This window comes from Hydrogenophaga sp. 2FB, assembly GCF_005503365.1.
Classification (GTDB): Bacteria; Pseudomonadota; Gammaproteobacteria; order Burkholderiales; family Burkholderiaceae_C; genus Hydrogenophaga.
Genome location: NZ_SCML01000047.1, coordinates 1 through 49,108, shown reverse-complemented (window position 1 = coordinate 49,108; position 49,108 = coordinate 1). Strand labels below are relative to the sequence as shown.

The 49,108-nt window shown below is 67.4% G+C and carries 54 protein-coding genes and 1 pseudogene; 22 read left to right on the top strand and 33 right to left on the bottom strand.

The features are described 5' to 3' along the window. The 9 genes and pseudogenes from FFS09_RS31245 to nadE form a co-directional block, all read left to right on the top strand. Positions 1-196, top strand: a pseudogene (locus tag FFS09_RS31245) (DUF1653 domain-containing protein); the annotation flags it as partial. Then, the gene (locus FFS09_RS31240; RefSeq protein WP_502703754.1) at positions 191-424 is read left to right on the top strand and encodes an oxidoreductase-like domain-containing protein; all 234 of its coding nucleotides are present in this window, start codon (positions 191-193) and stop codon (positions 422-424) included. The pseudogene FFS09_RS31245 and the gene FFS09_RS31240, both read left to right, overlap by 6 nt. 123 nt (positions 425-547) lie before the next feature. Continuing rightward, the gene (locus FFS09_RS22985) at positions 548-1,591 is read left to right on the top strand and encodes a 3-oxoacyl-ACP synthase III family protein (protein ID WP_137921264.1); all 1,044 of its coding nucleotides are present in this window, start codon (positions 548-550) and stop codon (positions 1,589-1,591) included. Positions 1,592-1,601: 10 nt separating this feature from the next. After that, a complete protein-coding gene (locus FFS09_RS22980) occupies positions 1,602-1,871 on the top strand; it encodes an acyl carrier protein (protein ID WP_137921263.1) in 270 nt (89 codons plus the stop codon). Continuing rightward, the gene (locus FFS09_RS22975) at positions 1,858-3,006 is read left to right on the top strand and encodes a hypothetical protein (RefSeq protein ID WP_137921262.1); all 1,149 of its coding nucleotides are present in this window, start codon (positions 1,858-1,860) and stop codon (positions 3,004-3,006) included. Before FFS09_RS22980 ends, FFS09_RS22975 begins: the two co-directional genes overlap by 14 nt. A gap of 27 nt (positions 3,007-3,033) precedes the next feature. Continuing rightward, positions 3,034-4,974 carry an asparagine synthase (glutamine-hydrolyzing) gene (gene asnB, locus FFS09_RS22970; RefSeq protein WP_137921261.1) on the top strand — a complete coding sequence of 647 codons (1,941 nt, stop codon included), beginning with the start codon at positions 3,034-3,036 and terminating at the stop codon, positions 4,972-4,974. Continuing rightward, the gene (locus tag FFS09_RS22965; protein ID WP_171020148.1) at positions 4,971-6,509 is read left to right on the top strand and encodes a class I adenylate-forming enzyme family protein; all 1,539 of its coding nucleotides are present in this window, start codon (positions 4,971-4,973) and stop codon (positions 6,507-6,509) included. The genes asnB and FFS09_RS22965 overlap by 4 nt, the downstream gene beginning before the upstream one ends. A gap of 43 nt (positions 6,510-6,552) precedes the next feature. Then, on the top strand, positions 6,553-6,807 hold the full coding sequence (locus FFS09_RS22960; RefSeq protein WP_137921259.1) for an acyl carrier protein: 255 nt from the start codon (positions 6,553-6,555) through the stop codon (positions 6,805-6,807). Next, positions 6,807-7,778 (top strand): NAD(+) synthase, encoded by a 972-nt coding sequence (gene nadE / locus FFS09_RS22955; protein WP_137921258.1) that lies wholly within the window; start codon positions 6,807-6,809, stop codon positions 7,776-7,778. The genes FFS09_RS22960 and nadE overlap by 1 nt, the downstream gene beginning before the upstream one ends. A gap of 7 nt (positions 7,779-7,785) precedes the next feature. On the opposite strand, the gene FFS09_RS22950 is transcribed toward nadE, so the two are convergent. Then, entirely contained in the window at positions 7,786-8,880 is a 1,095-nt protein-coding gene (locus tag FFS09_RS22950; RefSeq protein WP_137921257.1) for a PA0069 family radical SAM protein, read from the bottom strand. 55 nt (positions 8,881-8,935) lie between these two features. Between FFS09_RS22950 and FFS09_RS22945 the strand changes: the two genes are divergently transcribed. The 3 genes from FFS09_RS22945 to FFS09_RS22935 are packed head-to-tail and all read left to right on the top strand — an operon-like array spanning position 8,936 to position 11,158. Then, positions 8,936-9,919 carry an ABC transporter ATP-binding protein gene (locus FFS09_RS22945; RefSeq protein ID WP_137921256.1) on the top strand — a complete coding sequence of 328 codons (984 nt, stop codon included), beginning with the start codon at positions 8,936-8,938 and terminating at the stop codon, positions 9,917-9,919. Beyond that, a complete protein-coding gene (locus FFS09_RS22940) occupies positions 9,916-10,683 on the top strand; it encodes an ABC transporter permease (protein WP_502703753.1) in 768 nt (255 codons plus the stop codon). Before FFS09_RS22945 ends, FFS09_RS22940 begins: the two co-directional genes overlap by 4 nt. A gap of 37 nt (positions 10,684-10,720) precedes the next feature. After that, positions 10,721-11,158: a VOC family protein gene (locus FFS09_RS22935; protein ID WP_137921255.1), complete on the top strand. Its 438-nt coding sequence runs from the start codon at positions 10,721-10,723 to the stop codon at positions 11,156-11,158. An 89-nt stretch (positions 11,159-11,247) separates the two neighbouring features. Here FFS09_RS22935 and rbp read toward each other — a convergent pair whose 3' ends face one another. The 19 genes from rbp to flgB all read right to left on the bottom strand — a co-directional run bounded on the left by rbp (position 11,248) and on the right by flgB (position 29,866). Then, positions 11,248-11,589 carry an RNA-binding regulator gene (gene rbp, locus FFS09_RS22930; RefSeq protein ID WP_137921254.1) on the bottom strand — a complete coding sequence of 114 codons (342 nt, stop codon included), beginning with the start codon at positions 11,587-11,589 and terminating at the stop codon, positions 11,248-11,250. A gap of 169 nt (positions 11,590-11,758) precedes the next feature. Continuing rightward, a complete protein-coding gene (locus FFS09_RS22925) occupies positions 11,759-12,307 on the bottom strand; it encodes a DUF2894 domain-containing protein (RefSeq protein ID WP_171020147.1) in 549 nt (182 codons plus the stop codon). After that, the gene (locus FFS09_RS22920; protein WP_137921268.1) at positions 12,300-12,974 is read right to left on the bottom strand and encodes an OmpA family protein; all 675 of its coding nucleotides are present in this window, start codon (positions 12,972-12,974) and stop codon (positions 12,300-12,302) included. Before FFS09_RS22920 ends, FFS09_RS22925 begins: the two co-directional genes overlap by 8 nt. Then, positions 12,974-15,397 carry a DUF802 domain-containing protein gene (locus FFS09_RS22915; protein ID WP_137921252.1) on the bottom strand — a complete coding sequence of 808 codons (2,424 nt, stop codon included), beginning with the start codon at positions 15,395-15,397 and terminating at the stop codon, positions 12,974-12,976. The genes FFS09_RS22920 and FFS09_RS22915 overlap by 1 nt, the downstream gene beginning before the upstream one ends. Beyond that, the gene (locus tag FFS09_RS22910) at positions 15,394-16,065 is read right to left on the bottom strand and encodes a DUF3348 family protein (protein WP_171020146.1); all 672 of its coding nucleotides are present in this window, start codon (positions 16,063-16,065) and stop codon (positions 15,394-15,396) included. Before FFS09_RS22910 ends, FFS09_RS22915 begins: the two co-directional genes overlap by 4 nt. A gap of 104 nt (positions 16,066-16,169) precedes the next feature. Then, the gene (locus tag FFS09_RS22905) at positions 16,170-17,495 is read right to left on the bottom strand and encodes a glycerate kinase type-2 family protein (RefSeq protein WP_137921250.1); all 1,326 of its coding nucleotides are present in this window, start codon (positions 17,493-17,495) and stop codon (positions 16,170-16,172) included. A gap of 42 nt (positions 17,496-17,537) precedes the next feature. Beyond that, positions 17,538-18,293 carry a 7-cyano-7-deazaguanine synthase QueC gene (queC, locus tag FFS09_RS22900; protein WP_137921249.1) on the bottom strand — a complete coding sequence of 252 codons (756 nt, stop codon included), beginning with the start codon at positions 18,291-18,293 and terminating at the stop codon, positions 17,538-17,540. 31 nt (positions 18,294-18,324) lie between these two features. Then, complete coding sequence (locus tag FFS09_RS22895) at positions 18,325-19,527, bottom strand: HDOD domain-containing protein (protein ID WP_137921248.1); 1,203 nt, start codon at positions 19,525-19,527, stop codon at positions 18,325-18,327. Continuing rightward, the gene (gene flgL, locus FFS09_RS22890; RefSeq protein ID WP_137921247.1) at positions 19,524-20,741 is read right to left on the bottom strand and encodes a flagellar hook-associated protein FlgL; all 1,218 of its coding nucleotides are present in this window, start codon (positions 20,739-20,741) and stop codon (positions 19,524-19,526) included. Before flgL ends, FFS09_RS22895 begins: the two co-directional genes overlap by 4 nt. Positions 20,742-20,820: 79 nt before the next feature. Then, a complete protein-coding gene (gene flgK / locus FFS09_RS22885) occupies positions 20,821-22,737 on the bottom strand; it encodes a flagellar hook-associated protein FlgK (protein WP_137921246.1) in 1,917 nt (638 codons plus the stop codon). Positions 22,738-22,750: 13 nt separating this feature from the next. Beyond that, a complete protein-coding gene (flgJ, locus tag FFS09_RS22880) occupies positions 22,751-23,602 on the bottom strand; it encodes a flagellar assembly peptidoglycan hydrolase FlgJ (RefSeq protein WP_137921267.1) in 852 nt (283 codons plus the stop codon). Further along, a complete protein-coding gene (locus FFS09_RS22875) occupies positions 23,599-24,684 on the bottom strand; it encodes a flagellar basal body P-ring protein FlgI (protein ID WP_171020149.1) in 1,086 nt (361 codons plus the stop codon). Before FFS09_RS22875 ends, flgJ begins: the two co-directional genes overlap by 4 nt. Positions 24,685-24,787: 103 nt before the next feature. Beyond that, entirely contained in the window at positions 24,788-25,486 is a 699-nt protein-coding gene (locus tag FFS09_RS22870) for a flagellar basal body L-ring protein FlgH (RefSeq protein ID WP_171020145.1), read from the bottom strand. An 8-nt stretch (positions 25,487-25,494) separates the two neighbouring features. Beyond that, positions 25,495-26,277, bottom strand: coding sequence for a flagellar basal-body rod protein FlgG (flgG, locus tag FFS09_RS22865; protein WP_137921243.1), 783 nt, complete (start codon positions 26,275-26,277; stop codon positions 25,495-25,497). A 34-nt stretch (positions 26,278-26,311) separates the two neighbouring features. Further along, positions 26,312-27,049 carry a flagellar basal-body rod protein FlgF gene (gene flgF, locus FFS09_RS22860; RefSeq protein WP_137921242.1) on the bottom strand — a complete coding sequence of 246 codons (738 nt, stop codon included), beginning with the start codon at positions 27,047-27,049 and terminating at the stop codon, positions 26,312-26,314. Between the two features lie 33 nt (positions 27,050-27,082). Next, positions 27,083-28,297: a flagellar hook protein FlgE gene (gene flgE / locus FFS09_RS22855; RefSeq protein WP_137921241.1), complete on the bottom strand. Its 1,215-nt coding sequence runs from the start codon at positions 28,295-28,297 to the stop codon at positions 27,083-27,085. A gap of 56 nt (positions 28,298-28,353) precedes the next feature. Then, positions 28,354-29,016 carry a flagellar hook assembly protein FlgD gene (locus tag FFS09_RS22850; RefSeq protein WP_137921240.1) on the bottom strand — a complete coding sequence of 221 codons (663 nt, stop codon included), beginning with the start codon at positions 29,014-29,016 and terminating at the stop codon, positions 28,354-28,356. Between the two features lie 26 nt (positions 29,017-29,042). Beyond that, positions 29,043-29,447 carry a flagellar basal body rod protein FlgC gene (gene flgC, locus FFS09_RS22845; RefSeq protein ID WP_137921239.1) on the bottom strand — a complete coding sequence of 135 codons (405 nt, stop codon included), beginning with the start codon at positions 29,445-29,447 and terminating at the stop codon, positions 29,043-29,045. A gap of 17 nt (positions 29,448-29,464) precedes the next feature. Then, positions 29,465-29,866, bottom strand: coding sequence for a flagellar basal body rod protein FlgB (flgB, locus tag FFS09_RS22840; RefSeq protein WP_137921238.1), 402 nt, complete (start codon positions 29,864-29,866; stop codon positions 29,465-29,467). Between the two features lie 232 nt (positions 29,867-30,098). Between flgB and flgA the strand changes: the two genes are divergently transcribed. The 6 genes from flgA to FFS09_RS22810 all read left to right on the top strand — a co-directional run bounded on the left by flgA (position 30,099) and on the right by FFS09_RS22810 (position 32,788). Beyond that, a complete protein-coding gene (flgA, locus tag FFS09_RS22835; RefSeq protein WP_252374482.1) occupies positions 30,099-30,854 on the top strand; it encodes a flagellar basal body P-ring formation chaperone FlgA in 756 nt (251 codons plus the stop codon). Between the two features lie 113 nt (positions 30,855-30,967). Beyond that, complete coding sequence (flgM, locus tag FFS09_RS22830; RefSeq protein ID WP_137921237.1) at positions 30,968-31,282, top strand: flagellar biosynthesis anti-sigma factor FlgM; 315 nt, start codon at positions 30,968-30,970, stop codon at positions 31,280-31,282. Positions 31,283-31,307: 25 nt separating this feature from the next. Beyond that, positions 31,308-31,685 (top strand): hypothetical protein, encoded by a 378-nt coding sequence (locus tag FFS09_RS22825; protein ID WP_137921236.1) that lies wholly within the window; start codon positions 31,308-31,310, stop codon positions 31,683-31,685. A 178-nt stretch (positions 31,686-31,863) separates the two neighbouring features. Next, positions 31,864-32,061, top strand: coding sequence for a hypothetical protein (locus FFS09_RS22820; RefSeq protein WP_137921235.1), 198 nt, complete (start codon positions 31,864-31,866; stop codon positions 32,059-32,061). 26 nt (positions 32,062-32,087) lie between these two features. Next, entirely contained in the window at positions 32,088-32,282 is a 195-nt protein-coding gene (locus FFS09_RS22815) for a hypothetical protein (protein ID WP_137921234.1), read from the top strand. 116 nt (positions 32,283-32,398) lie between these two features. Beyond that, positions 32,399-32,788 carry a VOC family protein gene (locus tag FFS09_RS22810; protein WP_137921233.1) on the top strand — a complete coding sequence of 130 codons (390 nt, stop codon included), beginning with the start codon at positions 32,399-32,401 and terminating at the stop codon, positions 32,786-32,788. A gap of 19 nt (positions 32,789-32,807) precedes the next feature. On the opposite strand, the gene FFS09_RS22805 is transcribed toward FFS09_RS22810, so the two are convergent. Both FFS09_RS22805 and FFS09_RS22800 read right to left on the bottom strand, forming a co-directional pair. Next, positions 32,808-33,095 carry a putative quinol monooxygenase gene (locus FFS09_RS22805; protein WP_137921232.1) on the bottom strand — a complete coding sequence of 96 codons (288 nt, stop codon included), beginning with the start codon at positions 33,093-33,095 and terminating at the stop codon, positions 32,808-32,810. A 9-nt stretch (positions 33,096-33,104) separates the two neighbouring features. After that, on the bottom strand, positions 33,105-33,743 hold the full coding sequence (locus FFS09_RS22800; RefSeq protein WP_137921231.1) for a LysE family translocator: 639 nt from the start codon (positions 33,741-33,743) through the stop codon (positions 33,105-33,107). Between the two features lie 163 nt (positions 33,744-33,906). On the opposite strand from FFS09_RS22800, the gene FFS09_RS22795 reads away from it, so the two are divergent. Together FFS09_RS22795 and FFS09_RS22790 are read left to right on the top strand one after the other, a co-directional pair. Continuing rightward, positions 33,907-34,521, top strand: coding sequence for a hypothetical protein (locus FFS09_RS22795; protein WP_137921230.1), 615 nt, complete (start codon positions 33,907-33,909; stop codon positions 34,519-34,521). A 51-nt stretch (positions 34,522-34,572) separates the two neighbouring features. Then, complete coding sequence (locus FFS09_RS22790) at positions 34,573-35,130, top strand: putative glycolipid-binding domain-containing protein (protein ID WP_137921229.1); 558 nt, start codon at positions 34,573-34,575, stop codon at positions 35,128-35,130. Positions 35,131-35,309: 179 nt separating this feature from the next. Here the strand turns inward: FFS09_RS22790 and FFS09_RS22785 are convergent, their stop codons facing one another. From FFS09_RS22785 to flhD, 11 genes are all read right to left on the bottom strand, one after another. After that, positions 35,310-36,029, bottom strand: a complete 720-nt coding sequence (locus tag FFS09_RS22785) for an RNA polymerase sigma factor FliA (RefSeq protein WP_137921228.1) — start codon at positions 36,027-36,029, stop codon at positions 35,310-35,312. A 2-nt stretch (positions 36,030-36,031) separates the two neighbouring features. Next, positions 36,032-36,805 carry a hypothetical protein gene (locus tag FFS09_RS22780; RefSeq protein ID WP_137921227.1) on the bottom strand — a complete coding sequence of 258 codons (774 nt, stop codon included), beginning with the start codon at positions 36,803-36,805 and terminating at the stop codon, positions 36,032-36,034. Further along, the gene (gene flhF / locus FFS09_RS22775; RefSeq protein ID WP_137921226.1) at positions 36,798-38,285 is read right to left on the bottom strand and encodes a flagellar biosynthesis GTPase FlhF; all 1,488 of its coding nucleotides are present in this window, start codon (positions 38,283-38,285) and stop codon (positions 36,798-36,800) included. The genes FFS09_RS22780 and flhF overlap by 8 nt, the downstream gene beginning before the upstream one ends. Then, positions 38,282-40,357 (bottom strand): flagellar biosynthesis protein FlhA, encoded by a 2,076-nt coding sequence (flhA, locus tag FFS09_RS22770; protein ID WP_137921225.1) that lies wholly within the window; start codon positions 40,355-40,357, stop codon positions 38,282-38,284. Before flhA ends, flhF begins: the two co-directional genes overlap by 4 nt. Beyond that, complete coding sequence (locus tag FFS09_RS22765) at positions 40,354-41,514, bottom strand: EscU/YscU/HrcU family type III secretion system export apparatus switch protein (RefSeq protein ID WP_137921224.1); 1,161 nt, start codon at positions 41,512-41,514, stop codon at positions 40,354-40,356. Before FFS09_RS22765 ends, flhA begins: the two co-directional genes overlap by 4 nt. Before the next feature lie 242 nt (positions 41,515-41,756). Further along, positions 41,757-42,386, bottom strand: a complete 630-nt coding sequence (locus tag FFS09_RS22760) for a protein phosphatase CheZ (RefSeq protein WP_171020143.1) — start codon at positions 42,384-42,386, stop codon at positions 41,757-41,759. A gap of 10 nt (positions 42,387-42,396) precedes the next feature. Further along, positions 42,397-42,783, bottom strand: a complete 387-nt coding sequence (cheY, locus tag FFS09_RS22755; protein ID WP_137921223.1) for a chemotaxis response regulator CheY — start codon at positions 42,781-42,783, stop codon at positions 42,397-42,399. A gap of 47 nt (positions 42,784-42,830) precedes the next feature. Further along, positions 42,831-43,787: a flagellar motor protein MotB gene (gene motB / locus FFS09_RS22750; protein WP_137921222.1), complete on the bottom strand. Its 957-nt coding sequence runs from the start codon at positions 43,785-43,787 to the stop codon at positions 42,831-42,833. 21 nt (positions 43,788-43,808) lie between these two features. Beyond that, complete coding sequence (gene motA / locus FFS09_RS22745) at positions 43,809-44,669, bottom strand: flagellar motor stator protein MotA (RefSeq protein ID WP_137921221.1); 861 nt, start codon at positions 44,667-44,669, stop codon at positions 43,809-43,811. 158 nt (positions 44,670-44,827) lie between these two features. Then, on the bottom strand, positions 44,828-45,364 hold the full coding sequence (flhC, locus tag FFS09_RS22740) for a flagellar transcriptional regulator FlhC (RefSeq protein WP_137921220.1): 537 nt from the start codon (positions 45,362-45,364) through the stop codon (positions 44,828-44,830). A 48-nt stretch (positions 45,365-45,412) separates the two neighbouring features. Continuing rightward, positions 45,413-45,757 (bottom strand): flagellar transcriptional regulator FlhD, encoded by a 345-nt coding sequence (flhD, locus tag FFS09_RS22735; RefSeq protein ID WP_137921219.1) that lies wholly within the window; start codon positions 45,755-45,757, stop codon positions 45,413-45,415. Positions 45,758-46,246: 489 nt separating this feature from the next. Here flhD and FFS09_RS22730 point away from each other — a divergent pair, with 489 nt between their 5' ends. After that, positions 46,247-47,440 carry a flagellin gene (locus FFS09_RS22730; protein ID WP_137921218.1) on the top strand — a complete coding sequence of 398 codons (1,194 nt, stop codon included), beginning with the start codon at positions 46,247-46,249 and terminating at the stop codon, positions 47,438-47,440. Positions 47,441-47,525: 85 nt separating this feature from the next. Further along, complete coding sequence (gene fliD, locus FFS09_RS22725; protein ID WP_137921217.1) at positions 47,526-48,935, top strand: flagellar filament capping protein FliD; 1,410 nt, start codon at positions 47,526-47,528, stop codon at positions 48,933-48,935. Positions 48,936-49,108 lie beyond the last annotated feature (173 nt).

Here is a 49,108-nt window from a genome sequence, read left to right as displayed (position 1 = left end):
CACCCCACCCGGCCTGTACCGCCACTACAAGGGCCGGTGGTACGAGGTGCTCGACACCGTGCGCCACAGCGAGACCCTGCAGGGCATGACGCTGTACCGCGTGCTGTACGGCAACCGGGCGCTGTGGGTGCGGCCGTCGTCGATGTTCACCGAGGTGGCGGTGTTCGAGGGACGCGAGCAACCGCGCTTCGTGCGGCACGACCCCGCGAGCGTGTCCCTGGCCGACCTGCCCACCGCGCAGGCGCTGGTGTTTCACCTGCGCGGTCTGGCGCAACGACAAGGCCTGGACCTCGACACCGCGCTGCGCCCGCCCCCACCCGAGCCCACCACCTGCTGCGAACGCGGCTGCAATGGCTGCGTGTGGGAGGGCTACTACGCCGCGTTGAATTTCTGGCGCGAAGACGCACTGGCCCGACTCGCGTGACCTGTCACGGCTCGGAAAGCCCGGCGGCCGCCTGGCCCCGGGACGTTCCGTATACTTAACGGAGTATTAAAACCAGCGCAGCGCCCGTAGCCGGGACGCCGCCGACCCAAAGAGGGGCATCGAGTGAGTCAATCGAACATCGGCGGTTTCCGCATCGCAGGCATCAGCACGTGCCTGCCTCCGATGGTCGTGGACAACCTCGACCCAGCGCTCGGTTTCCCACCGGAGGATGTACGCAAGGTCGTGGCGATGGCCGGTGTGCGCGAACGCCGTGTCGTCGCACCTTCGGTCACCTCGGCGGATCTGTGCTTTCGCGCCGCCACGCGCCTGATGGAGCACCTGAGCTGGGCGCCCGAGACGGTGAGCGCGCTGATCTTCGTCACGCAGACGCCCGACCACTTCCTGCCCTCCACCGCGTGCCTGCTGCAGCAGCGCCTGGGGCTGCCCGACAGCTGCGCCGCGTTCGACGTGGGACTGGGTTGCTCCGGTTACCCCTACGGCCTGTACATCGCGGCCGCCATGCTGCGCGCCGGTGGCCACCAGCGTGTGCTGATGCTGCACGGCGAAACGCCCAGCCGCTTCGTGAGCCCCGAAGACCAGGCCACAGTCTTGCTGTTCAGCGACGCGGGGTCGGCGACCGCGCTCGAGCTCGACGACAGCCCCGGCGCGGGCGGGCAGTTCGTGCTGCACACCGATGGCAGCGGCGCCAACGGGCTGATCCTGCGCGGCGGTGCCTTCCGCGACCGCGATCCCGCCAACCCGCGCCACCACTTCCTGGAAATGGACGGCGCGGCCATCTTCAACTTCACCATCAAGCGCGTGCCCGCGCTGATCGCCGAAACGCTGGCCTTCGCGGGCAAGACCGTGGCCGACGTGGACGCCTTCGTGTTCCACCAGTCCAACCGCTTCATCATGAAACACCTCATGAAGAAGAGCGGGCTGCCGGACGAACGCGTGCCGATGTCGATCGAAGACAGCGGCAACTGCGGCGGCCCTTCCGTGGCCGTGGCCATGACGCGCCGGCTCGCCCCGCCCCAGCCGGGCCAGCGGCTGCACTGGATGCTGCTGGGCTATGGCGTCGGCCTGTCGTGGGGATCGGCCATGATCCAGATCGACGACCACACCGCGCTGCTGCACGACGACGGCGAAGGCCTGTCCTTGAATTGAGGTGCCACCGATGAGCGAAAAATCCCAGACCCCGGTGCCCGTGAACGAAGCCCTCGCCATGCTCGCGGAATGCTTCAACCTGCCAATCGAGGCGGTGCACGCTGGCCTGCAGCGCGATGCCATCGACGATTGGGACTCCATGGGCGCCCTCATGCTCATGGCCGAGCTGGACGAGCGCTTCGGCATCGAACTCACCGCCGAGGTGTCGCGCGAGATGCAGCGCATCGGCGACGTGCTCGCCTTCCTCAAGGTGCATGGGGTGTTGATTGAAGACGCCTGACATCCGGCGCTCCGTCGCGCCCGCCCCTCGCCTGCCCGAGCACGACAAGCTCGGCCGGCTGGTGGCGCGCAGCCTGGGGCTGGACGCCGCGGCGCTGCAGAGTGGCCTGACCCGCGCGGGGCTGGCCGACCTGCCCGACATCGTCGCCCTGCGCCGGGAACACCTGCAAGGCGCCTGGGACGACGGCGCCTACCTGCGCTGGCGCTACCGGTTCGGGCGCGACACCGGTGGTTTCGGCGACCTGTGGTGCCTGCGCGCCAAAGGCCAGTTGCTGGCCATCATCGGCGTGGAGGAACTGCGCGCCGAACACGACGGCCAGACGCTCGCGGGCGGGCAGGTCATGGACCTGCTGGTGCGCCCCGAGGCGCAGGAATCGGGCCTGGGCATCTGGCTCAACCAGGCCATGCTCGCGCGCCACGACTTCACTCTCGCGGTGGGCGCGAACCAGAATTCGGCCGGCATCGTGCGCCGCATGTTCGAGCCGCTGCCCCCGCGCCTGACCTTCACCCACCCGCTGGACCTCGCACCCTTCGTGCACCGCCGCTGGCCGTTGGTGGCCCGTCTGCCCCTGGTCACGCGCGTGGCCAATGGCGGCCTGGCCCTGTGGCGGCTGGCGCTGCGCCGCCACCGCCCACGCGACCTCACGCTGGAGAGCGCCACCCGACTCGACCCGGCGCTGGTGGTGCCCACGGCCGGGGACTCCAGCGTGCGGCTGCGGCACGACAGCGCCTACCTGCAACAGCGGCTGCTGCACAACCCGCGGCGCCCGCTCGTGATGCGCCTGGCGCGGCGCGAGGGCGCGGTGGTCGGCCTCATCGCCTGGTCGACGCAAACCGACCACCAGGGCCGGCCGGAGCTGCATGTGATCGACTGGCACCACGACAACGACGCCACCCTGCTCGGCCTGCTGCACGACGCGGTGCGCGAAGCCGCTGCCAGCCGCTGCAGCTGCGTGCGCCTCACCTTGCAGGACGCCACCGCGCAGCGCGTGGCCAAGCGCGCCGGCTTCCTGCCCTCGCGCAACGACGAAGGCCGCCTGTGCGGCGTGCAGTCGCGCGACCCGGCCCTGGCCGCGAGACTGGCGCAAGCCCGCTGGAGCCTGACCGACGCGAGCGACGACAGCGATGCGCTCTGACCACCCGAGCCCCGCGAAGGCCTGAGCATGTGCGGCATCGCAGGCCTCTTCAGTCCCCGGCGTGCACCCGCGCGCGCCGAGCTCGACGCCATGATCGGCACACTCGGCCACCGCGGCCCGGACGGGCGCGGCACCTGGACGGATGGCCCGATCGGCCTGGCCCACGCACGACTGGCCATCATCGACCTCGAAGGCGGCGCGCAACCCATGGGCAGCGCCGATGGTCAAGTGCAACTGGTCTTCAACGGCGAGATCTTCAACTACATCGAACTGCGCGAAGAGCTGCGCCAGGCCGGCCACCGCTTCGCCACCGACTCCGACACCGAGGTGCTGCTGCACGCCTACCAGGCCTGGGGCGACGCCTTCCTCTCGCGCCTCAATGGCCAGTTCGCCATCGGCCTGTGGGACGGGCGCCGCCAGCGCCTGCTGCTGGCGCGCGACGGCGTGGGTATCCGCCCGCTGTTCTGGACGCGCATAGGCCAGCGCCTCGCGTTCGCGTCCGAAGCCAAGGCCCTGTTCGCACTGCCCGAGGTGCCGCGCCAGCTCGACACCGCCGGCCTCGCCGCCACCTTTGGCTGGTGGGCGCCGCTCGCGCCGCACTCGGCGTTTGAAGGCATCCGCTGCCTGCCACCGGGCCACTGCCTCGCAGTGGACGCTCAAGGCGACACGCTCACGCGCTGGTGGGACTGGGATTTCCCCGTCACCGACCCCTTCGCGCCGGTGGACGAAGACGCGCTCGCCGACGAGCTGCACGCCTTGCTGGTGGACGCGGTGCGCCTGCAACTGCGCGCCGACGTGCCGGTGGGCGCCTACCTCAGCGGCGGGCTGGACTCGTCCATCCTCACCACCATCATCCGCCGCCACACCGACGCGCCGCTGCGCAGCTTCTCGCTCACCTTCGACGACGCCGAGTTCGACGAGAGCGAGCACCAGCAGGCGATGGTGCGGCACCTGAACACGGAGCACTCGTCCATCGGCTGCGGCCGCCACCACATCGCCGCCGATTTCGCGCGCACCGTGTGGCACGCCGAAACACCGCTGGTGCGCACCGCCCCCACGCCCATGCTGCGCCTGGCCGACAGCGTGCGCGCCGCCGGCTACAAGGTGGTCCTCACCGGCGAGGGTGCGGACGAGGTCTTCGGCGGCTACGACCTGTTCAAGGAGGCGAAGATCCGCCGCTTCGTTGCGCGGCTGCCCGATTCGCCCCGACGCGCGCGCGTGGTCGAGCGGCTCTACCCCTGGCTCGCGCGTTCGCCCGGTGGTTCGAACGCAATGTCGCAACGCTTCTTCACCGACAGCAAGGTGCCCGGCGACGATGCCACCTTCGCACACCAGACCCGCCTGTCCACCACACGGCGCGCCTGGGCCTTCTTCACGCCCGAGCAACAGCAGGCGCTGGCGCGGCACGACCCGGCGGCCCAGTTGCGCGCGCGCCTGCCCAGCGGCTTCGGCCAGTGGCTGCCGATGGCGCGCGACCAGTACGTCGAAGCGCACACCCTCATGAGCAGCTACCTGCTGGCCGCGCAGGGCGACCGCATGGCCATGGCCGCGTCCATCGAAGGCCGTTACCCGTTCCTTGATCCGCGCGTGATCGCCTTCGCCAGCCGTTTGCCGCCGCGCCTGAAGATGCGCGGCCTGACCGAGAAGCTGCTGCTGCGCGAGGCCTTTGCGCACGAGCTGCCACCGCAGATCGGCCGCCGCACCAAACAGCCCTACCGCTCGCCCGACTGCGCCAGCTTCTTCGAGGCCGGCCAGCCGCTGCCCTGGGTGGCCGAATTGCTCAGCGACGGCAGTGTGCGCGACGCGGGCCTGTTCGACGCGCCCGCCGTCGCGCGGCTCAGCGCCCGATGCGCCGCCGGCCGCGCCACCGGCTTCGCCGACAACATGGCCTTCGTCGGCGTGCTCTCCACCATGCTGCTGCACGAGCAGTTCGTGCGACCCGCCGTGCCGGCACCGGAGACCGCATGAGACAGCCTGTGTCACCCCCCGGCCCCTTCGTGCACAGCGCCTTCGAAGCGCGCTGCCGCGAACAGCCCGGCCACACTGCCGTGGTGGCGGGTGAGCGGCGTGTGGGCTATTGCGAACTCGCGTCGCAGGCGCGCGGCATCTCCGAGGCCTTGCAGGACGCCGGCATCGGCCCGGGCGAGCGCGTGGTACTGCTGCTCGACAGCGGCATCGACTACGTGGCCGCGCTGCACGCGGTGTGGCGCCTGGGCGCGGTGGTGGTGCCGCTGGGACCGCAAACCAAGGCGCCCAAGCTCGCCCACGTGCTGGCCGACACCGGTGCGCGCGCCCTGCTCACGCAGGCCATGCTGTCGCCGGTGTGGACGGCGGCGCTGGGCCAGTTGGGCGACAGCCGCATCGCGGTGTGGGCCCTGGGCGCCGCACCCCCGCCCGCCCAGGCCTGGCCACGGCCCGCCACCAGCGCGACCCCGCTCACCGGACCCGGCAGCCCGAACGACCTCGCCACCCTGCTCTACACCTCGGGCACCACCGGCGTGCCCAAGGGCGTGATGCTCAGCCACGCCAACATGCTCGCGGCCTGGCGCTCGGTGCAGGCCTACCTGCACTGGCGGCCGGACGACGTGATCGGCCTCGCCTTGCCGCCCACCTTCAGCTACGGGCTCTACCACGTGGTCATGGGCCTGGGCCTGGGCGCCACGCTGGTGCTGGAGAACTCGGCCGCGTTTCCCGTGCGGCTGCTGCAGCGCCTGGCGGCCGAGCGGATCACTGTGTTCCCCGGCGTGCCCACGCTCTGGGCCAGCCTGCTGGCGCTCGACCTGTCCGCGCACGACCTGAGCGCGCTGCGCCTCATCACCAACGCCGCCGCGGCCTTGCCCGCCGCGCACGTGGCGCAGCTGCGCCAGCGCCTGCCGCGGGCGCGGCTGCTGCTGATGTACGGCCTCACCGAATGCATGCGCGCCAGCTACCTGCCCCACGAGGAGATCGATGCGCGGCCCGACAGCGTGGGGCGCGGCCTGCCGTTCCAGGAACACTGGCTGGAAGACGAGGCCGGTCAACGCCTGCCACATGGCAGCACCGGTGAGCTGGTGGTGCGCGGCGCGCACGTGAGCGCCGGCTACTGGAATGCACCCAGCGGCCAGCCCAGCCGCCTCACGCCCGGCCCGCGCGCCGGCGAGAACACCCTGCGCACCGGCGACGTCTTTCGCAGCGACGCCGACGGCTGGCTGACCTGCGTCGGCCGCACCGACGACATGTTCAAGTCGCGCGGCGAGAAGGTCTACCCGCTGGAGGTGGAGCACGCCATCTGCGAACTGCCCGGCGTGCGCGAAGCCGCCGTGGCCGGCACCCCCGACGACCGCATGGGCCATGCGGTGAAGGCCTTCGTGCGCCTGCGCGACGGTGCGGTGCTGAGCGAGCGCGAGGTGATCCGCCATTGCCTGGCCCGGCTGGACAGCTGGATGGCACCCAAGACCGTGGCCTTCGTCGACGAACTGCCGCTCACCGAATCCGGCAAGCTGCGCCGGCGCGACCTCGCCTGAACACCCCTTCCCTTCAACCCACTTCAACCAACGGAACACCTCCATGAGCACCATCAAGGCCGACGTGCGGCGCTACATCGAAGAGAACTTCCTGCTCGGCGCGGGCGCGGTGTCGCCCGGCGACGACGACTCCTTCCTGGAGCACCAGGTGCTGGATTCCACCGGTTTCCTGGAACTGGTGGCGCACCTGGAAGAAGCCTACGGCTTCAAGATCGGTGACGACGAAATGGTGCCGGAGAACCTGGACTCGCTCAACGCCATCGAGGCCTTCGTGCAGCGCAAGCAGGTGGTGGCCTGATGAGCGCGGTTCCGCTGGGCCCCGAGTCGCTCGCACTCGACTGCGAAGCGGAACTCGCCCGCATCGCGCAGTGGATTCCGCAGGTGCTCACGCAGAAACTGCGCCGGCGCGGCCTGGTGGTGGCCATCAGTGGCGGTATCGACAGCTCCGTGTGTGCGGCCTTGTCGGTGCGCGCGCTGGGCGCGAAAAAGGTGTTCGGCCTGCTGCTGCCCGAGCGCGATTCGAGCGGCTTCAGCACCGAGCGCGGCCGCCAGCTGGCCGAGCACCTGGGCATCGAATACCAGGTGCACGACATCGCGTCCGCGCTCGACGCCCTGGGCTGCTACCAGCAGCGCGACGAGGCCATCCGCCGCGTGGTGTCGGCCTACGGCGAAGGCTGGAAAAACAAGATCGTGATCGCCGGCGGCGTCGAAGGCGGCATCAACTTCTTCAAGCTCGTGGTGCAGTCGCCCGAGGGCGAGCAGCAGAGCGTGCGGCTGCCGTTGCGCGAGTACCTGCAGATCGTGGCGGCCACGAACTTCAAGCAGCGCGTGCGAAAGACCATGGACTACTACCACGCCGACCGGCTCAACTACGCCGTGGTGGGCACACCCAACCGGCTGGAGTACGACCAGGGCTTCTTCGTGAAGAACGGCGACGGCTCGGCCGATCTCAAGCCGATCGCGCACCTGTACAAGACCCAGGTCTACGCCATGGCGCGCCACCTGCAACTGCCCGACGCGATCTGCAACGCCGTGCCCACCACCGACACCTACACCCTGCCGCAGGGCCAGGACGAGTTCTACTTCGCGCTGCCCTACGCGCAGATGGACATCGCGCTGTGGGCGCTGGAACACGGCCGCTCGGCCGAAGAACTGGCGTTCGCGCTGAAGATGACCCCGGCCCAGGCCCAGCGCGTATACGACGACATCCGCGCCAAGCGCCGCGCCACCGAGTACCTGGCCGCCGCGCCAGAGTTGATCCCGGCCTGATCATTCGTCAAAACAGTTCCTGCTGCGCTCGCAAGGCTTGCGGCCGGAACAGCTCGGTCTTCAAGGGCTCGCGCTCCTGGTTGAAACCCAGGCGCGTGCAGGCCTTGTCAAAGCGCTGGCGGATCAGCTCGGCCCAGACGCCGCTGCCGCGCATGCGCTGTGCGAAGTCGGCGTCGTAGTCCTTGCCGCCGCGCATCTCCTGCACCCGCGCCATCACGCGCAGGGCGCGGTCGGGGTAGTGCAGGTCCAGCCACTGGCGAAACATCGGGCTCAACTCCCAGGGCAGGCGCAGCACGGTGTAGAAGGCGCGGCGCGCACCGGCGTCCCACGCGGCTTCAAGCACCTGCTCCATGTCGTCGGTGATGAAGGGAATCTGCGGCGCCACGCTCACGCCCACCGGAATGCCGGCCTCGGCCAGCGTGCGCAGGATGCGCAGCCGCCGGTGCGGCGCGGCCGCGCGCGGCTCCAGAATGCGCGCCAGCCTGGCGTCGAGCGAGGTAATGGTGACGTAGACCGCCGCCAGGCCCTGCGCGGCCATCGGGGCGAGGATGTCGATGTCGCGCTCCACGCCGCTGCCCTTGGTGACGATGGCCAGCGGGTGCCGCGCTTCGGCCAGCACCTCGAGCGCGGCGCGGGTGAGCTTGAGCTCGCGCTCGATCGGTTGGTAGGCATCGGTCACCGTGCCGATGGCCAGCAGGCCGGGCACGTGGCGCGGGCTGGCCAGCTCGCGCCGCAGCACGGAAGCGATGTTGCGCTTGGCGATGATCTTGGTCTCGAAGTCCAGCCCCGGCGAGAGGTTGAGGTAACTGTGCGTGGGCCGCGCATAGCAGTACACACAGCCGTGCTCGCACCCCCGGTACGGATTGAGGCCCATCATGAAACCCACGTCCGGCGAATCGTTGTGGGTGATGGCGCTCTTGCAGTCTTCCCAGGTCACCTCGGTGGCCGGGGGCGGCGCTTCACCGCGTGCCAGTGCCGCGCCGTCCAGCGCGCCCCAGCCATCGTCGAACGCCGCGCGCTCGTCGCGCAGGAAGCGGTGCGGCTGCTGGTGGCTGATGCCCCGGCCCTTGATGGCCTGAATGGGAATGTGGACGTTCGGCATGGAATGATCACTGTACACAAAAACAGTGCTAGAGTGCAGCGCTTCAGGAGGCTCCATGTCCTTTTCTTCCCAGGCGGTCACCACCGCCGACCCCATCGTGTCCGTGCGCGGCGTGAGCAAGACCTACGCCGGTGGTTTCCAGGCCTTGAAGCGCGTCAACCTCGACATCCGGCGCGGCGAAATCTTCGCCCTGCTCGGCCCCAACGGCGCGGGCAAGACCACGCTCATCAGCATCATCTGCGGCATCGCCAACGCCAGCGACGGCGTGGTGCTGGCCGACGGGCACGACACCGTGCGCGACTACCGCCGGGCGCGCGAAGCCATCGGCCTGGTGCCGCAAGAGCTGCACACCGACGCCTTCGAATCGGTGTGGGCCACGGTCAGCTTCAGCCGCGGCCTGTTCGGCAAGGCGCCCGACCCGGTCTACATCGAAAAAATCCTGCGCGATCTCTCGCTGTGGGACAAGAAGGACAACAAGATCCTCACGCTCTCGGGCGGCATGAAGCGCCGTGTGCTGATCGCCAAGGCGCTGTCGCACGAGCCCAGGATCCTGTTCCTCGACGAACCCAGCGCGGGCGTGGACGTGGAACTGCGGCACGACATGTGGCGCATGGTGCGCGAGCTGCGCGAGCGCGGCACCACCATCATCCTCACCACCCACTACATCGAGGAAGCCGAAGACATGGCCGACCGCATCGGCGTGATCAACAACGGCGAACTCATCGTGGTGGAAGACAAACACGTGCTGATGCGCAAACTGGGCAAGAAGCAACTCACCCTCACGCTGCAACACGCCATGGCGCAAGTGCCCGACGCGCTCACGCGCTGGCCGCTGGAACTGTCCAACGAAGGCCACACGCTCACCTACACCTTCGACACGCAGAAGGAAGACACCGGCATTGCCGAGCTGCTGCGCACGCTGAACGCGCAAGGCATTCACTTCAAGGACCTGCAGTCCAGCGAGAGTTCGCTCGAAGACATCTTCGTCAGCCTGGTCCGCAAACCGCAGCAAGACAGCCGCACCGGAGTGCCCGCATGAGCCTGAATTTCCATGGCATCAAGGCCATCTACCGCTTCGAGATGGCGCGCACCTTCCGCACCATCACGCAAAGCATCGTCGCGCCGGTGCTCACCACCTCGCTGTACTTCATCGTCTTCGGCACCGCCATCGGCTCGCGCATGGGCGACATCGACGGCATCACCTACGGCGCCTTCATCATCCCCGGGCTGGTCATGCTCTCGCTGCTGAGCGAAAGCATCTCCAACGCCTCGTTCGGCATCTACATGCCCAAGTGGTCGGGCACGATCTACGAGCTGCTGTCCGCGCCGGTGTCGTGGGTGGAGGTGCTGTGCGGCTATGTGGGCGCGGCGGCCACCAAGTCGGTCATGCTGGGGCTGCTCATCCTGGGCACGGCGCGCCTGTTCGTGCCGTACCAGATCGAGCATCCGGTCTGGATGGTGGGCTTCCTGCTACTCACCGCCATCACCTTCAGCCTGTTCGGTTTCATCATCGGCCTGTGGGCCGACAGTTTCCAGAAACTGCAGGTGATTCCGCTGCTGGTGGTCACGCCACTCACCTTCCTGGGCGGCGCGTTCTACTCCATCAACATGTTGCCGCCGGTGTGGCAAGCGGTTTCGCTGTTCAACCCGGTGGTCTACCTCATCAGCGGCCTGCGCTGGGCCTTCTACGGCGAGTCCGACGTGAACATCGTGCTGAGCACCGGCATGACGGTGTTGTTCATGGCGCTGTGCCTGGGCTTCATCGCGTGGGTGTTCAAGACCGGCTACAAGATCCGCCGCTGAGTCGGCTGAGTCTGTCCAGAAAGGGAGAGGCCTTGCCATGAAACCGCACATCACCGTCATCACCCTGGGCGTGGACGATCTGGAGCGCGCCGTGGCCTTCTACCGCGACGGCCTGGGCCTGAGCACCAAGGGCATCATCGGCGCCGAGATGGAGAACGGCGCGGTGGCCTTCTTCAACCTGCAAAACGGCCTCAAGCTCGCGCTGTGGCCACGCCGCAGCCTGGCGGCCGACACCGGCCTGCCCCTGCTGTCGAGCACCCCACAGGCGTCGAGCGCGCTGGAGCTTTCGCTCGGTCACAACGTGGACTCGCGCGAAGCGGTGAACGCAGTGATGCAGCAGGCCACCGACGCCGGCGCGCGCATCGTCAAGCCCGCGCAGGAGACCTTCTACGGCGGCTACGCCGGCTACTTCCAGGACCCGGACGGGCACGTGTGGGAAGTGGTGTTCAACCCGGGGTTGGCTGAGCTGGGTTGAGGTCGCCAGGAAAAAAGGCCTCGAAACCGAAGTTTTGAGGCCTTTTGGGTTGGTTTCAGCGCAAGGCCGAAACCGGGGGTGTGCAGGGCTTAGTAGCCGCCGCGTCCACCGCCGCCGCCGCCGTAGCCGCCACCGCCAGAGCGATCGCCGCCACCGTAGCCGCCGGTGCGGGGAGGACGTGCCTCCATCGGACGGGCTTCGTTCACGGTGATGGAGCGGCCGCCCAGGGACTGGCCGTTCATGCCGGAAATGGCGGCTTGCGCCTCGGCATCGCTGCCCATTTCAACAAAGCCGAAGCCTTTGGAGCGACCGGTTTCGCGCTCCATCATGACTTTGGCGCTGTTGACAGAGCCAAATTCGGAGAAAGACTGTTGCAGGTCTTCGTCCCGCACGGTGTATGGCAGATTGCCGACGTAAAGTTTGTTGCCCAAGAGGACTCCTCAAAAAAACAGAAACATAGCGATGGGTCCCGAAAGCACAACAAACCCGAAAGTGCATCGTGGCGCGCGAAACTGGCCGATCACATGACTCGTGCACGCTCTTTTTGAACGCGCACGACGTGGAGTGTGCGCTAGATGGCGGCTTTTGTCCTAAATTGCGTCATTTTTTTTGCCGCGAGGCCTTCGGCTTGACCGCCGGTGGCTTGAGCCGCGCACTGGCGTCGTCCAGCCACAACAGTGTGTCGGCATGCGCCATGAAGCGGCGCAAATAGTCCGGCGAGAGCTCGCGCATCAGGCCCAGGGTGCGCAACACCAGCCTGTGTGAATTGAGCGGGCCCGCGTTTTCCGGGCCGCGCTGCACGGCCTGGTGCACGTCATCCTCCGCGCAGATGCGCGACCAGGTTTCGCGAAACGCCTGCGCGCTGCGCAGTTCAGGACGTGGCGCGCCGGGTGGCTGCACGCCGTCGGCGATGTGTTGGTTAAGTTGCGCCAGCGGCGAGGCGGGTTTGCCCGGCGGCGAGGCAGCCGCTCTGCGCCTGGGCCGCGCGGCGGGGACCGCAGGGGCCACCCCGGGCTCGCCTGGGGTGTCTTCTTCGCGTGGCGGCCATTTGTCCTGCAGCAGGCGCTGCACCGCGGGCGGCGCGGCCTCCAGGCGGCGCGCCAACGCCGCCCGGTAGTGGGCGCGCACGGCATCGGCCGTGTCAGCCACCCGCCCCCCCCTTGGTGCTGCTCCCGTTCGTGGCCTTGGGCACCGGCGCGATCTCCACACGGCGGTTCAAGGCCCTGCCCTTTTCGTCGGTGTTGGCTGCCACGGGTTGCTGGGCGCCAAAAGCCGCGCTGAACACGCGTTGCGCCGGCATGCCTTCCTGGATCAGCACGCGCGTGACGGTGAGCGCACGCTGGGCCGAGAGTTCGAGGTTGTCGGCGAAGCGCAGGTTGGTGGCCTGCACCGGGCGGTCGTCGGTAAAGCCGCTGACCATGAGCATTTCGTCGCGCTCTTTCAGATACACCTGCAGCGGCGGCACCAGGCTCTTGAGCACCTGGTGGCCTTCGGGCCGCAGTTCGTCGGAGTTGAGCGCGAACAGCACGTTGCCGCTGATGCCGATGCGGCCGTTGTCCAGCGTCACGCGGCCGTTCTGCAGTGGAACGGCCAGGGCTTTTTCCAGCGCCATGCGCCGCTGCTCTTCCTGCTCGCGCTTTTTCACCTCGGTTTGCAGGCTGGTCACCAGGTCCATCTGCACCGCGAGCACGCCCACGAGGATGAGCACGAACGCCCCCACCAGGCCGGCCATGAGGTCGCCGAACACGGCCCACACCGGCGCGGTGCGTTCGATGCCGTCGTCTTCGTCGAGCGCTCGATCGTCCAGGCCGAGCATCACGCGGCCCCTTCTTCGCTCTCGGCTTTGGCCATGGCCTGGCGCTGCAGGCGGTGCATGTCTTCCAGGATGCCTTGCTGCGAGGTGATGCTGAGGTCGATCACCTCTCGCGCCTGTGCCACGTAGTAGTTCAGCTGCTCGTCGCTGCGCGCGACCGACTGCGACACCGTGCCTTCGACGCGCTGCAGGCTCTCGATGAGTTTCTCGTTGGTGCTGCAGAACAGCTCCACCGCATGGCCAAAGGCTTCGCCCAGCGCGGCCAGCTCGATGGTGCTGCCCTGTACCTGTGTGGCCACTTCCTCGGCGCGCACAGCCTGCGCGCCCACGGACTCGGCGAACTGGCGGCCGACCTGGTCGAGCACCGAGCCAGCCGAGCTGACGAGCGATTCCACCGCTGCGCGTTGCTCGGCCGTGGCCTGCTGCACGCCTTGCACGAGGGCATCGATGTTCTGCATGAGGCTGGCGCGTTCCTGCAGCGCGAGGTTGTCGCGCTCGGTGAGCTGGCTCATGTCCTGGCGCAGTTGCGCGATGACCTCGGCCGCGGCCTTGGGCGCGTCGGCCGCGCTGTCGAGCAGGCGCGTGATGGGCGCTTCCAGCGCGGTGCCCAGGGTCACGAGGTGGGTGCTCACCTGCTCGTTCAGCGACGACTGCAACTCGCCCAGTCGCTGCACGGCGGCCTGGCCGCGCGCGGCTTCTTCGCTGCGCAGCATGGCGAGTTCGTCGCGCCATTGGCTGGCGGTTTGTTCCAGCGCCAGAACGGATGCTTGCTGTTGCGTCAGCATCTGCGCGCCGGCCTGCCGCCACTCGTCTTGCAAGGCGCTGGCCGTGGTGTGCAGGGCTTGCGTCCAGGCGGCGTGCTTCTGCTGCTCGTTAACGGCCTGCTCGGTGTGCGTGCGGTGGACCGTTTCCTGCACGCCGGTGATGAGCGCCGCGCAGCGCTCTTCGAAGCTGGTGGTGAAGGCATTGAGCGCGCGGTCCAGGCCTTGCACCTGCTGCTCACCCTGGCGCGCGTTGTCCTGCAGGGCTTGCGTCCAGGCGGTCAGACGCTGTTGGTCGATACCGGCTTGCTCGGTGTGCGTGCGGTTCACGCTCTCCTGCACGCCGGTGATCAAGGCCGCGCAGCGTTCTTCGAAAGCGTTGGTGAAGGCGTTGAGCGCGCGGTCCAGGCCTTGCACCTGTTGCTCGCCCTGGCGTGCGTTGTCTTGCAAAGCTTGCGTCCATGCGGCCAGGCGTTGCTGGTCGCTGCCGGCTTGCTCGGCTTGCGTGCGGTTCACGGATTCCTGCACGCCGGTGATCAAGGTCGCGCAGCGTTCTTCGAACGTCGTGGTGAAGGTGTTGAGCGCGCGCTCCAGGCCCTGCGCCTGGTGTTCGCTGGTCTGCGCATGCTGCTGCAGGGCGGCGGTCCAGCCATCGGACACGGCGCTGGCGGTGGCGCCGAAGCGCTCGTTGAGCGTGCCCATCTGCGCCTGCACCGCCTCGCTCACGCGCTCGTGCAAGCGCGTGGATTCCAGGGCGATGGCGTTCATCGCGTTTTCCATCACCGGCTGCAGCGTGGCACCGGCTTCGCGCGCGCTGGCGCTCAGGCTGTCCTTGAGCGTGCGCTCCACCGAGCTGGCCAACTGCGTGTAGGCCTCGCTGGCTTCGCGGTGGAACTGGGTCTGGCGGCTGAGCAGCTGTTCGTCCAGCTGCTGGCTGCGGCGGTCGATCTGCTCCATGAGCGCTTGCAATTGCGCCGCCACGGCGGGCAAGGCGCCGGCCTGCTGTTGCAGGGCGCTGAAGGTTTCCTGGCGCTGGTGCACCAGCGAAAACGGCCTGAACACCGTGGCGATCTGCGCGTCGAGCTGGCGCGCGACTTCGGCGCGCTCGCGCCGGCTGATCGCGGACATGAGCCCCAGCATCGCCGAAGTGGCCACGCCCACCACCGAAGTGCCGAACGCCAGGCCCAGGCCCTTGATGGGCGAGGCCAGCGCGGAGCGGATGGTCTCCAGGTCGGCCGAGCCTTCCAGCGTGAACACCACGCCCTTGAAGGTGACGACCATGCCCAGGAAGGTGCCGAGCATGCCCAGCATGACCAGCAGGCCGATCAGGTAGGGCGTGAGCGCCAGGCCGGGCAGCGCGCCGCGCTCGCCTTCGATGCGCTGGCGCACCGCGTTCTGCTGCGCCGGTGGCACTTGCGTGAGCCAGTCGTTCAGGCTGTGCAGCGGCTGCGGCACCTGGGCCAGGGCCTGCGCGAGCGAGGCGGTGGTTTGCCGGTAGCGCCGGATCTCCTGCGCGCCGAGCAGGTACACGGCGGCGATGAACGCGGTCATGAGCAAGGCCAGGGCGCTGGTGCCCACGAAGCCCCAGCCCACCCAGAGGATGGCCAGCAGGCCGAGGACGAAGGCGGCGGTCAGAAAAATGCGGTTGGGGGCGTTGCTGCTCATGGGGTTCGATTCGAAAGGGAGGCGCCGGCTTCTTTGCCGAACGCGTCGACCATGCCCATCACCGGCTGCAGGCGCAGGTCCAGCTCGGCCATCAGCACCTGCTGGAAGTCCTGCTCGAACGGCGTGGGCCAGGTGTCGGGCTGCGACTGGCGCAGTTGGGCGAAACGCGCCTTGACGATGGCCGGCACGCCATGGAGCACGCGCTGTTCGCGCCCGCCCAGCATCTGGTCGAGCATGGCGTCCATCGCGGCGAGCTGCGCCAGCTTTGGTGAGGTCGCGGCCAGCACCTGGCGCACGTGGTCGCGCAGGGCGTCAATGGCCATTTCCATGCGCCGCTGGTGGTCCAGGTACCGCTGGTGGTGCAGCGCGAACTCGGTGTCGCTGGCGTCGGTGGGGGGATGGGGTGGCGTGGCGATGGCCTTGGCGAGCGTGCCGCGCACGCGCTCCAGGTCGGCCTGGGGATCGGCGGCAGGCTGGTGTTCCGCCTTGCGGCGCGCGGTGGCCCGTGTGGGCAGGCTCTGGTGGGCGGACGCCAGGGTGATGGCGTCGGCCACGTTCAGCCACCCGCCCAGCCGCTCGGCGAAGTCTTGCCGCGAGGGTTCCTCGGGCGCGGGCAACCAGCCAGCGAGCTGGCGCACCAGGGCGGAACGGTTGAAATGGCTGCGCAAGGAAGTGGCCTCGGCGCCCTGTCGGGCGCGGTCTATACGGTAAATGAAACAGATTGAAAAAGGCGCCACGGCGGCGCAAGGCCGCCACGTGGAGCGCGTCGACGTCACACCACCAGCACGGCCCGGAAGTCGTTGACGTTGGTGTGCGTGGGCCCGGTGATCACCAGGTCACCCAGTGGCTCGAAGAAGCCGTAGGCATCGTTGCGGGCCAGGTGGTCGGTGATTTTGAGGCCTTTCGTACTGGCCCGGGCCAGCGTGTCGGGCGTCACCAACGCACCCGCATTGTCCTCTACCCCGTCGATGCCATCGGTATCCGCGGCCAGGGCCCACACGCCGGCCTGTCCGCCCAGGGCCTGGGCCAGGCCCAGGCAGAACTCGCCGGCCCGTCCGCCCCGACCCTTGGCCTGGCCTTCGACACGGGGGCGCACCGTGACCGTGGTTTCGCCGCCGCTGAGGATCACACACGGTGTCTGGAAGCTGCTGCGGCCCAGCGCGGTGGAACGCGCCAGGGCGCCATGCACCTTGCCGACCTCGCGCGATTCGCCTTCGATTTCGTCGCTGAGGACGACCACGTTCAGGCCCAGCGCGCGCGCCGCGTCGGCCGCGGCCTCCAGGCTTTGCTGGGGTGTGGCGATGAGTTCCACGGCGTGGCCCTGCAGGCGCCGGTCGCCGGGCTTGGGGGTTTCGAGTGCGCCGCTCTCCAGTTGCGCGCGCACCGCGGGCGGCACGTCGATCTGGTAGCGGCGCAGGATGTCCAGCGCCTCGGCGCAGGTGGACGCGTCGGCCACGGTGGGTCCGCTGGCGATCACGCTCACGTCGTCGCCGGGCACGTCGCTGATGGTGAGTGTGACCACGCGCGCCGGCGCGCAGGCGGCGGCAAGGCGCCCACCCTTGATGGCCGAGAGGTGCTTGCGCACGGTGTTCATTTCACCGATGTGCGCGCCGCTTTCCAGCAATTGGCGGTTGATGCGCTGTTTGTCTTCGAGCGTGAGGCCATCGCACGGCTGCGTGAGCAGGGCCGAGCCACCGCCCGAGATGAGGCAGAGCACCAGGTCGTCGGCGGTGAGGCCTTCGGTCAGTTGCAGGATGCGTTGGGCGGCGGCCAGGCCCGCCGCGTCGGGCACGGGGTGCGAGGCTTCCACCACCTCGATGCGCTGCGGCAGGCCGGCGGGACGGGGTGGTGTGTGGTGGTAGCGCGTGACCACGAGGCCCGAGAGCGGCGCCTCGGCCGGCCACAGGGCTTCCACCGCCTGCGCCATGGCGCCGCCGGCCTTGCCCGCGCCCAACACCAGGGTCCGGCCCTTGGGCGGCGGCGGCAAGCTGGCGGCCGTGTTGTGCAGGGGCAGCGCGCGCTGCACCGCCACGTCGTACAGGTGGCGCAGCAGGGCGCGCGGGTCGTTCAGGCTGGGGGCGGGGGTTGGCTTGGACATGGGGGGAGAGTTTAGTGCCGGGGGAAACCCTCAACCCAACCCTCAAGCCACCGGGGCGGTGTAAGCGTCCCACCCTTTGGCGCGCAACTCGCACGCCGGACATCCTCCACAGCCGTACCCCCACGGCTGGCGGTGTGTGCGGTCGCCCAGGTAGCAGGTGTGGGTGTGCTCGACGATCAACTCCACCAGCGCATTGCCACCACCCACCAGCAGCGCGTTTTCACCCAACTCGTGCGCCAGGCGCCAGGTGGCGGCCTTGTCGATCCACATCAGGGGGGTGTCGATGAGAAAGCGGTGGTCCATGCCGAGCGAGAGCGCGACTTGCAGCGCTTTCATGGTGTCGTCGCGGCAATCGGGGTAGCCGGAATAGTCGGTTTCGCACACGCCGGTCACGATGACCTGGATGCCGCGCCGATACGCCAGCGCCGACGCCAGCGTGAGGAACAGCAGGTTGCGCCCGGGCACGAAGGTGTTCGGCAAGCCGTTTTCTTCCATGCGAAAGGCCATGTCGCGCGTGAGCGAGGTTTCGCTGACCTTGCCGAGCACGCCAAGATCGAGCACGTGATCTTCGCCCAGGCGTTGGGACCACGCGGGGAAGCGCTGGCGCAGTTCGCGCAGCACGTTCAGGCGCGCGTCCATTTCCACCAGGTGGCGTTGGCCGTAGTCGAAGCCGATGGTTTCCACGCGCGGGTAGCGCGAGAGCGCATGGGCGAGGCAGGTGGTGGAATCCTGGCCACCGGAGAACAGCACGAGGGCGCTGGTGTGGTGGGGGGTTGAGGGCGGTGGCGCGGCGGTCATGCCCGCCATCGTAGCGCGGCGGCGCGTTGCTTCAGGCCAGTCTTTCAACCCGCGCGCTCGCATGGTCGCGGCTGGTGGCCAGCATGCGGATCAACGCGCGGTTGGCGTGTTCCAGGCTGAAGTCGTGCCGTTGGCACACGGCCGGCAGGCGGTGCAGTTGACCGGGTTCGCCCTGCGCGCGCGCCACGTCGAGCAGCGGGTGGTAGGGGCCGTCGTGGCGCAGCACGGCGTCGAACACGCGGCCGGACAGGGGCAGGCGCGTGAGCAGGTCGTTGAGCGGCTGGTGCAACAAACGGTCGAGTTGCGCGAGCACCGCCGTGGTGTAGACCTCGCCGCGCAGGTTGTCTTCGGCGCCGGTGGCCAGCAGGTGTTGGGCCAGGCGCGAGCGCATCACCATGGCGTAGCGCACGGGGTGCAGGTCGCGGTCGGGTTCGCTGTGGGGCAGTTGTTCGGCGAGCCAGCGACCGAGTTCGCGAAAGCCCAGCATCATGAGCGCGTGCCGCAGCGAGCCGATTTCGTGGCGGCCGCCGAACGCGGCGGAGTTGACGAGCAGCAGGATGCGGTAGACCAGCACCGGGTCTTGCCGCACCAGGCGCTCCAGGTGTTCGACCGAGCAGTCTTCGTCGCCGATCGCCATCAGGATCTGCTTGATCACCGCGGCGTCGTAGTTCAGCGGCTGGTGGCGGTGGGTGTGCAGCACGTCGGCGTCGGGCCAGCCGAGCACGCCCCAGGCGCCGGCGTCGTCCAGGCATTGGCGCACCAGGGTCTGCGTGAGCACGCCTTCGACCAACTGGCCGATCAGCCCCGCGGGAACCGACTCCGCGCCCAGGCGCAGCAGATTGCGCGCGTCGGCGGGGGCGAACTTCTCGCCGCGCACGGCGGTCAGCTCGGTGCGGCGCAGCAGCTTGTGTCCGCGCCGCGCCGCCGCGTGAAGGCGGGCCAGGGTTTCGGTGTGTTCGAACTGCGAGCCCGGGACTTCGAGCCAGGTGTTGTGCACCGGCGCGCAGTCGAGCGCTTGCTGCAGCAGGCGCGGGCTGTCGATGGACAGCATGAGCACCGGCGCGCTCTCGGGCCAGTCGTCGCCCAGGGCTTGCATGAGGTGGGCGGCGTCGATGGATTCGGGGTGCACGGCGCGCACACCCAGGCGCACGGCGGCGAGTTCGCGTGCGCGGTTCCACACCGGCTCGTAGCCGAGCGCGATGCTGTCGAGAACGGTGTTGCGGCTGGTGATCATCCGATGGCCGAGAACAAGGACAGGCGCTGCACCTGGGCATAGGACTTGATGGCGGCCTCAAAGCCGACGCGCTGGGTTTCCAGGTCGGTCAGGCCCTGGATCATGTCGAGTTCTTCCAGGCCGGCTTTCTCGGCCTTGAGGGCGACCGTGCGGCCTTCCATCTGGCTGTCGAGCGAGTCGGCGCGGTTGAGCCACTCGCCGGCGCGGCCGCGCGCGGCGAGCACGCGGTCGTGCCCGGCGTCGACTTCGGTCATCGCGCGCGCCATGGCCTGGGCCTGGTGCGCGCTCTGGTTGGTGCCGTTGTAGCGCAGCGCGTCCACCGCGCCCTGCACCACCGAGAAGATGTCGGTGGTGGTGGTGACGGGGCGCAGTTCCACGCGGTCGCCGGCGGCGGGCGTGCCGCGCATCTCGAGCGAGACGCCGTCGAATTCGATGGTCTTGTTGGCCACGTAAGGTTGGCCGGTGTGGCCGGGCACGGGCGTGCCGGTGGTGGTGTTGGTCACGGTGTACTGCATCACGCCACCGACGTCGGCGAAGGTGATGTCGTAGTCGTCGCCGGTGGCCAGCGCGGCGTCGGTGACCTTGCCCATGGTGGTGCTCACGCCGCCGGTGTTGCTGTTGGGCAGGCTCACGGTGAAGCTGCCATTGCCCTGGGGCACGCGCATCCAGATGGCGTCGCCGTCGAGCGCGGAAGGCAGCGCGCTGTTGCCGGCCGCGGCCTGGCCGCGCTGGCCTTCGAATTGCACGCCATTGCCGCTGGGGCCATAGAGGTCGGCGAAGGGCACGGACGAACCGCCCAGGCCGCCGTAGAGCGTGCGCCCGGCGTTGTCCTTGCGGTTGGCCACGGCAATGAGTTGTTCGCGCAGGCCTTCGAGTTGTTTGGCCACGTCTTCGCGCTCGGCGTCGGTGAAGGTGGCGTTGCCGGCGGTGACGAGCAGGTCGCGCACTTTCTGCAGCAGGTCGCCCGATTCGCCCAGACCGGATTCGGCCTGTTGCAGGCTGGTCTTGGAGGCCTCGAGCGCGCGCAGATCGGCCTGCGTGCGCGCGAGGCGGTTGGCCGCGGTTTCGGCCAGCGTGGCGGCCACGGGGTCGTCGCTCGCTTTGCGCACGCGCATGCCGGTGGTGACGCGCTCTTGCTGCGCGGCCAGTTCGGCCTGGCGCTTGGTCAGCAGGGCGATGGTGTTGTCGTAGCTGTTGGCGGTGGAGACTCGCATGTCAGTTCCTCAATCTTTCAGACTGCCGATATCCAGAGCGCGGCGTACGAGGCGCACGCCTTCCAGGGGGTGTTTCATCTCATCGGCCCACGATCTGCAGCAGGTTGTCGAAGGTGCTTTGTGCGATCTGCAGGAACTTGGCCGATGCCTGGTAGGCCTGCTGGTACTGCAACAGGCGCGCGGCTTCTTCGTCGAGGTTGACGCCCGACACATTGGCGCGCGCGGTCTCGGCGGTGGTGGCGATGTTGGCGGAGAAGTTGGCGGCGAACTCGGCGCCTTGCACGCGCGTGCCGATGTCGGCGAACAGGCTGACGTAGCCGTCGGACAGCGGCAAACCGTCGAAGGTGGACTTGTCGCGCAGGGCCAGCATGCCCACGCTGTTGCCCGCGTTCTGCGCGATCGAGCCGGCCGGCGCCGCGCCCACGCTGAAGGTGTCGCCCGCGCCCGGGTTGCCGCGCAGCGTGAGGCTCCAGCCGTTGAGGGTGATGGACTCGCCGGGCTTGAAGGTGTAGCTCGGCGGCGGGCCGGGGTTGTCCGGCGCGGGGTTGCCCGGGCCCAGGCCGGTGGCGGTGAAGCTGCCGTCGGCCAGGAAGGTGATGGTGACGGGGTCGGTGAGGTTGGCCGACGGGGACGAGGCGTACAGGCTCTCGACGCTCAGGCCACCCGAGTTGCCGGTGCCGGGGGTCACCATCACCGGGCTGGCCGCGGCCAGCTTGTCGGGTGAACCGATGGCGACCTGCAGGTTGCGCGCGACGGCCTCGTAAGGGCGGATCAGGATGCGGTCGCCCGGCTGGCCCACGCCCTGGTCGAGGTTGAACGTGAGCCCGTCGACCTGCGCGGGCAACGAGGCCACGGGCGTGCTGGTGCCGTCGGACAGGCGCACCACGCTCATGCCACCCGCTTCGAAGCGCAGTTCGTAGTCGGAAGCGACCAACGCGGCCGGGTCGCTCACGCTCACGCTGGCCTCGGCTGTGCCGTTGTTGCCCAACATCGGCAGGCCCTTGGCGGCCGCGGGCGGCACAAAGAAGTCCTGGCCGGGGTTGCCCTGCAGGTCCACGCCCAGGCGGTGCTGGTTGTTCACGGTATAGGCCGTGGCCAGCGCCATGCGGCCGAGCTGGTTCTGCACATCGACCAGGTCGGTGTTCATGAAGCGCATCAGGCCGGTGAGTTCACCCCCGCCCAGGCTCGCTTCCTGGATGGGCGTGCTCACGCCGCCCTGCACGAACGACAAGGACAGCCGGGACGTGTCGGTGCTGTCGCGGCCCACCGCGAGCGCGTTCGCGCGCGCGCCGAGCACCAGCGGCTGGCTGCCGGCCACGAACACGCTCACCGTGCCGTCGTCGGCCTGCACGCTGGTGGTCTGCACGTATTTGTTGAGGTCGCTCAGGATCTTGTCGCGCTGATCGAGCAGGTCGTTCGGCGTGTGCGCGCCACCGCCACCGATTTCGGACAGGCGCCCGTTGATCTTGGCCAGGTCCTGCGCCAGCGCGTTGATGGTGCTGACCGCGCCTTCGGCCTGTGCCAGGGTGGTCTTCTGCAGCGAGTCGATCTGCCCGGCGGTGTTGCGCAGGCGCGAGGCCAGCTCTTCGCCCTTGGCGATCACGACCACGCGCGCGGTGAGGTTGCCGGGCGAGGACGACACGTCGGTCCAGGCGTTGAGCATGTCGTTGAGCGCCGCGCCCAGACCCGCCGTGCCGGTGGGAAACGCGCTTTCGAGCTGCTGCAGGCGCGCGTAGCGCAGCGCATCGGCGGCGGCCACGGAGCCGGCCTTCTGCGCTTCGTTGGTGAGATAGGCGTTGTGCGAGCGCTCGACGGTGGCGATCTCCATGCCTTTGCCGAAGAAGCCGTTGCCCATCTGCTGGTAGCCGGAGCTCACCTGCAGCACGTTCTGGCGCGAGTAGCCGGGCGTGTTGACGTTCGCGATGTTGTTGCCGATGACCTGCAGGGCAGCGAGGTTGGCATTGAGGGCGCGGGCGCCGATGTTCAGGGCAGACATGGTGGGTTCTCGTTCAACCCTGCGCGCGTTGCAGCGACAGGGTGGTGTTGATCGCGCGGCTCAGCTTGGCGGCGTATTGCGGGTCGGTGGCGTAGCCGGCCTTTTGCAGGCCGCTGGCAAAACCCTGCACAGAATGCAGCTGGTCCATCACGCCGTCGTAGCGCGGGCTGTTGCCGATGAGGCGCGCGTAGTCGCGGAACGAGTCGGCGTAGGAGTCGTAGGCGCGGAATTTGGCGGTGACCTTGCGCGGCTCGCCGTTGACGTATTCGGTGGTCGTGATCTCGGCGACCTTGCCCTTCCAGCTGTCGGTGGCCTTGATGCCGAACAGGTTGTGCGAGGGCGAGCCGTCGGCGTGGCGGATTTCGCTGCGGCCCCAGCCGGTTTCGTGGCCGGCCTGGCCAATCATGAAGCTGGCGGGAATGCCGGACTCGCGCGCCACGGTGGCGGCGGCCTCGCTGTGCTGGTCGACGAAGCCGGCCTGGCGCGGGCCCGCGCTGGCGCGGTCCACGGTGCTGGTGTCGGCGATGGGTTCAGGGCTCTTGGTGGCCGACATCTGGCGGCCAAGCTGGCGCTCGATCGCTTCGGACAAACCACCGGGCAGGCCAGAGAGCTGCACCGCGAATTGCTGGTCGAGCAGGTCGGTGCCGAGGTCGCTGCCCTCGCCGTCCATCAGGCCGGATTTCTGCGTGGCTTCGCGCATGCTCTTGATGAGCTCGCGCATGAAGAGCGATTCGAACTGTTTGGCGGCTTCCTTGAGCGCGGCCTTGTCGTCACCACCCTTGCTCGCGCCGTAGCGCAGCGCGTTGAGCGCGGTCGGGTCGGCGGCCAGGCCGCTCGGTTTGAGGCCCGAGGTGTTCACGATCAGATCACCTCCAGCTCGGCGTTCATCGCGCCCGAGGCCTTGATGGCCTGCAGGATCGCCAACAAGTCTTGTGGCGTGGCGCCAAGCGAGTTCAGCACGCGCACCACGTCCGCCAGTTGAGGTGCGGTGTCGAGCTTGATGAGCGCGCCCTTGTCCTGGCTGATCTGGATGTTGGCCTTCTCGGCCACCACCGTCTCGCCGCGCGACAGCGGGTTGGGCTGGCTGATGACGGGGGTGGAGCTGATGCTCACCGACAGGTTGCCGTGCGAGACCGCGCAGGCGCCGAGCGTGACGGCCTGGTTCATGACGATGGAGCCGGTGCGCGAATTGATGATCACGCGCGCGGTGGGGATGGTGGCCTCGAGCCGGATGTCTTCCACCCTGGCGAGAAAGCTCACGCGCTCGCTCGGGTTGGCCGGCGCGCGCAGGCGCACCACGCGGCCGTCCATCGCGCTGGCCACGCCCGCGCCCATCACGCGGTTGATCGCGTCGGTCACGCGGCTGGCGGTCTGGAAATCGTTCGAGTTCAGGCCGAGGTCGATCGTCTCGCCCAGCGCGAAGGGCGTCGCCACCGCGCGTTCCACCTGCGCGCCACCGGGCACGCGGCCCGCGCTCAGGTGGTTGATCTGCACCTTGCTGCCACCGGCGGAGGCGCCCGCGCCACCCACCAGCAGGTTGCCCTGCGCGAGCGCGTAGATTTGCCCGTCGGCGCCCTTGAGGGGCGTGGCCACGAGCGTGCCGCCGCGCAGCGACTTGGCGTTGCCGACCGAAGACACGGTCACGTCGATGGCCTGGCCGGGTTGGGCAAAAGCGGGCAACTGCGCGGTGACCATCACGGCCGCCACGTTCTTCAACTGCATGTTCGTGCCGGGTGGCAGGGTGAGGCCCAGCTGTTGCAGGTAGTTGTTCAGGCTCTGCGTGGTGTAGGGCATCTGCGTGGTCTGATCGCCCGTGCCGTCCAGCCCCACCACCAGGCCATAGCCGGTGAGCTGGTTGCTGCGCACGCCTTGCACCGCCGCGATTTCCTTGATGCGGATGGCCTGCGCAGTGGCCGGCCAGCAGGCCAGCACACCGCACAGGACCATCAAGTATCGAAAGAATCGGTCGATATTCATTTCAGTGTCCCAAGGGATCCGGAGCAAACTGCCGACGCGCAATGCGGCAGGGATGGCTCATCATGCCCCGGCATCAGAAGGGGAGAACGGTCAAAAAGAACCGTGCCAACCAGCCAATTGAAAGCGCTTCGTTCTGCTGGCCGCGTCCTCGCGATTCGACGCGCACGTTGGCCACCTGCGTGGAGGCCACCACGTTGCCCGGGCGGATCTGCCTGGGGTCGACCGTGCCGGAGAAGCGCAGCACGTCCACGTTCTGGTTCACGCCGATCTGTTTCTCGCCCACCACCACCAGGTGGCCGTTGGGCAGCACCTCCTGCACCGTGGTGGTGATGGAGCCCGTGAAGTTGTTGGCGTTCTCGGTTTCGCCGCTGCCCTCGAAGGTGTTGGACGAATTCGCGCCCACGTTGAGCTTGCCCAGCAAGGAGCTGGACGGCTTGATGAAGGGCAGCGCCGAGACGCCGGCCGACGCGTTGGCGCTGCGGTCCACCGACGACGAGGATTTCTGCGTGGCGCTGATGCGCTCGACGATCTGCACCGTGAGTGTGTCGCCGGGCATGCGCGCGCGCGGGTCTTCGAACGCGGGCCGGTAGCTCACGGCCTGGAACAGGCTGCCGGTGGGCGCGTGCGTGACGGCGGGTGCGGCCAGTGCGGGCGCCTGCTGCTGCACGTATTGCACCGGCTGCGCGGGCATGAGGTCCACCTTGGGCGTGCGCTGCAGCGTCTCGCAGCCCGAGGCGAGAACGGCCAACGACAGGATGAGTGCAATGCGCATGGCCGTGCTCACAGTTGACTGAGACGCTGCAGCATCTGGTCCGAGGTTTGAATGGCTTTCGAATTCATCTCGTACGCGCGCTGCGTCTGGATCATGGTCACCAGCTCCTGCACCACGTTGACGTTGGAACCCTCGGTGTAGCCCTGCATGACGCCGCCCATGCCGGTGGAGTTGGGCGCGCCGTTGATCGGGTTGCCCGAGGCCAGGCTCTCCGAGAACAGGTTCTGGCCCATCGGCTCCAGGCCGGCCGGGTTGATGAAGCTGGCCAGTTCGATGTTGCCGATCTGTTGCGGCGCGGGGTTGCCGGGCAGCTTGACCGTGACCACGCCATCGCTGGACACGGTGATGCTCTGCGCCTCGGCCGGCACGGTGATGCCGGCCGTGAGCGGGTAACCGCTGTTGGTGACGATGCGGCCTTGCGCGTCGGCCTTGAAGCTGCCGTCGCGCGTGTAGGCGGTGGTGCCGTCGGGCATTTCGACCTGGAAAAAACCGTTGCCGTTGATGGCCAGGTCCATCGCGTTGTCCGACTGCTGCAGGCTGCCCTGCGTGAAGTTGCGCGAGGTGGCCACGGTGCGCACACCCAGGCCCACCTGCAGGCCCGTGGGCAGCTCGGCCTGCTCGGCCGTGTTCGCGCCGACCTGGCGCAGGTTCTGGTACATCAGGTCTTCGAACACGGCGTTGGCGCGCTTGAAGCCGTTGGTGGAGACGTTGGCCAGGTTGTTGGAAATCACGTCCAGCTGCATCTGCTGTGCCTGCATGCCGGTCTTGGAAATCATCAGCGAATTGATCATGGGGTGCTCCGCAAAGGAAAGGGGTTCAGCCGGTTCAGCCGTTCATGCTCAGCAACTGGCTGGCGGTCTTGTCGTTCGTCTCGCCGTTCTGCAGCATGCGCATCTGCACCTCGAACTGGCGGCCCACCGCGATCATTCCGATCATGGCTTCCATGGGGTTGACGTTGGAGCCTTCGAGCGCGCCGTCCTGCAGACGCGCGACATCGCTGGCCGGCAGCACATCGCCTTGCGGGCTGCGGAACAGGCCGTCTTCGCTGCGGCGCAGCGGGTTGTCCTGGTCGGGCATCACCATCTTCAGGCGGCCCACGGTCTGCGAGGGTTCGTTGCCCACGCGCGTGCTCACGGTGCCGTCGGACGCGATGTCCACGCGCGCGCCATCGGGAATCACGATCGGGCCGCCGTCGCTCAGCATGGGCAGGCCCTGGCCGCTGACGAGCGTGCCGTCGCCGTTGACTTCCAGCGCGCCGGCGCGCGTGTAGGCCTCGGTGCCATCAAGCCCCTGCACCGCGAAGTAGGCGTTGTCGCGCGCGGCCACGTCGAGGTTGCGCCCGGTCGAGGTGACCGAACCCGGCAGATCGGAATGGCCCGGCGTGGCTTCGAGCGCGAACACGCGCGTGCTCGCACCATCGCCGCGCACCGGCACCGAGCGGAAGGTGGAGAGTTCGGCGCGAAAGCCCGGCGTGGACGCGTTGGCCAGGTTGTTGGCCAACACCTGCTGGCGGTACTGCGCGGCATTCGCGCCCGTCATCGCGGTGTAGATCATCTTGTCCATGCGGGGCTCCTTCGTTCAGCTCAAGCGTATCGATCAGCGCATGTTCAGGAGGGTGCTGAGCACCTGGTCCTGCGTCTTGATGGTTTGCGCGTTGGCCTGGTAGGTGCGTTGCGCGGTCATCATGTTGACCAGCTCGGCGGTGATGTCGACGTTGGAGTCTTCCAGTGCGCCCGAGCGCAGCGCGCCGAAGTTGCCGGTGCCGGGTTCGCCGTGCAAGGGCGCACCCGAGGTGAACGTGGCCGCCCAGTTGCCGCCGCCGGTGGGCTGCAGGCCTTGCGCGTTGCGGAAGTTCACCAGCGCGATCTGGCCCGCGGCGCGGGTTTCGCCGTTGGAGTACTGGCCGGTGACCATGCCGTCTTCGCCGATCTTCAGGCCGAGGAACTGGCCCGGCGCGTAGCCGTCCTGGTCCAGGTCGCTGACCGCGAAGTTGGTGCCGAATTGCGTGGCGCCGCTGAAGTCGAGGTCGACGTTGAAGGTCACGGCCGGGTCGTTGGGCGACGTGAGCGTGAGCGACGGGATGACGGAAGCCGGGTCGAGCGAACCATCGGGCAGGAAGTTCACCACGAAGGGCGTGGACAAGGCCGGGTCGGCGCCGTTGACACCGGTGTACACGTTCCACTGGTTGTTGCCGATCTTCTCGAAGCTCAGCGACACCGGCACTTCCAGGCCTTGTGGGTCGTAGGCGATGAGCGACGTGCCGTAGGTGGACAGCGGCGTGGGCGGGGTCTGCGTGGATGCCACCGGCACGCGCGCGTCGAGGTTGAACTCGGCGACGATGTTCGCGGTCTGGCGCGCGGGGATCGGGCCGCCGGTGGGCAGCTTCAGGGGTTGTGTGTCGAAGCTCAGGCGCGTGCCGTCGGGCGAGGTCGGGTAGCCCATCAGGTTCGCGCCGCCGTTGGTGATGATGTTGCCGTCGGCGTCGAGCTTGAACATGCCGGCGCGGCTGTAGGCCACCGAGCCATTGGGCATGGTCAGCTCGAAGAAGCCCGAGCCGTTGATGGCCACGTCCAGGTCGTTGCCCGTGACGGAGATGTTGCCCTGCGTGAACTGTTGCGACACCGTCGTCAGCGCCACACCGATGCCCGAGTTCACACCACCGGCGGCGTTGACGGAGCTGGCGTAGAGCTCGCCGAATTCGCCGCGCGAGCTTTTCATGCCCACGGTGTTGGCGTTGGCGATGTTGTGGCCGATCACGTCGAGGTTGCGGCTGGCGCTGTTCAGGCCGGAGAGTCCTTGCTGGAATGCCATGGTGATGTCCTTTGGAGGGGGAAACGGTGTGTCGTGAAGGGGGGCGCGTCAGGCGTTCACATGAACGCGAGCACGTCGTTGTAGGCGCGGGTGGTGCCGTCTTGCAGCAGCATGTAGATGGAGCCGCCGGAGAAGCTCACCGAGTCGACCGAGATGCGCTGCAGCGCCACCGAGTCCACGCTGGTGGTGCCGTCGAGCGCGCGCACCTTGAAGCCCTTGACCTTGGCCGGGTCGAGACCTTCGGCGTCCCAGTTGAAGCCGTGCAGGCCCGGGCCGAGCGCGCCCATGTCGACGGTGCCCAGCACCTCGCCGTTGGTGCCCATGATGTCGACCTTCACCTCGGTGGCCTTGGCGTCGAGCGAGAACGCCGCCTTGCCCTGGCCGTTCTTGAACGTCAGCTGATCGCCGGGCAAAAGCGCCTCGCGGCCGATCAGCGAAGTGCCTTGCAGCGCGGTGAGCGAATTGAACTGCGCGGCCATGCCGGTGAGCGTGGCGTTGAGTTCCTGGATGCCGCTGACCGTGTTGATCTGCGCCATCTGGGTCGTCATCTGCGCGTTGTCCATCGGGTTGAGCGGGTCCTGGTTGTTCAGCTGCGCCACCAGCAGCTTGAGGAACCGGTCCTGCGACGCCTTCGGGTCCATGCTGTTCTTGGCCGAAGAGCCGGTGGTGCTGCCCACGGCGGTGCCGAGGTTGCTGAGATCGATGGGGGTCATGAACATGGTTCAGGTCTTTCCGAGGGTCGGGCTCACTGCCCCATTTGCAGGGTCTTGAGCAACAGCGACTTGGCCGTGTTCATGACCTCGACGTTGTTCTGGTACGAGCGCGAGGCCGAGATCATGTTGACCATCTCCTCGACCGGGTTCACGTTGGCGTGCGTCACATAGCCTTCGGCGTCGGCGCTGGGGTGCGTGGGGTTGTGCACGCGGCGCCCGGGTGCATCGCTCTCCACGATGTTCTGCACCTTCACGCCGGCGCTGCCGTCGCCGCCCATGGGCTGGGTCTGGAACAGGATGTGGCGCGCCTTGTAGGTCTGGCCGTCGGGCCCGGCCACCGCGTCGGCGTTGGCCAGGTTGCTGGCCACCACGTTGAGGCGCTGGGACTGCGCGCTGACCGCGCTGCCCGAGACACCGAAGATGGAGAACATCGACATGGCAGATTCCTTTCAGCTCATTGGCCGGTGATGGCGCTGAGCATCGTTTTGACGTGGCCATTGATGAAACGCAGCGTGGACTCGTAACGCACGCTGTTGTCCACGAAGTTGGCGCGCTCGCGGTCGAGGTCGACCGAGTTGCCGTCCTGGCTCGGCTGGGTCTGCACCGTGTAGGCCATGTCAGGGTGGCGCGCGTCGGTGGTGCCCAGGCGCATGTGTTGCGCGTGCGTGGCCTGCACCGCGCCGCTGCCCTGCATGCCGGACACGTTCTTGAGCGCCTCGGCGAAATCGAAGTCGCGCGCCACATAGCCCGGCGTGTCGGCGTTGGCGATGTTGCTGGCGATCACTTGCTGGCGCTGCGAGCGCAACAGCAAGGCATTGGCATGGAAGTCCAGCCGGCCGGTCATCTGTTCAAGCATGTGCAACTCCAACCAGGTGTGAGGGACTGGCGCCGGGCCTCCTGAGAAGGCCCTGACGCCAGGGGTTGGAGGAATTATGAAAATCTTGAGGGTTGGCAATGGGCGGAACAAGCGCCGCTTTTCAAGCCATTTCCCCGCTTTGTCCGGCCCGATGCCGGCCTACAGTGCTTCCCTGAAGCCATGGGCGCGCGGCGCCCTTGCGCACCACCCCATTCGTTCAACGGAGTCCGCCATGCGCCCCACGCTTTCGCGCCACCCCACACAGACCTTGCGGCACTGGCTGTCCGCCTGCGCCTGGGTGCTGGCCGCGCTGCTGTCGGGCCTGGGCGTGGCGCACGCGAACAACGGCGCGGTGGTCGACCTGGAAAAAACCGCCCGCGAATGGCTACAGCCCACGCTGGACGCGTCCCTGCCGAGCGACGCCAGTTTTCCCTTGCGCACCGAAGTGGTCATGGGCGAGCTGGACCGCCGCCTGCGCCTGGCGCCGTGCGCCAAGGTCGAACCGCATCTGCCGCCCGGCTCGCGCCTGTGGGGCCGCAGCCGCATCGGCCTGCGCTGCGTGGAAGGCGCGCGCTGGAATGTGTACCTGCCCGTGACCGTCAAGGCATTCGGGCCGGCCTGGGTGATCAAGCGGCCGGTGGACGCGGGCGCCACCCTTGCTCAAGAAGACGCCGAACTGGCCGAAGTGGATTGGGCGGCCCATCCGGTGACGGTGCTGGCGAAGCCCGAGATGTGGATCGGCCAACAGACGGCTTTTCCGCTCACGCCGGGGCAGACGATCCGCCAGAACATGGTGCGGCCCGCCAAAGCCTTTGATGCCGGCGCGCAGGTGCGGGTCAACAGCGGCGGCAACGGGTTCAGCATTTCCGTGACCGGCCTGGCGCTCACCGCCGGCCTGGTCGGGCAATCCGCCCGCATCCGCCTGCCCGGCGGCCGGGTGGTCAGCGGTCTGGTGCAGGAAGACCAGAGCGTGGAGATGGCGCTCTGAGCCCGCCGGCTGTGATGGATTGCCCACATGCCATCACAAAAATGCTTAAAGTTCCTGCCCACAGGGTCGATAGTTCTCACACATCACCCTGAAAACAGGGTTTGGAGCGTGAAATGAAAGTCGATTCGTCACCCGATTCCTATATAGGTTCCGTGGCTGGTGGCCCCCAGAAGGCCGCCGACAAACCCGTGGCCGGCGTCGAGCCGACCGCCACGGTCAAGCCACAGCCCGCGGGCGTGACCGTGACCCTGTCGCCCTCCACCGTCTCGGCCATGGGCCCCGGTGGCAGCAGCGAGGTGTTCAACGCCGAAAAAGTCGAAGCCATGAAGCAGGCGATCGCCAACGGCACGTTCCAGGTGAACGCCGAAGCCATCGCCGACAAGATGCTGGCCAACGCCGCCGAAATGCTCAACGGCGGCCGGGCCTGAACGCCCACCTCTTTCGAAAAACGCCATGACCACAGCCGCAGCGACCCCTACCCACCACTGGATCGGATCGTTGCAGGCCGAACTCGACGCGCTCGAAGCCGCCCTGCTGCGCGGCGACGCGCCGGGCGTGGAGCGCGCCAGCGCGGCCATGCAGGCCGTGCTGCAGCAAGCGCCGAAAACGCCAGACTTCACCAACCCCGACAGCGCCTTGCGCCGCGACACCCAGAGCGCCGCGCAACGTTTTGCGCAACTGCGCCAGGCCGTGCTGCGCACCAACGCCCAGAACGAGCGCGCCGTCGCCAGCCTGCTGCCCCAACAGGCCCTGCAGCGCCAGCCGACCTACAGCCGAATGGTCAAACCGTCCACGCTGGGCGGTGTCGGACGTGGCTTCCTTTCTGCCTGAGAACCCGCTTCTCGCAGCAAAAAACCGGCATCTGCCGGTTTTTTTACGTCTATTGCCGTCAAAAAAGTCGGCGAACGCATTTGAACGGGTGCGCCTGATATGCCATTAGGCATTCTGATAAACAGACCGTTTCAGTCGCACATCCTTGAAAATACGGGTTAACCCTTAAATGAACACCATGAACACGCACACCACATCGCTGTGGACCCGACTGGCCCACACCCTCCGCCACTTTTTCCAACGCGCCACCACCGGCGCGTCCGACGGGCTGGAGGACTACCTCAGCACCGCCAAGAGCCTCCACCAGCTGGAGGACATGCAACGCCGATGGGACCGCGCCCAGCGCGGTCAACGCTTGCACGACGCCGCCCTTTGACATCCCCTTCTACCGAGACCACCCGCATGATCGCCCTGCTCAAATCCTATTTCCAGACGCCCCAGTTCGCCGCCGGCGTTCGCGTCAACCGCCTGCACAAAGGCAGCCTGGACCGCGTCGACGGCCGCGTCGTGGCACAGACCCACGAAGGCGTGCTGGTCGAATGGCCGCGCAACGGCGCCGGCTGGGAACACCCCGGCGCGCTCTGCCAGCAAGGCTGAACACGCCCCACGCCGCCCTGCACCGACGGTTGCCGTTTCTTTTGATTTCCCCTGCGCTTGACGGCGCGCCCAACGGGCATAGCATCGACCCACCCGTTCCTCCACAGGAGCCTCCGATGCCCGCTCAGCTCGACCACCTGCTGGTGCCCTCCCGCGACAAGCTCGCCGCCGCGCGCCAACTGGCCGAATTGCTCGGCGTGCCATGGTCGTCCAGCGGCATCGGCGCGTTTACACCGGTCTACGTCAACGACGGCCTCACGCTCGATTTCGACGAGTGGCCCGAGCCGGTGCCCCAGATCCATTTCGCCTTTCGGGTGGGCGACGACGAGTTCGACGCCATCCTCGCGCGCCTCCAGGCCGCGCGCATTCCCTACCGCAGCGCGGTGCACGGCCCCGTCGATTCGAAGGTCGATACCGAACACGGCGGGCGCATCGTCTACTGGAACCAGCCCGATGGGCACCAGTGGGAAATGCTGACGGTGAGCTACGCGCGCGCCGCGCGTTGAGCCATGGCCCCGCCGGGGCTCAGGCCACCACGTCCATCAACAGAAAGGTGCCGGCCTGGCGCTGGTACTGGTCGATCTGCGGCACCAGCCGGCGGAAGTGCTCGGTCTGGCAATGCGCGTCCAGCGCGGCACGGTCGGGCCAGGCTTCCATGAAGATGAAGTGCCCCGGGTCCTTCTGGTTGACGCAGAGTTCATAGGTGATGCACAGCGGCTCCTGCCGCGTCTTCTCCACCAGTTCGCGGTACAGTGGCTCAACCTGCACCAGACATTCCGGGCGGATGAAATCCTGGGCGATGACTTTGAGCATGGCCCCGGATCAGGCCACGCGGCGCTGTTCGGCGGCCAGCCGCACCGCGAGCGCCGCCAGAACGCCGCCCATCACGTAACGCTGCACCGCGAGCCAGCGCGGGTTGTGCTGGAACCACCGCGCCAGGTGCGCGGCCGACAGCGCGATGCTCAGGTTGACGCCGAAGCTAAGAACGATCTGCGTCACGCCCAACACCACGCTCTGCGCCAACACCGAGCCATGCTCGGGCGAGACGAACTGCGGGAAGATCGCCAGGTAGAACATCGCGATCTTGGGGTTGAGCAGGTTGGTGAGAAAGCCCATCGCGAACAGTTTGCGCGGTGAGTCCTGCGGCAGGTCGCGCGCCTCGAAAGGCGAGCGCGCACCAGGCTTGACGGCCTGCCACGCGAGGTACAGCAGGTAGAGCGCACCGGCCCACTTCAGCACGTCGTAGGCCATGGGCACGGCCATGAAGAGCGCCGAGAGTCCGACGGCCGCCGCGGACATGTGCACCAGAAACCCGGCCACCACACCGAACAGCGAGATCACACCCGCCCGCCGCCCCTGGCAGATCGAGCGTGAGAGCAGGTAGACCATGTTGGGGCCGGGCGTGAGCGCGATCAACAGCGCCGCGCCCGAGAAGAGCAGCCAGTCTTGCAGGGAAACCAAGGAAACGCCTCTTGAGAATCAGGGGTTGGGGAGTGGAACGCATATTAGGAGAAGCACGATGTCCGTGCGTGGCTGGCGGCGATCGAAACATCTGCGAACATCCTTCCCGCCGTTGTGCGGCAGACTGAGCGCTGTTCCGTTTTGGACCCCACCGGGTGAACCCATGAAAATCCTCTCTCTCGTTGTCTCCCTGAGCGCCGTCGTGGCGTTCGCGCCTCTCGCCGCCGTGGCGCAGACCCCCGCCCCCAAACCGGCAGCAAAACCCGCGGCCAAGCCCGCCCCGGCCGCGAAAGCGCCGACCAAACGCGCTCCGCTGGCCCGCTCCGCGGCCAAGGCCGTGGAAGAACTGACGCCGATCGAAGAGGACTCCGACGTGGTCCTCAACGAAGCCTCCCTGGCGGTGGCGCAACGGGTGTACATCGGCACCATTCCTTGCGAACTGGGTTCGTCCGTGCAGATCACGGCCGCCAAGCGGCAAGGATTCTTCGTCGTCCGGGTCAAGAACCAGCGCGGTGGCTACTTCATGCACCCGGTGGAAAGCCGCACCGGCGCCATCCGTCTGGAAGACCCGAAACGCGGCGCCATGTGGCTGCAGCTGGGCAACAAGTCCATGCTGATGAGCCAGAAGCTGGGCGCGCGCTTGGCCGACGAATGCATGAGCCCCGAGCAGCTGACCCTGGCCGATGAGATGAAACGGAATCCACCCAAAGGTTTGCTGGACCCGGTGGACCCTCCGGCCGCCGCGCCAGCCACCGCGGCCACCCCGCCGGCCAAGTGAAGCCAGCGACGACGCGGGCGCTCTGAACCGACAGGCTGGTGACAAGGCGCCATGCGCACCCTCTGCTGGCAACCGACCTGGAACCCCGAGCATGAGGGCGTGGGCCTGGAGCATCTGCTGCTCTCGGACCACGCGGCGGACGCCGTGGTGCTCGCGGTCGACGACATCGTCGGCCCATTCCGCCTGCACTACCAACTGCGCTGGAACGGCGCCTGGCAATTGCGCGAGGCCGACCTGACGCTGGCGACCGACAGCGCCACACGGTCGCTGCAGCTGCGCACGGATAGCCAAGGGCATTGGCGCGATGGCGATGGCCACGCGCTGGAGAAGCTCGATGGCTGTCTGGACATCGACATCTGGCCCACGCCGTTCACCAACAGCTTTCCGATTCGACGCGCGGCCCTGGCGGCGGGCGAACGGCGGGAGTTCCGCATGGCCTGGGTGGCCGCTCCCGCGCTGACGGTGCAGCCGCAGCCGCAGGCCTACACGCGTCTGGCCGAACGCCTCTACCGCTTCGAGAGCCTGGACGGCAGCGGTTTCGAGGTGGATCTGCCGGTGGACGAGGACGGCGTGGTGCTCGACTATCCGGGGCTGTTCAAGCGCATTTGATGCAAGCCGGAGCGCGACCGGCAACGCAGGCGAAGCGCGCGATCTGGCCGGCGCGCGTGTCTTGATCCAGAGGCACCGAGGGTCCGGCTCCGCCGGCCCAAGGTACCGTCCCCCCTCGAAGCGCCGAAGGCGCGCAACAGAGGGGGGAAGCCGCGTCAGCGGCGCAGGGGGGTGTTCCCTTAATGCGCGCGCAGCTTCGCCCGCAGCCGCGCGATCGACTGGCTGTGCAGCTGGCAGATGCGCGACTCGGTCACGCCGAGCACCGCGGCGATTTCCTTCAGGTTCATGTCGTGCTCGTAGTACATCGACATGATCTGCTGCTCGCGATCGGGCAGCACCTTGATCGCGGCCACCAGCGCGGTGCGCATGCGGTGGTCCTGCAGCACGGCCGAGGGGTCGGCTTCGTGGTCGCCCATGTGGCGGTCGAGAAAACCATCGTCGTCGTCACCGCCGTTGCCGCTGATGTCTTCCAGGTACACGAGTTGCGTGCCCCGCACCTTGGCCAGCAGGTGCTGGTAGTCGGCCAGTTCCATGCCCATCTCCGCGGCGATTTCACTTTCCCGTGGCACGCGGTGCAGCTTCTGCTGCAGGCGGTTCACGGCCTGTTCGATGTCCTTCTGGCTCTTGCGCGAGCCGCGCGACATCCAGTCGCCGTCGCGCAATTCGTCGATCATCGCGCCGCGAATGCGCTGGCTGGCGAAGGTCTCGAACTGCACGCCCTGTGTGGGCTCGAAGCGCGCGATGGCTTCGGTCAGGCCGATCATGCCGACCTGGATCAGGTCGTCCAGCTCCACGCTGGGCGGCAGCTTGGCGATCATGTGGTGGGCGAGGCGGCGCACCAGCGGGCTGTATTTGCGCAACTGGTCGTCTCGGTCGAGGGTGCCTTTGGCGGTGTACATCGTCAGCTCCAGAGAGAAGGGGCCGCAGCGGGCGCGAAGCGTTCGTGGTAGCCGTGCGCGGGGCGCGTCGCACGTGCCGATGGCCGTTCGATCGCGCTTTCCTGCACGCGTTGGGCCCAGCTGCGCGCGGGCCAGCAGTCCAGCGCCAGGTGCAGGTGGCGTTGGGCGGTGTCGATCACGTTGTTCACCACGGTCTGCAGCGCGGCAGGCGCGCCCGAGGCGGACAGGGGCGCAAGCACCGGCACCACGCCGGCCGCGTCCAGCAGCTTGACCGCGCCGTAGGCGTCGATGCTGGCCTGCGGCTGTTCGATCACCGGCACCAGCGTGCGCACGCCGAGGTCCTGCAGCAGATCGGCCAAGGCGATGACGGGGGCGAACAGCAGCACCACGACGCCCGCCGCGAACGGGGCCAGCAGGCGCGAGAGCGCGTTCTGGCCACCGGCGGTGCGTGCCGTTTCCTGCAGCGCCTGCAGGCCGGCCGCGCCGGGCATCACGAGCCAGTCGGCGGTGCCATCGGCGGGGCGTTCCAGGTGTGCGATGGAGGGGTCTTGCAGCACGCGCATGAGGCCGAGGTCGTTGCTGCGCGATTCGTGGGCCGTGCCATCGACGATGGCGACCGAGCGGCCTTCCGCCGTGAGGCAGGCCGCGAGCGCGCAGAGCCATTCGTAACCGCGTGCCGGCTGCGCCGGGCTGGCCACCGGCATCAGCACCGGCCCACCGCCCACGGGCGGTTCGGCCCGCAAGCCGGCGGCCTGGTCGAAGCCGGGTTCAAACATGCGAAGCCCCCAGGTGGATGCCACGGCTGGAAGCCTGCGCGAAGAAGTAACCCATGTCGGTGCTGTGCGGGTCGAAGGCCGACTTGCCCTGCGTGCCCATGGACTGGCGCACCAGCGCGGCGGCGTCGGGGTTCTGCCAGTCTTCGGGCACGCGCTGGCCATTGGCCACGCCGCGCACCGTCACCTGGTGGCGGACCAGCGCGTCCAGCGCCGGGCCGAGTTTCACGGCCTCGTCCACCTTGGAGAGCACCACGCCGTGCAGCGCCTTGGCCTTGAACGACGTCAACACTTCGTCGAGCGTGTCGCCTTGCGCGCCGGCGTTGAGCACCAGGGTTTTCTTGACCTGGGGAATGTCGAGCACGTCGAGCATGTCCTGGATGCGCTGGTCGCGCTGGCCCAGGCCGGCGGTGTCGATGATGACCAGGCGCTTGTTGGCCAGCAGGTTGAGCAGGTCCTTGAGCGCGGCGCGGTCGTGCGCCAGGTGGGCGACGACGCCGAGCATGCGGCCATAGGCGCGCAGCTGTTCGAAGCCGGAGACGCGGTAGGTGTCGAGCGTGATCATGCCGACGCTGCCCGCGCCGTATTGCTTGACGCATTGCGCGGCCAGCTTGGCGGCCGTCGTGGTCTTGCCCACGCCGGTGGCGCCGATCAGCGAGACCACACCGCCCTCGTCGCACAGGCCGGCGCCCGGCGCCACGACCTTGAGGTTGCGCGTGATCACGTCCATCAGCCAGCGCACCGCTTCGGCCGCGCCCGCGTCGGTGGGCACGCGCTCGAGCACGGCGCGCGACATGGCGGGCGAGAAGCCGGCGCGGATCATCTTGTGCATCAGGTTGGACTGGATCGGGTCCTGCTTGGACGAACCGATCCAGGCCAGCGTGTTGAAGCGCTCTTCGATCATGTCCTTGAGCGCGGTGAGTTCCACCGCCATGCGGTTGTCGTCGGTGGTGGCAAAGCGCGTGGCGGGCTGCGAGTCTTCCCAGGCCGGTGTGGGGCGTGTGCGCACGGGCTCGTTGAAGCGTTGCACCGGAATGGTGATGGGTTCGGCACGGGGCGCTGCCACGGGTTGCGGTGCGGGCTGCGGCGCCGCGGCCTGCACCGGTGGCGCGCGGCGCACCGGTTCGGCGGCGGGGGCCGCCGTGCCTTGCAAGGTTTCGCGGCGCTTGCGCAGCATGCGCTCGCGCACATAGTCCTGGAACGACAGCGTGCTCATGGCCATGGCTTCGGTGTCGCTCGCCACCGAGACGGGGGCGCTGGCCGGTGCCGCGGTCTGCGCGCGCTGGGCGACACGGGCGGCGGGCGCGGCGGTGTCGGCGGCGTGTTCGGCCAGCGAGGCCAGGCTCTCTTCGGCCGCGGCCATCACCTCAAAGCCCTCGGCGCTCGAACGCGTGGAGAGGATCACGGCACTGTCGCCAAAGGCACGGCGCGCCTTGTTCATGGCTTCGCGCGAGGTCGGGGCGGTAAAGCGCTGGATGTTCATGCTGCAAGTTCTCCGAGGATCGGTCCGATGCGGATCAGGTGGGTATCAGGAATTTCGCTGTGCGCCAGCACCTGCAAGCGCGGCGCGGCGCGGCGCAGCAGGCGGGACATGGCATTGCGGATGGCGTCGGGCACCAGCAGGCAGGCGGGCACGCCTTTTTCTTCCTGCTTGTTGGCGATGTCGGTGGCGGATTTGCTCAGCATCTCGGCCACGCCGGGGTCGAGCGCGCCGTTGGCGGCACCCGAGAGAGCCTGCATCAGCAGGCGCTCCAGGCCGGGTTCGATGGCGATCACTTCCAGTTCTTTCACCGGGCCGTAGATCTGCTGCACGATGGCCGGCGAGAGCGCCATGCGCACGCGGCGGGCGAGTTCGGTCGGGTCGGTGGTGTGGGCGGCGTGCTCGGCCAGCGATTCGATGATGGTGCGGATGTCGCGCACATGCACAGACTCTTCCAGCAGCAGCTGGAGAACTTTCTGGAAGGTGGCGACGGGGACCATTTTGGGCACGACTTCTTCGATCAGTTTGGGGGCCAGGCGGGTGACGTGTTCAACCAGGTCCTGGGTCTCCGTCCGGCTCAGCAACTTGGCGGCCTGGACTTGCATCAAGTGTGAAAGATGCGTGGCCAGCACAGTCTCGGAATCAACCACCGTAAAACCGGCCATTTGCGCGTTCTCGCGCTGCTTTTCTTCGATCCAGTGCGCGGGCAGGCCGAACGCCGGGTCGGTGGTGGGCGTGCCGATCAGGGGGGTGTTGATGCCACCCGGGTCGATGGCCAGGAACATGCCGGGGAACACCTCGCCCTCGCCCACCACGACACCGCGCAAGGTGATGCGGTAGCCCGCCGGGCGCAGTTCCAGGTTGTCGCGCACGTGCACGGCCGGGGGCAGGAAACCCACCTCCTGCGCGAACTTCTTGCGCACGCCCTTGATGCGGGTGAGCAGGTCGCCCTGGCGCGTCTTGTCGACCAGCGCGATCAGGCGGTAGCCCAGCTCCAGGCCGAGCAGGTCGACCGGTTGCAGGTCGTCCCACGAAGCTTCGCCATCGCCTTGCTGCGCCGGTGCTTCCGGTGCGGGCGCGGGCTTGCTTTGCCGGCGCGCCTGCCACCAGGCCAGGCCACCGGTGAGGGCGGCAAAGCTCAGGAACACCGCGTGCGGCATGCCCGGCACGACGCCCAGCATGAACAGCACGGCCGAGGTGATGCCCATGACCTTGGGCGAGAGGAACATCTGTTCCATCACCTGCACGCCGAGGTCTTCGTCCTTGCCCACGCGCGAGACCACCATGGCCGCGGCCACCGAGATCAGCAGCGAAGGAATCTGTGCCACCAGCGCGTCGCCCACGGCGAGCAGGATGTAGTTGTCCGCCGCCTGGCCGGCCGAGAGGCCGTGCTGCAGCACACCGATGATGAAGCCACCGATGATGTTGATGAACAGGATCAGAATGCCGGCGATCGCATCGCCGCGCACGAATTTGGAGGCACCGTCCATGGAGCCGAAGAACTCGGCCTCATCGCCCACTTCGGCGCGGCGGCGCTTGGCTTCCTTCTCGTCGATCAGGCCGGCGTTGAGGTCGGCGTCGATCGCCATCTGCTTGCCGGGCATGGCGTCCAGCGTGAAACGCGCGGACACCTCGGCGATGCGCTCCGAACCCTTGGTGATCACCACGAAGTTGATCACGACCAGGATCGCGAACACGATGAAACCGACCGCAAAGTTGCCGCCGATCAGGAAGTGGCCAAAGGCCTCGATCACCGCACCGGCCGCGCCCGGGCCGGTGTGGCCTTCGAGCAGCACCACGCGGGTGGAGGCCACGTTGAGCGACAGGCGCAGCAGCGTGGTGAGCAGCAGCACGGTGGGGAACACCGAGAAGTCGAGCGGGCGCTTCATGTACGCCGCGACCATCATCACGATCAGCGCGATGGCGATGTTGAGCGTGAAGAAGGTGTCGAGCAGCCAGGGTGGCAGCGGCAGCACCATCATCGACAAAATGGTGATCACCAGCATGGGCGCGGCCAGGCCACCGGCCCAACCCGCGTTGCGGCTGAGCCATTGCTGCAGTTGCTGCAGATTCATACCGTCGCCTCCTTGGCGGATGTCTTCTTGAAGTGCGGATCGAGCTCGGGCGGCACGGCCGGCACGGGTGGTTCAGCGGGCATGGCGCCCTGGCCTTTCATGGCCGACTTGAGCTGGTACACGTAGGCCAGCACCTGGGCCACGGCCGTGTACAGCGCGGACGGGATCTCCTGGTCGATCTCGGCGTGGGCGTAGAGCGCGCGCGCCAGCATGGGCGACTGCAGCACCGGCACCTTGTTGGCCTTGGCGACGTCGCGGATCTTCATGGCCAGCAGGTCGGCACCCTTGGCGATCACGCGCGGCGCGTTCATGCTGGCGTCGTCGTAGCGGATGGCCACGGCGTAGTGGGTGGGGTTCATCACCACCAGGTCGGCCTTGGGCACGGCGCCCACGCTGTTGCGCTGGGCCATTTCACGCGCGCGCTGGCGGCGCTTGCCCTTCATCATGGGGTCGCCTTCGGACTGGCGGTGTTCTTCCTTCACTTCCTGGTGCGACATCTTCATGCGCTGCGCATGCAAAAACTTCTGCGCCGGAAAATCGATGATGGCCACGAGCGCGACCACCAGCAGCAACAGCCCCACGCCCAGCACCATCCAGCTGCCAAGCTGGCCCAGGCCGGATTCGAGCGGCTGCATCACCAGCGTGCCAAACTGCTCGACGTGGGAGGCGATGAACTGCCAGGCCACGACGCCGATGATGGCGCTGATGGCGGCCAGCTTCGCGGTGTCGAACAGTTGCTGTTTGCTGAACAGGCGCCCGAAGCCTTTGAGCGGGTTGAGGCGGCTAAGGTCCGGCACGAGGGGCTTGGTGCTCAGCGCCCAGCTGCCCGAGACGAACGCGGTGAGCAGCACGATGGCCAGCACGGCCACGCCCAGCGGCAGGTACAGCATGAGACCCTGTGCGAAGCCGTCCACCAGGCGCTCGGTGGCCAGTTCGGGTTTGAGCAGGGACTGGTGGTCAAAGCGCAGCTGGCCTTGCAGGGCGCTGCGCAGTTTTTCGAAGCCGGTGGGCGCCAGGGCCACCAGCACGAGGGCGCCGCCGCCCAGCACCGCGAGGTTGGACAGGTCTTTGGAACGCGGCACCTGGCCATCGTCGCGGGCCTTCTTCAGGCGCTGCGCGGTGGCGGGTAAGTTCTTGTCCTGGGCAGAAGAGTCCATGTGGCGGGTTCACTCGATCGGTGCATCCGATTCTGGAATCCGCGCGGAAAAACTAAAGGGGGATAAGACGCTGTGAATCCGGTCTTTTCTTCTTCTGTGCGTTGCGCTTCGTGCGTGCACATCGCGGGCGCGCGGCTGCCGGGGCTCGGCTCCGCGGGTGTCCCCCGACGGCTGGTGCCGTCTCCTCCTTTACCCCGCTGCGCAGAACACCGGCATCCGCGCGCCTGGGAGGTATGGGAGGGTCAGAAACCGAGGGATGCCAGCAGGTCATCGACCTGCTGTTGATCGCTCACCACATCCGTGCGGCCTTCCGGGCTGACCACCGGACCCGCCAACGCGGGCTCCACGATCACGTTGTCCTGGCCGGGTTGGCCGGACGGGGCCGCTTGCAGCAGCAGGCCGAGCAATTGTTCTTCGATGGTGCCCGCGAGCTGCACCACGCGGCCGATCACCTGGCCGGTGAGGTCGTGGAAATCCTGCGCCATCATGATGTCGGTCAGGCGCGCATCGGACTTTTCGCTCAGGGCCACGATGTCGTTGGACCATTCCATCAGTTCGGGCATCGCATGGGCCAGGCCCGGCACGCGCTTGATGGTGTCGGCCAGCTGGCGGCCACGCTCGGCAATGCGGGCCTGCTCGGCCTTGCCTTCGTCCACGTGGTTGAGCACCTTCTCGGCGGCCTCGCCTGTCAGGCGGGCGATGTACGACAGGCGGCTCTGCGCGTCGGGCAACTGGTCCACCGTGCCCTTGAGCTTGTCGGTGTAGCCGAGTTGCTTGAGGGCTTCGTGCAGTTGCCGGGTGATCGAGCCGAGCTGGCGGAACATGTCCGGGTTGCCCGCCGCGACTTCGTCCTTTTGTTGTTCAGCGTTCATGGTGCGCCTTTTACAAGCCGAGCTTCTTGAAGATGTTCGCGAGCTTCTCTTCCAGCGTGGCCTTGGTGAAGGGCTTGACGATGTACCCCGCCGCGCCGTTCTGCGCGGCCATCACGATGTCTTCCTTGCGCGCCTCGGCCGTCACCATCAGCACCGGCAGGTGCTTGAGCTTCTCGTCCTTCTTGATCTCGGCCAGCAACTCGAAGCCGTTCATGTTGGGCATGTTGATGTCGGAGACGACGAAATTGAAACTGCCGTTGCGCAGCTTGGTCAGCGCGATCGCGCCGTCTTCTGCCTCGTCGGCGTCGGTGTGACCGATCTCCTTGAGCAGGTTGCGCACGATGCGGCGCATGGTGGAGAAGTCGTCAACGATCAGGAATTTCATCGGGGTGGACATGAAAGCCTCCGTGGGAGGAAAGGATCAGGAATGAAGCAGCGGCCGCATCAGCCACCGCGCTGTGATGGTGATTTCGTCACTTCGCCGGAAATCTGAAGCGCGGGCGGCACCGGAGCGACAACGGGCGCGGGCGCCACTTGCGGCAGCATGCGTTCTTCGGCCTCCTGCGTCATCACCACGATGCTGATGCGGCGGTTGATCGGATCGGTGGGCAATTCCGGGCGCAGCAGGCGGCTCGACGCCAGGCCTTCCACGCGGCGCAGCTTGTCGTCGGGCAGGCCGCCGGCCACGAGTTCGCGGCGCGAGGCGTTGGCGCGGTCGGCCGAGAGTTCCCAGTTGCTGTAGCCGCGCTCGCCGCTGCCGTAGGGCGTGGCGTCGGTGTGGCCGGCCAGTCCGATGCGGTTTTCCACATCGCCCAGCGCTGCGCCGATCTCGCGCAGGATGTCGCGCATGTACGGTTTCACCAGCGCGCTGCCGGTGTCGAACATGGGCCGGTTCTGCTGGTCCACGATCTGGATGTGCAGGCCATCGGGCGTCTTCTCCAGCTGGATCTGCGAGCCGTATTCCGAGAGCTTGGGGTTGCGCTCGATCACGTGGGAAATCTTGCGCTCGAGCGCGTCCATGCGCTGGGCGTCCTTGCGCGCCTGGTCGGCGCGCGCCATCTGCGCGCCAATGAGCTTGGCCGCGCGCTCGGAATCGCCGCTGTCCATCTGGCCGAAGGCCTTGCTCAGGTCACGCCCACCGCCAGGCAGGATGCTGCTGCTGTTGCCGGTGCCGGGGCCGCCCATGAGCGAGACCTTCACCGGCGACTGAAAATAGCTCGCGATGCCCTGCAGCTCGCCCTTGGCGGTGGAGCCCAGCAGCCACATGAGCAGGAAGAACGCCATCATCGCGGTCACGAAGTCGGCATAGGCGATCTTCCAGGCGCCACCATGCGGCTCGTGCCGGCCCTTCTTGATGCGCTTGACGATGATTGGCTGAAGCTTTTTGCCGTCACCCGCCATGGTGAGCTCCTACGGGGGGTTTCATTTCTTGCCCTTGACGTGGCTTTCGAGTTCGATGAAGGTCGGTCGCACGTCCACGAACAGCACCTTGCGCCCGAACTCGATCGCGGTCAGCGGTGCATAGCCCTGCATGCTGGAGAGCAACGTGGTCTTCACGCACAGCAGCTCCTTGCTGCCCTCTTCCAGCTTCTGGTCCAGCAGACCGCCGAGCGGTTCGAACACGCCGTAAGCCAGCAAGATGCCGAGGAAGGTACCCACCAGGGCCGAACCGATCATCGCGCCGAGCACGGCGGGTGGCTGGCCGACCGAGCCCATGGTGTTCACCACACCGAGCACGGCGGCCACGATGCCGAACGCCGGCAGGCCGCCGGCCAGGCGCGCGAGCGCCGCCACCGGCGCGTGGGCTTCCTGGTGGTGGGTTTCGATTTCCGCGTCCATCAAGGACTCGATCTCGTGCGCGTTGAGGTTGCCCGAGACCATCATGCGCAGGTAGTCGGTGATGAACTCAACCAGGTGGTGGTCGGCAGCGATGGCGGGGTACTTCTTGAACAGCGCGGATTCGTGCGGGTTCTCCACGTCCTGCTCGATCGCCATCAGGCCTTCCTTGCGCGCTTTCTGCAGGATGTCGAACAACAGGGCCAGCAGCTCCATGTAGCGCGCCTTGGTGTAGCGGCTGCCCTTGAAGCACATGGCCAGGCCTTTGAACGAGGCCTTGACCACCTTCATCTGGTTGTTGATGAGGAAGGCGCCCAGGGCCGCGCCCATGATGGTGGTGAGCTCGAAGGGCAAGGCCTTGAGCACCACGCCGATGTTGCCGCCGTGGAGGATGAACACCCCAAAGATGCAAAGCATCGAAACCACGAAACCGATGATGACGAACATGTTCTTGTGCCTGGAAGAGGACGCGGCGCACCAACGCACGCGTGACTTGGAGGGATGTGTTTTCTATCGACCAACTCTAGGGGCGATTGAGGGGACCCATAAACGCGAAATGGACCCGCATCGGGGTCCATTTCAAGGTTTGGAGGCTGAAGAGAGGTTCAGTGCAGGCGCAGACCGCCGCTGGCGGCGCCTTTGCCAGCGCGGGCTGGCGGCTGGCACAGGCCGCAGACGAAGTGGCGGTTCTCGTACGGTTCGGTCACGAAGTGGCCGCCGCAGCAGGAGCACTTGGTCAGCGTGAGCATGCCGTTGTCGACGAACTTCACCAGGCGCCAGGCGCGGGTGACGGAGAGCAGCGGCTCGATGTCGCTCGCCTGCATCTGGTCGCTGTACAGGCGGAAGGCCTTGATCACCGTGTCGATCTCTTCGAGCTCGCTGGTCTTGGAGAGGTATTCGTGGATGTTGAGGAACAGCGACGAATGGATGTTGGGTTGCCAGGTCAGGAACCAGTCGGTCGAGAACGGCAGCTGTCCCTTGGACGGCGACTTGCCGGCGACTTCCTTGTACAGGCGCAGCAGACGCTCATAGGACAGGCTGGTTTCGTACTCCAGCACCTGCAGGCGCGCGCCCAACTGGATCAGGGCCACCGCGCGTTCGATGTCGCGCGATTCGTTGAGGATGCTTTTGCCTGCGGCCATGGTGGCTCCTGGAGATGTAACGGAGAGAGAAGAAAACGTAACAGGGAATCAGTGCGTCGCCGTCGTGGCCATGCTTTCGGCGAACTTGCCGGCCATCAGGATGCTGGCGTGCAGTTGGGTCGTGGTGGTGTTGTCCACCTTCTTCACGTTGTGGCTGGTGAGCAGGTTCCACACCAGGTCGTCGTCCACGCGGAAGCGGCACAGCAGCATGTTGCTCGACGCGATCTTGAGCAGCTGCGCGGTGGACAGCATGCCCAACAGGTCGGCGGCTTCTTCGGTGATCCCCAGGCGGAACAGCGCTTCGGCGCGGTCCTTGCGAATCAGGTTCTGCGCCAGCATGAGGTAGGTCAGATTGGCTTCGCGGATTTCGGCGAGGATTTGTTCGTTGTCCATGATGAAGGTCCTTCTGTCAGTGCGGGTCGCCGTGTTGGCTGGGTGCTTACATGTGCTTTCTCGATGTGTTCAATTGTGTCGATGGGTAAAAAAACTTGAATCGGTAAATGGCTGTGCGCGCTGTCAGGTGTGCACCACCCGTCTGTCATCCTGCTTCCTACACCTTTGGCATTCACCTGGTGGCATTTCGTGACGCATTGCACGAACAACAGCACCCCAAAGGCCCAACCACGCCTCAAACCCGCGCCAGGCAAAGCAAGGAACAGACGGCAAACGGCCCGGTTTATCCGCCCGTTGTCTTGCATTCAAACCTCAAGAATCTCCAGTCATCACCGAAATTGACTCAACGAACTTCCAAATGGGTTCGTCGTCCGGCCCAGCAAGGGCGGCGAGCAGCGACGGTGGAGACCCGAAAGGGTCGACGCGGCGGTGGGCAGAAAGGCCCGTCCAGCCGGTTCACTTTCCAGGTCCCATTTACAGGAGTTAGCCATGTCCACCACCATCAACACGAACGTGATGTCGATGAACGCTCAGCGCAACCTGAGCAGCACGTCCAGTTCGCTGGCCACATCGATGCAGCGCCTGTCCTCGGGCCTGCGCGTCAACAGCGCCAAGGACGACGCCGCCGGCCTCGCGATTTCCGAGCGCATGAACACGCAGGTGCGCGGCCTCAACGTCGCCTCGCGCAACGCCAACGACGGCATCTCGCTGGCGCAGACCGCCGAAGGCGCGCTGGGCAAGGTCGGCGACATGCTGCAGCGCATGCGCGAACTCGCCGTGCAATCGTCCAACGCCTCGAACAACAGCGGCGACCGCACCGCTCTCAACGCCGAAGTCACGCAACTGCGCCAGGAAATCGACCGCGTGGCCAAGACCACGTCGTTCAACAGCACCAACCTGCTCGACGGCTCGTTCGCCAACGCCACCTTCCAGATCGGCGCCAACGCGGGCGAAGGCATTTCCATCGACAGCATCGTCAACTCCAACACCACCGCCCTGGGCCAGACCGCGGTGCATACCACGGCCAAGATCGTGCCGCCCGCCACACCGGTCGCACCGGCCGTGCTGGCGGCCATTCCCGCGGGCGGCGCCACGCCGTTGTCCATCGAAGACGCCAACGGCAACGCGGTCAACCTCGGCCCGATTGGCGAGGCCACCACGCTGGCCCAGCGCGCGGGCCAGATGGTGGACGCGATCAACGCCAAGTCCAGCGACACCGGCGTGTTCGCCCGCGCCACCTTCACCGCCGCGGGCGTGATGGACGGCTACGAAGTGTTCTCCGACCGCGCGCTCGTGGCGGCAGACTTCGGCAACTTCGCCGCCGGCACCACCGGTGCCGGGGCTGTCACCGCCGCCGCCGCGGACTCGTTCGTCGCGGACATCAACGTGAACAGCTTCGGCGACTCGCAGCTGGCGCTCAAGGTGATCGACAACGCGATCAACGCGGTCAACGGCTCGCGCGCCAACCTGGGTGCATTGCAAAGCCGCTTCGAAAACGCCGTGGCCAACATCCAGATCACGGCCGAGAACCTCTCCGCCGCGCGTGGCCGCATCGTCGACGCCGACTTCGCCAAGGAAACGTCGAACCTGTCGCGGGCGCAGATTCTTCAACAGGCCGGCACCGCGATGGTGGCGCAGGCCAACCAGGTGCCACAAGGCGTGCTCTCGCTGCTGCGCTCCTGATCCATCCGACACCATGACATGACACAACGGCACACGACAAACACCACCACGCAACCGCGCGGCCACGCCGGACAGGAGCACTGACATGGGCATTTCCTCCACCGGCCTGGCCAGCGGCGTTCCCATCGACAGCATCGTCTCGCAACTGGTCGCGCTCGAACGCGCGCCGCTCGTGCCGCTGCAGGCGCAGGCCACCAAGTTCCAGAGCCGGATCTCGGTCTTCGGCACGCTGACGTCGATGATGAATTCGCTCGGCGAACTGGGCACCAAGCTGGCCGATCCCACCGCCTTCAAGGCCGTGAAGGGCAGCTCGTCGCTGGCCACGGCCGTGGGCATCACCGTGGCCGCCGGCACCGCTCCCACCGCCATGTCGGTCGAGGTGCAGCAACTGGCCAAGGCGCAGTCCACCGCCTCGGTGGCGGTGCCCAAGGACACGGCCATGGGCGCGGGCAGTTTGAAGATCACGCTGGGCGACTGGAGTTCGGGCGCGTTCGTCGCGGGCGACAAGGCGGCGGTGGACATCGAGATCGTGGACGGCGAAGACACCCTCACCCAGATCGCGGCCAAGATCAACGCTGCCGGCGCGGGCGTGACCGCCACGGTGCTGCGCGACGCGTCGGGCGAACGCCTGCTGATGCGCTCCAAGGAAACCGGCGAGGCCATGGGCTTCGAGATGCAGGTCACCGACGCCGACGGCGTGGCCACCGATGGTCTCTCACGCCTGGCGGTGCAGACGGGCGTGGCCTCCGGGGTACAGATCACGCACGGTGCGAACGCACTGGCGACCATCAACGGCATCGACATCGAATCGGCCAGCAACACCTACAAGGACGGCTTGCCCGGCATCACGCTGCAGTTCTCGCAGATCACCACCGCGCCGGTCGAGCTCGCCGTGAGCATCGACAAGGAAGCGATGACCAAGACCATCCAGTCCTTCGTCGACGCGTACAACTCGCTCAACGACATGCTCACCAGCACCACCGGCTACAACCCCGACACCAAGATCGCGGGCTCGCTGCAGGGCGACAGCACGGCGGTGGGCCTGCAGGGCGCGCTGCGCGGCATGATGCGCTCGTTCACCCCCGGGGGTGAATTCACCACGCTGGCCGACATCGGCATCGAGATCAAGTCGGGCGGCAAGATGAGCATCGACAGCACCAAGCTCGGCGCCGCGCTGGACAAGCCCGACGCCGTGCAGAACCTCTTCAACGCCGACCACACCGACCCGACTGCGCAAGGCTTCGGCGAGAAGCTCAAGACCTTCGCCGACGGGTTTGCGGGCACCAGCGGCACGCTCACCTCGCGCACCGAATCGCTGCGTGCGGCCGTCACGCGCAACACCAAGGAACAGGACAAGGTGATCGACCGCGCCGCCCGCGCCGAAACCCGCTACCTCAAGCAGTACAACGCGATGGACGCGATGGTGGGCCAGCTCAACTCGCTCAACGCCTTCGTCACGCAACAGATCGCGCAGTGGAATAAGGCCGGCGGCTGACGCCGGGTGTCACCTTCGTTTCCCCAAAGCCCTGGCGCCGAGCGACCAGGGCTTTTTTTCGGTTCATCGGAGATTTCCGGGGACTGAAGATCGTCGCCCTCCTATGCTGAAGTCTGCAATGACAGGCCGTTGGGAGGTGGCATGCTGGATCGCAAGACACTGCAGGCACTGGG

Excerpts from the sequence above, each read along its gene's own strand:
- motB (WP_137921222.1), bottom strand. The coding sequence starts at position 43,787 with ATGGCGGGTGACGGCAAAAAGCTTCAGCCAATCATCGTCAAGCGCATC.
- FFS09_RS22935 (WP_137921255.1), top strand. The coding sequence starts at position 10,721 with ATGAAACCGCACATCACCGTCATCACCCTGGGCGTGGACGATCTGGAG.
- motA (WP_137921221.1), bottom strand. The coding sequence starts at position 44,669 with ATGTTCGTCATCATCGGTTTCGTGGTTTCGATGCTTTGCATCTTTGGG.
- flgA (WP_252374482.1), top strand. The coding sequence starts at position 30,099 with ATGCGCCCCACGCTTTCGCGCCACCCCACACAGACCTTGCGGCACTGG.
- flhA (WP_137921225.1), bottom strand. The coding sequence starts at position 40,357 with ATGAATCTGCAGCAACTGCAGCAATGGCTCAGCCGCAACGCGGGTTGG.
- FFS09_RS22795 (WP_137921230.1), top strand. The coding sequence starts at position 33,907 with ATGAAAATCCTCTCTCTCGTTGTCTCCCTGAGCGCCGTCGTGGCGTTC.
- FFS09_RS22760 (WP_171020143.1), bottom strand. The coding sequence starts at position 42,386 with ATGAACGCTGAACAACAAAAGGACGAAGTCGCGGCGGGCAACCCGGAC.
- FFS09_RS22960 (WP_137921259.1), top strand. The coding sequence starts at position 6,553 with ATGAGCACCATCAAGGCCGACGTGCGGCGCTACATCGAAGAGAACTTC.
- FFS09_RS22875 (WP_171020149.1), bottom strand. The coding sequence starts at position 24,684 with ATGGTCCTGTGCGGTGTGCTGGCCTGCTGGCCGGCCACTGCGCAGGCC.
- FFS09_RS22920 (WP_137921268.1), bottom strand. The coding sequence starts at position 12,974 with ATGCTCGGCCTGGACGATCGAGCGCTCGACGAAGACGACGGCATCGAA.
- FFS09_RS22945 (WP_137921256.1), top strand. The coding sequence starts at position 8,936 with ATGTCCTTTTCTTCCCAGGCGGTCACCACCGCCGACCCCATCGTGTCC.
- FFS09_RS22785 (WP_137921228.1), bottom strand. The coding sequence starts at position 36,029 with ATGTACACCGCCAAAGGCACCCTCGACCGAGACGACCAGTTGCGCAAA.
- flgL (WP_137921247.1), bottom strand. The coding sequence starts at position 20,741 with ATGCGAGTCTCCACCGCCAACAGCTACGACAACACCATCGCCCTGCTG.
- FFS09_RS22895 (WP_137921248.1), bottom strand. The coding sequence starts at position 19,527 with ATGATCACCAGCCGCAACACCGTTCTCGACAGCATCGCGCTCGGCTAC.
- flgF (WP_137921242.1), bottom strand. The coding sequence starts at position 27,049 with ATGGACAAGATGATCTACACCGCGATGACGGGCGCGAATGCCGCGCAG.
- FFS09_RS22780 (WP_137921227.1), bottom strand. The coding sequence starts at position 36,805 with ATGTTTGAACCCGGCTTCGACCAGGCCGCCGGCTTGCGGGCCGAACCG.
- cheY (WP_137921223.1), bottom strand. The coding sequence starts at position 42,783 with ATGTCCACCCCGATGAAATTCCTGATCGTTGACGACTTCTCCACCATG.
- FFS09_RS22870 (WP_171020145.1), bottom strand. The coding sequence starts at position 25,486 with ATGCGCATTGCACTCATCCTGTCGTTGGCCGTTCTCGCCTCGGGCTGC.
- flgM (WP_137921237.1), top strand. The coding sequence starts at position 30,968 with ATGAAAGTCGATTCGTCACCCGATTCCTATATAGGTTCCGTGGCTGGT.
- FFS09_RS22820 (WP_137921235.1), top strand. The coding sequence starts at position 31,864 with ATGAACACGCACACCACATCGCTGTGGACCCGACTGGCCCACACCCTC.
- flgK (WP_137921246.1), bottom strand. The coding sequence starts at position 22,737 with ATGTCTGCCCTGAACATCGGCGCCCGCGCCCTCAATGCCAACCTCGCT.
- FFS09_RS22940 (WP_502703753.1), top strand. The coding sequence starts at position 9,916 with ATGAGCCTGAATTTCCATGGCATCAAGGCCATCTACCGCTTCGAGATG.
- queC (WP_137921249.1), bottom strand. The coding sequence starts at position 18,293 with ATGACCGCCGCGCCACCGCCCTCAACCCCCCACCACACCAGCGCCCTC.
- flhF (WP_137921226.1), bottom strand. The coding sequence starts at position 38,285 with ATGAACATCCAGCGCTTTACCGCCCCGACCTCGCGCGAAGCCATGAAC.
- FFS09_RS22815 (WP_137921234.1), top strand. The coding sequence starts at position 32,088 with ATGATCGCCCTGCTCAAATCCTATTTCCAGACGCCCCAGTTCGCCGCC.
- FFS09_RS22915 (WP_137921252.1), bottom strand. The coding sequence starts at position 15,397 with ATGAGCAGCAACGCCCCCAACCGCATTTTTCTGACCGCCGCCTTCGTC.
- flgG (WP_137921243.1), bottom strand. The coding sequence starts at position 26,277 with ATGATCAATTCGCTGATGATTTCCAAGACCGGCATGCAGGCACAGCAG.
- FFS09_RS22980 (WP_137921263.1), top strand. The coding sequence starts at position 1,602 with ATGAGCGAAAAATCCCAGACCCCGGTGCCCGTGAACGAAGCCCTCGCC.
- fliD (WP_137921217.1), top strand. The coding sequence starts at position 47,526 with ATGGGCATTTCCTCCACCGGCCTGGCCAGCGGCGTTCCCATCGACAGC.
- FFS09_RS22965 (WP_171020148.1), top strand. The coding sequence starts at position 4,971 with ATGAGACAGCCTGTGTCACCCCCCGGCCCCTTCGTGCACAGCGCCTTC.
- asnB (WP_137921261.1), top strand. The coding sequence starts at position 3,034 with ATGTGCGGCATCGCAGGCCTCTTCAGTCCCCGGCGTGCACCCGCGCGC.
- FFS09_RS22950 (WP_137921257.1), bottom strand. The coding sequence starts at position 8,880 with ATGCCGAACGTCCACATTCCCATTCAGGCCATCAAGGGCCGGGGCATC.
- FFS09_RS22825 (WP_137921236.1), top strand. The coding sequence starts at position 31,308 with ATGACCACAGCCGCAGCGACCCCTACCCACCACTGGATCGGATCGTTG.
- flhD (WP_137921219.1), bottom strand. The coding sequence starts at position 45,757 with ATGGACAACGAACAAATCCTCGCCGAAATCCGCGAAGCCAATCTGACC.
- flhC (WP_137921220.1), bottom strand. The coding sequence starts at position 45,364 with ATGGCCGCAGGCAAAAGCATCCTCAACGAATCGCGCGACATCGAACGC.
- FFS09_RS22765 (WP_137921224.1), bottom strand. The coding sequence starts at position 41,514 with ATGGACTCTTCTGCCCAGGACAAGAACTTACCCGCCACCGCGCAGCGC.
- FFS09_RS22790 (WP_137921229.1), top strand. The coding sequence starts at position 34,573 with ATGCGCACCCTCTGCTGGCAACCGACCTGGAACCCCGAGCATGAGGGC.
- flgB (WP_137921238.1), bottom strand. The coding sequence starts at position 29,866 with ATGCTTGAACAGATGACCGGCCGGCTGGACTTCCATGCCAATGCCTTG.
- FFS09_RS22850 (WP_137921240.1), bottom strand. The coding sequence starts at position 29,016 with ATGTTCATGACCCCCATCGATCTCAGCAACCTCGGCACCGCCGTGGGC.
- FFS09_RS22905 (WP_137921250.1), bottom strand. The coding sequence starts at position 17,495 with ATGTCCAAGCCAACCCCCGCCCCCAGCCTGAACGACCCGCGCGCCCTG.
- FFS09_RS22730 (WP_137921218.1), top strand. The coding sequence starts at position 46,247 with ATGTCCACCACCATCAACACGAACGTGATGTCGATGAACGCTCAGCGC.
- flgC (WP_137921239.1), bottom strand. The coding sequence starts at position 29,447 with ATGTCGATGTTCTCCATCTTCGGTGTCTCGGGCAGCGCGGTCAGCGCG.
- FFS09_RS22810 (WP_137921233.1), top strand. The coding sequence starts at position 32,399 with ATGCCCGCTCAGCTCGACCACCTGCTGGTGCCCTCCCGCGACAAGCTC.
- flgE (WP_137921241.1), bottom strand. The coding sequence starts at position 28,297 with ATGGCATTCCAGCAAGGACTCTCCGGCCTGAACAGCGCCAGCCGCAAC.
- FFS09_RS22805 (WP_137921232.1), bottom strand. The coding sequence starts at position 33,095 with ATGCTCAAAGTCATCGCCCAGGATTTCATCCGCCCGGAATGTCTGGTG.
- nadE (WP_137921258.1), top strand. The coding sequence starts at position 6,807 with ATGAGCGCGGTTCCGCTGGGCCCCGAGTCGCTCGCACTCGACTGCGAA.